Source organism: Methylobacterium isbiliense, assembly GCF_022179325.1.
Classification (GTDB): Bacteria; Pseudomonadota; Alphaproteobacteria; order Rhizobiales; family Beijerinckiaceae; genus Methylobacterium; species Methylobacterium isbiliense.
In genome coordinates, this window is sequence record NZ_BPQQ01000097.1 from 1 (window position 1) to 55,382 (window position 55,382).

General features: G+C 70.8%; 55 protein-coding genes (1 of these 55 running past the window's edge). 28 read left to right on the plus strand and 27 right to left on the minus strand.

Annotated elements, in window-relative coordinates:
• Window positions 1–248 precede the first annotated feature (248 nt).
• Complete coding sequence (locus MFF61_RS29765) at window positions 249–587, plus strand: hypothetical protein (protein WP_238241306.1); 339 nt, start codon at window positions 249–251, stop codon at window positions 585–587.
• A 544-nt stretch (window positions 588–1,131) separates the two neighbouring features.
• Here MFF61_RS29765 and dgcA read toward each other — a convergent pair.
• Both dgcA and dgcN read right to left on the minus strand, forming a co-directional pair.
• A complete protein-coding gene (gene dgcA, locus MFF61_RS29770; RefSeq protein ID WP_238241307.1) occupies window positions 1,132–2,112 on the minus strand; it encodes an N-acetyl-D-Glu racemase DgcA in 981 nt (326 codons plus the stop codon).
• Window positions 2,109–3,131, minus strand: coding sequence for an N-acetyltransferase DgcN (dgcN, locus tag MFF61_RS29775; protein WP_238241308.1), 1,023 nt, complete (start codon window positions 3,129–3,131; stop codon window positions 2,109–2,111). Before dgcN ends, dgcA begins: the two co-directional genes overlap by 4 nt.
• Window positions 3,132–3,369: 238 nt before the next feature.
• Between dgcN and MFF61_RS29780 the strand changes: the two genes are divergently transcribed.
• The 5 genes from MFF61_RS29780 to MFF61_RS29800 all read left to right on the plus strand — a co-directional run bounded on the left by MFF61_RS29780 (window position 3,370) and on the right by MFF61_RS29800 (window position 7,242).
• A complete protein-coding gene (locus MFF61_RS29780; RefSeq protein ID WP_238241309.1) occupies window positions 3,370–4,275 on the plus strand; it encodes an amino acid ABC transporter substrate-binding protein in 906 nt (301 codons plus the stop codon).
• A 203-nt stretch (window positions 4,276–4,478) separates the two neighbouring features.
• Complete coding sequence (locus tag MFF61_RS29785; RefSeq protein WP_238241310.1) at window positions 4,479–5,201, plus strand: amino acid ABC transporter permease; 723 nt, start codon at window positions 4,479–4,481, stop codon at window positions 5,199–5,201.
• 42 nt (window positions 5,202–5,243) lie between these two features.
• Window positions 5,244–5,936, plus strand: coding sequence for an amino acid ABC transporter permease (locus MFF61_RS29790; RefSeq protein WP_238241311.1), 693 nt, complete (start codon window positions 5,244–5,246; stop codon window positions 5,934–5,936).
• Between the two features lie 60 nt (window positions 5,937–5,996).
• The gene (locus tag MFF61_RS29795; RefSeq protein WP_238241357.1) at window positions 5,997–6,725 is read left to right on the plus strand and encodes an amino acid ABC transporter ATP-binding protein; all 729 of its coding nucleotides are present in this window, start codon (window positions 5,997–5,999) and stop codon (window positions 6,723–6,725) included.
• A 16-nt stretch (window positions 6,726–6,741) separates the two neighbouring features.
• Window positions 6,742–7,242, plus strand: coding sequence for a hypothetical protein (locus tag MFF61_RS29800; protein WP_238241312.1), 501 nt, complete (start codon window positions 6,742–6,744; stop codon window positions 7,240–7,242).
• A 253-nt stretch (window positions 7,243–7,495) separates the two neighbouring features.
• Here MFF61_RS29800 and MFF61_RS29805 read toward each other — a convergent pair whose 3' ends face one another.
• From MFF61_RS29805 to MFF61_RS29815, 3 genes are all read right to left on the minus strand, one after another.
• Window positions 7,496–7,750, minus strand: coding sequence for a hypothetical protein (locus tag MFF61_RS29805; RefSeq protein WP_238241313.1), 255 nt, complete (start codon window positions 7,748–7,750; stop codon window positions 7,496–7,498).
• Between the two features lie 202 nt (window positions 7,751–7,952).
• Window positions 7,953–8,681 (minus strand): acetoacetyl-CoA reductase, encoded by a 729-nt coding sequence (gene phbB / locus MFF61_RS29810; RefSeq protein WP_238241314.1) that lies wholly within the window; start codon window positions 8,679–8,681, stop codon window positions 7,953–7,955.
• A 134-nt stretch (window positions 8,682–8,815) separates the two neighbouring features.
• The gene (locus MFF61_RS29815) at window positions 8,816–9,997 is read right to left on the minus strand and encodes an acetyl-CoA C-acetyltransferase (RefSeq protein ID WP_238241315.1); all 1,182 of its coding nucleotides are present in this window, start codon (window positions 9,995–9,997) and stop codon (window positions 8,816–8,818) included.
• 295 nt (window positions 9,998–10,292) lie between these two features.
• Between MFF61_RS29815 and phaR the strand changes: the two genes are divergently transcribed.
• Both phaR and MFF61_RS29825 read left to right on the plus strand, forming a co-directional pair.
• Window positions 10,293–10,892, plus strand: coding sequence for a polyhydroxyalkanoate synthesis repressor PhaR (gene phaR / locus MFF61_RS29820; protein ID WP_238241316.1), 600 nt, complete (start codon window positions 10,293–10,295; stop codon window positions 10,890–10,892).
• Window positions 10,893–10,963: 71 nt separating this feature from the next.
• The gene (locus MFF61_RS29825; RefSeq protein WP_238241317.1) at window positions 10,964–11,191 is read left to right on the plus strand and encodes a hypothetical protein; all 228 of its coding nucleotides are present in this window, start codon (window positions 10,964–10,966) and stop codon (window positions 11,189–11,191) included.
• Between the two features lie 31 nt (window positions 11,192–11,222).
• On the opposite strand, the gene rpmF is transcribed toward MFF61_RS29825, so the two are convergent.
• On the minus strand, window positions 11,223–11,408 hold the full coding sequence (gene rpmF / locus MFF61_RS29830) for a 50S ribosomal protein L32 (RefSeq protein ID WP_012334986.1): 186 nt from the start codon (window positions 11,406–11,408) through the stop codon (window positions 11,223–11,225).
• A 206-nt stretch (window positions 11,409–11,614) separates the two neighbouring features.
• Between rpmF and MFF61_RS29835 the strand changes: the two genes are divergently transcribed.
• A complete protein-coding gene (locus MFF61_RS29835; RefSeq protein WP_373324815.1) occupies window positions 11,615–12,838 on the plus strand; it encodes an ABC transporter substrate-binding protein in 1,224 nt (407 codons plus the stop codon).
• Window positions 12,839–12,915: 77 nt separating this feature from the next.
• Window positions 12,916–13,404 (plus strand): MarR family winged helix-turn-helix transcriptional regulator, encoded by a 489-nt coding sequence (locus MFF61_RS29840; RefSeq protein WP_238241318.1) that lies wholly within the window; start codon window positions 12,916–12,918, stop codon window positions 13,402–13,404.
• Between the two features lie 42 nt (window positions 13,405–13,446).
• On the opposite strand, the gene MFF61_RS29845 is transcribed toward MFF61_RS29840, so the two are convergent.
• From MFF61_RS29845 to MFF61_RS29870, 6 genes are all read right to left on the minus strand, one after another.
• Window positions 13,447–15,069, minus strand: a complete 1,623-nt coding sequence (locus MFF61_RS29845) for an alpha-amylase family glycosyl hydrolase (RefSeq protein ID WP_373324817.1) — start codon at window positions 15,067–15,069, stop codon at window positions 13,447–13,449.
• Between the two features lie 132 nt (window positions 15,070–15,201).
• Window positions 15,202–15,429: a hypothetical protein gene (locus MFF61_RS29850; RefSeq protein WP_238241320.1), complete on the minus strand. Its 228-nt coding sequence runs from the start codon at window positions 15,427–15,429 to the stop codon at window positions 15,202–15,204.
• Window positions 15,429–15,611 (minus strand): hypothetical protein, encoded by a 183-nt coding sequence (locus MFF61_RS29855; protein ID WP_238241321.1) that lies wholly within the window; start codon window positions 15,609–15,611, stop codon window positions 15,429–15,431. The genes MFF61_RS29850 and MFF61_RS29855 overlap by 1 nt, the downstream gene beginning before the upstream one ends.
• Window positions 15,612–15,683: 72 nt before the next feature.
• Window positions 15,684–17,192, minus strand: coding sequence for a flavin-containing monooxygenase (locus tag MFF61_RS29860; RefSeq protein ID WP_238241322.1), 1,509 nt, complete (start codon window positions 17,190–17,192; stop codon window positions 15,684–15,686).
• Window positions 17,189–17,845 (minus strand): DUF938 domain-containing protein, encoded by a 657-nt coding sequence (locus MFF61_RS29865; RefSeq protein ID WP_238241323.1) that lies wholly within the window; start codon window positions 17,843–17,845, stop codon window positions 17,189–17,191. The genes MFF61_RS29860 and MFF61_RS29865 overlap by 4 nt, the downstream gene beginning before the upstream one ends.
• 314 nt (window positions 17,846–18,159) lie before the next feature.
• A complete protein-coding gene (locus MFF61_RS29870) occupies window positions 18,160–19,860 on the minus strand; it encodes a methyl-accepting chemotaxis protein (RefSeq protein ID WP_238241324.1) in 1,701 nt (566 codons plus the stop codon).
• A gap of 418 nt (window positions 19,861–20,278) precedes the next feature.
• Here MFF61_RS29870 and MFF61_RS29875 point away from each other — a divergent pair, with 418 nt between their 5' ends.
• The 8 genes from MFF61_RS29875 (at window position 20,279) to MFF61_RS29910 (ending at window position 26,426) form a co-directional block, all read left to right on the plus strand.
• Complete coding sequence (locus tag MFF61_RS29875; protein ID WP_238241325.1) at window positions 20,279–20,893, plus strand: biliverdin-producing heme oxygenase; 615 nt, start codon at window positions 20,279–20,281, stop codon at window positions 20,891–20,893.
• A gap of 41 nt (window positions 20,894–20,934) precedes the next feature.
• Window positions 20,935–21,606, plus strand: a complete 672-nt coding sequence (locus tag MFF61_RS29880) for an amino acid ABC transporter permease (RefSeq protein ID WP_238241326.1) — start codon at window positions 20,935–20,937, stop codon at window positions 21,604–21,606.
• 11 nt (window positions 21,607–21,617) lie between these two features.
• Complete coding sequence (locus tag MFF61_RS29885; protein WP_238241327.1) at window positions 21,618–22,268, plus strand: amino acid ABC transporter permease; 651 nt, start codon at window positions 21,618–21,620, stop codon at window positions 22,266–22,268.
• 32 nt (window positions 22,269–22,300) lie between these two features.
• Entirely contained in the window at window positions 22,301–23,137 is an 837-nt protein-coding gene (locus MFF61_RS29890) for a transporter substrate-binding domain-containing protein (protein ID WP_238241328.1), read from the plus strand.
• Window positions 23,138–23,196: 59 nt separating this feature from the next.
• A complete protein-coding gene (locus MFF61_RS29895) occupies window positions 23,197–23,934 on the plus strand; it encodes an amino acid ABC transporter ATP-binding protein (RefSeq protein ID WP_238241359.1) in 738 nt (245 codons plus the stop codon).
• Window positions 23,935–24,059: 125 nt separating this feature from the next.
• Window positions 24,060–24,872 (plus strand): lytic murein transglycosylase, encoded by an 813-nt coding sequence (locus tag MFF61_RS29900; RefSeq protein WP_238241329.1) that lies wholly within the window; start codon window positions 24,060–24,062, stop codon window positions 24,870–24,872.
• A 46-nt stretch (window positions 24,873–24,918) separates the two neighbouring features.
• Entirely contained in the window at window positions 24,919–25,803 is an 885-nt protein-coding gene (locus tag MFF61_RS29905; RefSeq protein WP_238241330.1) for a 2-dehydro-3-deoxygalactonokinase, read from the plus strand.
• A complete protein-coding gene (locus MFF61_RS29910) occupies window positions 25,794–26,426 on the plus strand; it encodes a 2-dehydro-3-deoxy-6-phosphogalactonate aldolase (RefSeq protein WP_238241331.1) in 633 nt (210 codons plus the stop codon). The genes MFF61_RS29905 and MFF61_RS29910 overlap by 10 nt, the downstream gene beginning before the upstream one ends.
• Before the next feature lie 77 nt (window positions 26,427–26,503).
• Here the strand turns inward: MFF61_RS29910 and MFF61_RS29915 are convergent, their stop codons facing one another.
• The 9 genes from MFF61_RS29915 to MFF61_RS29955 all read right to left on the minus strand — a co-directional run bounded on the left by MFF61_RS29915 (window position 26,504) and on the right by MFF61_RS29955 (window position 34,267).
• Window positions 26,504–26,824, minus strand: coding sequence for a hypothetical protein (locus tag MFF61_RS29915; protein WP_238241332.1), 321 nt, complete (start codon window positions 26,822–26,824; stop codon window positions 26,504–26,506).
• Between the two features lie 4 nt (window positions 26,825–26,828).
• Window positions 26,829–27,461 (minus strand): TPM domain-containing protein, encoded by a 633-nt coding sequence (locus MFF61_RS29920; protein WP_238241333.1) that lies wholly within the window; start codon window positions 27,459–27,461, stop codon window positions 26,829–26,831.
• A complete protein-coding gene (locus tag MFF61_RS29925; RefSeq protein WP_238241334.1) occupies window positions 27,451–28,236 on the minus strand; it encodes a TPM domain-containing protein in 786 nt (261 codons plus the stop codon). The genes MFF61_RS29920 and MFF61_RS29925 overlap by 11 nt, the downstream gene beginning before the upstream one ends.
• 5 nt (window positions 28,237–28,241) lie before the next feature.
• Window positions 28,242–28,874, minus strand: coding sequence for a LemA family protein (locus MFF61_RS29930; protein ID WP_238241335.1), 633 nt, complete (start codon window positions 28,872–28,874; stop codon window positions 28,242–28,244).
• A 166-nt stretch (window positions 28,875–29,040) separates the two neighbouring features.
• Window positions 29,041–29,472: a hypothetical protein gene (locus tag MFF61_RS29935; protein WP_238241336.1), complete on the minus strand. Its 432-nt coding sequence runs from the start codon at window positions 29,470–29,472 to the stop codon at window positions 29,041–29,043.
• 310 nt (window positions 29,473–29,782) lie between these two features.
• A complete protein-coding gene (locus MFF61_RS29940) occupies window positions 29,783–30,229 on the minus strand; it encodes an acyl-CoA thioesterase (protein WP_238241337.1) in 447 nt (148 codons plus the stop codon).
• Window positions 30,226–32,055, minus strand: a complete 1,830-nt coding sequence (locus MFF61_RS29945) for a feruloyl-CoA synthase (protein WP_238241338.1) — start codon at window positions 32,053–32,055, stop codon at window positions 30,226–30,228. The genes MFF61_RS29940 and MFF61_RS29945 overlap by 4 nt, the downstream gene beginning before the upstream one ends.
• 6 nt (window positions 32,056–32,061) lie before the next feature.
• Entirely contained in the window at window positions 32,062–33,297 is a 1,236-nt protein-coding gene (locus tag MFF61_RS29950; protein WP_238241339.1) for an ABC transporter substrate-binding protein, read from the minus strand.
• Window positions 33,298–33,475: 178 nt separating this feature from the next.
• Window positions 33,476–34,267, minus strand: a complete 792-nt coding sequence (locus MFF61_RS29955) for a crotonase/enoyl-CoA hydratase family protein (RefSeq protein WP_238241340.1) — start codon at window positions 34,265–34,267, stop codon at window positions 33,476–33,478.
• Between the two features lie 139 nt (window positions 34,268–34,406).
• On the opposite strand from MFF61_RS29955, the gene MFF61_RS29960 reads away from it, so the two are divergent.
• The 3 genes from MFF61_RS29960 (at window position 34,407) to MFF61_RS29970 (ending at window position 37,794) form a co-directional block, all read left to right on the plus strand.
• Complete coding sequence (locus MFF61_RS29960; RefSeq protein WP_238241341.1) at window positions 34,407–35,390, plus strand: 3-hydroxyacyl-CoA dehydrogenase NAD-binding domain-containing protein; 984 nt, start codon at window positions 34,407–34,409, stop codon at window positions 35,388–35,390.
• Between the two features lie 70 nt (window positions 35,391–35,460).
• Complete coding sequence (locus MFF61_RS29965; RefSeq protein WP_238241342.1) at window positions 35,461–36,342, plus strand: beta-keto acid cleavage family enzyme; 882 nt, start codon at window positions 35,461–35,463, stop codon at window positions 36,340–36,342.
• A 300-nt stretch (window positions 36,343–36,642) separates the two neighbouring features.
• Window positions 36,643–37,794 (plus strand): epoxide hydrolase family protein, encoded by a 1,152-nt coding sequence (locus tag MFF61_RS29970; protein ID WP_238241343.1) that lies wholly within the window; start codon window positions 36,643–36,645, stop codon window positions 37,792–37,794.
• A gap of 339 nt (window positions 37,795–38,133) precedes the next feature.
• Here MFF61_RS29970 and MFF61_RS29975 read toward each other — a convergent pair whose 3' ends face one another.
• From MFF61_RS29975 to MFF61_RS29990, 4 genes are all read right to left on the minus strand, one after another.
• Window positions 38,134–39,825, minus strand: a complete 1,692-nt coding sequence (locus MFF61_RS29975) for a NosD domain-containing protein (RefSeq protein WP_238241344.1) — start codon at window positions 39,823–39,825, stop codon at window positions 38,134–38,136.
• Window positions 39,826–40,065: 240 nt separating this feature from the next.
• The gene (locus MFF61_RS29980; protein ID WP_238241345.1) at window positions 40,066–40,401 is read right to left on the minus strand and encodes a hypothetical protein; all 336 of its coding nucleotides are present in this window, start codon (window positions 40,399–40,401) and stop codon (window positions 40,066–40,068) included.
• 276 nt (window positions 40,402–40,677) lie between these two features.
• Window positions 40,678–41,046 (minus strand): phage holin family protein, encoded by a 369-nt coding sequence (locus MFF61_RS29985; RefSeq protein WP_238241346.1) that lies wholly within the window; start codon window positions 41,044–41,046, stop codon window positions 40,678–40,680.
• Between the two features lie 238 nt (window positions 41,047–41,284).
• A complete protein-coding gene (locus MFF61_RS29990; RefSeq protein ID WP_238241347.1) occupies window positions 41,285–41,521 on the minus strand; it encodes a hypothetical protein in 237 nt (78 codons plus the stop codon).
• Between the two features lie 541 nt (window positions 41,522–42,062).
• On the opposite strand from MFF61_RS29990, the gene MFF61_RS29995 reads away from it, so the two are divergent.
• The 3 genes from MFF61_RS29995 to MFF61_RS30005 all read left to right on the plus strand — a co-directional run bounded on the left by MFF61_RS29995 (window position 42,063) and on the right by MFF61_RS30005 (window position 47,405).
• Window positions 42,063–45,287 carry a PAS domain-containing protein gene (locus MFF61_RS29995; RefSeq protein ID WP_373324816.1) on the plus strand — a complete coding sequence of 1,075 codons (3,225 nt, stop codon included), beginning with the start codon at window positions 42,063–42,065 and terminating at the stop codon, window positions 45,285–45,287.
• Window positions 45,288–45,555: 268 nt separating this feature from the next.
• A complete protein-coding gene (locus tag MFF61_RS30000) occupies window positions 45,556–46,206 on the plus strand; it encodes an NAD(P)-dependent oxidoreductase (protein WP_238241349.1) in 651 nt (216 codons plus the stop codon).
• A gap of 32 nt (window positions 46,207–46,238) precedes the next feature.
• Window positions 46,239–47,405: an FAD-binding domain-containing protein gene (locus tag MFF61_RS30005; protein ID WP_238241350.1), complete on the plus strand. Its 1,167-nt coding sequence runs from the start codon at window positions 46,239–46,241 to the stop codon at window positions 47,403–47,405.
• Window positions 47,406–47,599: 194 nt separating this feature from the next.
• On the opposite strand, the gene MFF61_RS30010 is transcribed toward MFF61_RS30005, so the two are convergent.
• Window positions 47,600–48,598, minus strand: a complete 999-nt coding sequence (locus MFF61_RS30010) for a TerC family protein (protein WP_238241351.1) — start codon at window positions 48,596–48,598, stop codon at window positions 47,600–47,602.
• Window positions 48,599–48,863: 265 nt separating this feature from the next.
• Between MFF61_RS30010 and MFF61_RS30015 the strand changes: the two genes are divergently transcribed.
• The 4 genes from MFF61_RS30015 (at window position 48,864) to MFF61_RS30030 (ending at window position 54,540) form a co-directional block, all read left to right on the plus strand.
• Window positions 48,864–49,409 (plus strand): biotin/lipoyl-binding protein, encoded by a 546-nt coding sequence (locus tag MFF61_RS30015; protein WP_306423425.1) that lies wholly within the window; start codon window positions 48,864–48,866, stop codon window positions 49,407–49,409.
• Window positions 49,410–49,443: 34 nt separating this feature from the next.
• Window positions 49,444–50,322 (plus strand): LysR substrate-binding domain-containing protein, encoded by an 879-nt coding sequence (locus MFF61_RS30020; protein WP_238241352.1) that lies wholly within the window; start codon window positions 49,444–49,446, stop codon window positions 50,320–50,322.
• A 218-nt stretch (window positions 50,323–50,540) separates the two neighbouring features.
• Window positions 50,541–52,094, plus strand: coding sequence for an NADH-quinone oxidoreductase subunit L (locus MFF61_RS30025; protein ID WP_373324818.1), 1,554 nt, complete (start codon window positions 50,541–50,543; stop codon window positions 52,092–52,094).
• 19 nt (window positions 52,095–52,113) lie between these two features.
• On the plus strand, window positions 52,114–54,540 hold the full coding sequence (locus tag MFF61_RS30030) for a YbcC family protein (protein ID WP_238241354.1): 2,427 nt from the start codon (window positions 52,114–52,116) through the stop codon (window positions 54,538–54,540).
• Window positions 54,541–54,633: 93 nt separating this feature from the next.
• Here the strand turns inward: MFF61_RS30030 and MFF61_RS30035 are convergent, their stop codons facing one another.
• Window positions 54,634–55,382, minus strand: the 3' portion of a protein-coding gene (locus tag MFF61_RS30035) for a LysR family transcriptional regulator (RefSeq protein WP_238241355.1). Its footprint extends 160 nt past the window's final position; only the last 749 of its 909 coding nucleotides appear in the window; its start codon lies off the right edge, out of view; its stop codon occupies window positions 54,634–54,636.

Consider the following 55,382-nt stretch of genomic DNA (forward strand, 5'->3'; position numbering starts at 1 on the left):
TCGCAAAACCGGCGACCACTTTTGCGAGATCTGCTTAGTGGGCAAGCGCGCGTCGGGCGCAGGCCGTCCGGCTCGAGACCAGCACCCGCAAGCCCCCAAACAAGGCCCCGTCCTGACGCCGATGTGCACGGGCGCACGGAGCACGACACTTCCGTCAAGCGGCGCCCAAGTCTCTATTTTCTTTCTCCTGTTCTGAATACATGATGGTTTCGTCGCCATGCTGCCCGACACGTCTTGCGCCACCGCCCGTGGCCGCTCTGGACCTGCCGTTGCGCATCGTCAGGGCGATGACCGCCCGCCGGTCGGCCGATGCGGGATCGACAGAAGGGACACGCAACATGACCAGGATCCTTCAGGCCCTCCTCGTCTGCGCCGCGTTCGCGGCGACGCAGGCGCAGGCGCAAACCCTGCCCAAGGGCTTCAAACGGGATGACAGCTGCAGGCGCATGACGACGTCGCTGAACAGCGGCCAGTCGCTCGGTTCCTACACATGCAAGTGGAAGTACGGCTGCACCTGCACCTACGTGACCTGTCCGCCTCCCGGATACAACGTCGGCAAACTCTCGTGCCTGACCGCGCCCGGCTGATCATGAATATCGACGGCCATGCGCTAAACATGGTTGGAGCGCCCCTCAAATTTCGAACTCACATGTGAAAAAACTGTAAATATGCAATCCCTGATCGGCAGCACAATTACTTCACGTACATACGGAAAACAGCCTCCAGCGGAAAGCGAGGGTCTATTTTCTCAATCGTGCAATTCATTTTTTGAATAAGCAGCGTTCTCCAAGCCGCACTCTTCGTGATAACTCGCTGCCCCCGTCCAACAGGCGGCCATCAGTCTCGACACAAGATCGAGCCATGTCAGAGGAGTCACCATGTCTGCGAAGAAGCGCGCTCCACTCGGAACGAAAGCCCGCACGGGTGAGAGCTGCCCCGAGAGCGGCGTGTGGCGCGTCGAGGGAACGCCGAGCACAACCGCTCCGATCTCCGAGGGCAATCGCATGCCGCCCTACGACGGAAAAGCAGTGACGTGGGTGCTCATCCAGTACGCCTAAGGCCGCTTTCATCGAGGTGAGGTGGGCCGAGCCAACTGCCGAGGCGCGTCCGTTCAAACGCGATCACGGCACTTCACCCCCACAGGGCCGGCTCGGGCGGGTGGACGATGCTGCCCTCGAAGCGCAGGCCCGGCTCGCGGTCGCGCGCCAGCAGCAGCGGCCCGTCGAGGTCGACGTAATCCGCGAAGCCCGACAGGAGCATCGCGGGCGCCATGGCGAGCGAGGTGCCGACCATGCAGCCGACCATGATCGACAGGCCCCGCTCCCGCGCGGCGCGGGCCAGCAGCAGCGCCTCGGTGAGGCCGCCCGCCTTGTCGAGCTTGATGTTGATCGCGTCGTAGCGCCCGGCCAGGACGTCGAGCCCGGCGCGGTCGTGCAGGCTCTCGTCGGCGCAGAGCGGGATGGTGCGGGCGATGTCTTCGAGCGGCGCGTCGTCCCCGGCCGGGAGCGGCTGCTCGATCAGGCCGACCCCGGCCGCCGCACAGGCCGCGAGGTTGGCCTGAAGCGTGTCGGGCCGCCACGCCTCGTTGGCATCGACGATGAGGCGGGAGTCCGGCGCGCCGCGGCGCACGGCGGCGATGCGGGCCGGATCGCCCGCCCCCCCGAGCTTCACCTTGAGGAGCGGGCGGTGGGCGGCGGCGCGCGCGGCCGCCTCCATCTCCTCCGGGGTGCCGAGGCTCAGCGTGTAGGCGGTGGTGGCGGGGGCCGGGGCGGGCAGCCCGGCGAGGTCGTGCGCCCGCACGCCCCGGGTCTTGGCCTCGAAGTCCCACAGCGCGCAATCGAGGGCGTTGCGGGCCGCCCCCGCCTTCATGCGGGCGAGGAGATCCTGCTGGCCGGCGCCGGCGGCGATCGCCTCGCCTTGCGCGGCGATGAGGTCGCGCACCCCCTCCACGGTCTCGCCGTAGCGGGCGTAGGGCACGCACTCGCCCTGGCCGGTGACGCGGCCGTCCGTGATGCGGGCGACGACGACCACCGCCTCCGTGCGGCTGCCGCGGGCGATGGTGAAGCGGCCGGCGATCGGCCAGCGCTCCACCGCGACGTCGAGGCGCATCACCGGGACACCCCGGCCGGATAGAGCGCCGCGAGGTGCTCGACGATTCCCTCCACGCCGAAGCGCACCGGGTCGGTGGCCGGAAGGTCGTGCTCGGCCGCCAAGCGCGCGAGCAGCGCCCGCGCCTCCTCCTCGCCGAGCGCCTGCGTGTTCACCGCGATGCCGACCGGGCGGATCCCCGGGTTGGTGAGGCGCCCGCAGCGCAGCGTCAGGTCGATGACCTCCTGGATCGAGGGCAGCGGGTGCTGCACGCCGCGCATCGTCGTGCGGGTCGGCTCGTGGCAGACCACGACGGCGTCGGGCTGCGCCCCGTGCAGCAGGCCGAGGCTGACGCCCGCGAAGGAGGGATGGAACAGCGAGCCCTGGCCCTCGATCAGGTCCCAGTGCTCGGGGGCGGCCGCGGGCGAGATCCACTCCACCGCACCGGAGATGAAGTCCGCCACCACCGCGTCGATGGCGACGCCGCGGCCGGAGATGAACACGCCGGTCTGGCCGGTGGCGCGGAAGTCGGCGTCGAAGCCGCGCGCGCGCATCCCCGCCTCCAGGGCCAGCACCGTGTACTTCTTGCCCACCGAGCAGTCGGTTCCGACCGTGAGGAGCCGGCGGCCCGGCCGCTTGGTACCCTTGCCGGTGTCGAAGCGCTGGTCGGAGTGGCGCACGTCGTGGAGCTGGCGGCCGGTGCGGGCGGCGGCCTCCGCGATGGCCGGGACCGAGCCGAGGCGGGTGTGCAGACCGCTCGCCACGTCGAGCCCCGCCTCGATCGCCGCCACGATGGTGGCGATCCAGTGGTCGGGCAGCACCCCGCCCGCGTTGACGACGCCGACGATCAGCGTCCGGGCGCCCTTCTCGACCCCCTGTGCGATGCTGAGGTCGGGCAGGCCGAGATCGGCCGCGCAGCCGGGCAGCCGCACCTGTCCCACGCACCAGTCCGGCCGCCAGTCGACGATGCCGTAGGCGGTCTTGGCCGCGAGGCGGTCCGGGACGTCGCCGAGGAACATCAGGTAGGGGGTGGCGATCTGCATGCGTTCCGCTCCGCGGGGGCGTTGTCGGGGCCGGCGGCGTGCCGGCGCGGGGCCTCGGGCCGCACCTTCGCGCGGCCCCGGCACGCGCGCAACCGTCGCCGGACGCTGGCCCGGCTTTTGCAAAATGCCGGCCGGAAGGCGCGTCCCGCGCCGCCGGTCCCCCGGCAACCCTCGGCACCACCTTGACGCCACGGCCCGGGATGGCGGACGTAAGGCCTTGCCCAAAAGGAGAACAGAAATGCGCTTGAGACGCCTCGTACCGGTCCTGCTCGCCGGCCTCGCCGCGCTCCCGGCCTCGGCCCAGGAGCTGACCGGCACCCTCAAGAAGATCAAGGATACCGGCGCGATCACCCTGGGGTACCGCGACTCGTCGGTGCCGTTCTCCTACCTCGACGGCGACCAGAAGCCGGTCGGGTACGCGATGGACATCTGCTACAAGGTGGTGGATGCGGTCAAAGCGCATCTGAAGCTCGACAAGCTCGAGACCAAGCTCAACCCGGTGACCTCGGCCACGCGCATCCCGCTGATCGCCAACGGCACCGTCGACCTCGAATGCGGCTCGACCACCAACAACGTCGACCGCCAGAAGCAGGTCGCCTTCACCAACACCCACTTCCTCACCGCCAGCCGCTTCGTCGCCAAGAAGGCGAGCAACGTCACGAAGTTCGATGACCTGAAGGGCAAGACCGTGGTGTCGACCTCCGGCACCACCAACATCCGCCAGATCAACGAGTACAACACGGCCAACAAGCTCGGCCTGACAATCCTGCCGGCCAAGGACCACGCCGAGGCGTTCCTGATGGTCGAGACCGGGCGCGCGGTCGCCTTCGTGATGGACGACGTGCTGCTGGCCTCGCTCGCGGCCGGCTCCAAGGAGCCCGACGCCTACGTCATCTCCAAGGACGCGATCTCGAAGCCCGAGCCCTACGGCATCATGCTGCGCAAGGACGACGCGCCGTTCAAGAAGGTGGTCGACGACGCCACGGCCGCGTTCTACCGCAGCCCGGAGGGCAAGACGACCTACGACAAGTGGTTCACCAAGCCGATCCCGCCGCGCAACATCAACCTCAACCTGCCGATGGACGAGGCGCTTAAGAAGGCCTTCGCCACGCCGAGCGACAGCCCCGACCCGGCGATGTACTGACGCAATGCCCTCCGCACCCCGTGCGGAGGGCGTCTTGCGGAGAACGTCTTGCGGCGGGCGCCAAGGCCCGCCGCCCCGCGGCGTCCCTGCGCCGGCACGCTTGCGCAGTGGATATCGTTGATTCCGGCCCGAGCGCGGCCGAGAATGGCTTACACGTCAGGGAGACGGCGACGGCTCCGCGGAGCCCGCCGGCGGGGCGCGACATGAACTACAACTGGAACTGGGGCATCTTCTTCGACATGTCGCCGGAGGGCACCGGCACCTATGCCGACATGCTCCTCTCCGGGCTCGTCTGGACGATCGTCACGGCGCTCTGCGCCTGGGTGATCGCCTTCGCGATCGGCTCGGTCGTCGGCGTGATGCGCACCCTGCCGAGCCGCGCCGCACAGGCCTTCGGCAACGGCTACGTCGAACTGTTTCGCAACATCCCGCTCCTCGTGCAGATGTTCCTGTGGTTCTTCGTGCTGCCGGAGGTGCTGCCGCGGGCCTGGGGCGACTGGCTGAAGCAATTGCCGAACGCGCCGTTCTACACCGCCGTGGTGTGCCTGGGCTTCTTCACCGCCTCGCGCGTGGCCGAGCAGGTGCGCGCCGGCATCCAGGCCCTGCCGCGGGGCCAGCGCATGGCCGGCACGGCGCTCGGGCTCACCACCGCCCAGACCTACCGCTACGTGCTCCTGCCCAATGCCTACCGCATCATCCTGCCGCCGCTGACCTCCGAGTTCCTGAACAACCTCAAGAACACGTCGGTGGCGCTGACCATCGGGCTGCTCGAACTCACCGCGCGCGCCCGCTCGATGCAGGAATTCTCGTTCCAGGTGTTCGAGGCGTTCACCGCCGCGACCGTGCTGTACATCATCATCAACCTCGTGGTGGTGACGGCGGCGGGCTTCCTCGAGCGCCGCGTCGCGATCCCGGGCGCCCGCTGACCGATGCCGCTCCCCCTCCCTCCCGCCCGCGGTTGACGCCCCATGCTCGCGAATTTCGACTTCAGCGTCATCCTCAACTCGTGGCGCTACCTGTTCCTCGACGGGATGACCTTCACGCTGACGCTGACGGCGCTCGCCGCCGTCGGCGGCGTGATCCTCGGCACGCTGATCGCGATGATGCGGCTCTCCGGCCTGCCGGTGCTGCCGCAGGTGGCCAAGGCCTACGTCAACTTCATGCGGTCGCTGCCGCTCGTGCTGGTGATCTTCTGGTTCTACTTCCTGGTGCCGTATATCGGGCAGTGGCTCACCGGGGCGGAGCGGCCGATCCAGGTCGGCGCCTTCACCTCCAGCCTCGTCACCTTCACGCTGTTCGAGGCGGCCTACTTCTCGGAGATCATGCGAGCGGGCATCCAGTCGATCCCCAAGGGACAGACCGCGGCGGCCTCGGCGCTCGGCCTCACCTACTGGCAGACGATGGGCAACGTCATCCTGCCCCAGGCCTTCCGCAACATGCTGCCCGTCCTGCTGACCCAGACCATCGTGCTGTTCCAGGACACCTCGCTCGTCTACGTCCTGTCGATCACCGACTTCCTCGGCGCCGCCTCCAAGGTGGCGCAGCGCGACGGGCGTCTCGTCGAGATGTACCTGTTCGCGGCCCTGGTCTACTTCCTGATCTGCCTCCTCGCCTCGATGCTCGTGCGCCGCCTGCAGCGCCGCATCGCCATCATCCGCTGACGCTCCCTCCGGAGAGACGCCGCCATGACCGCCTCCGCGATGCCGCAAGCCGCCGGCCCCATGATCGACATCGATCAGGTCAGCAAGTGGTACGGCGACTTCCAGGTGCTGACCAACTGCACCACCAACGTCGCCAAGGGCGACGTGGTGGTGGTCTGCGGCCCGTCCGGCTCCGGCAAGTCGACCCTGATCAAGTGCGTCAACGCGCTGGAGCCGTTCCAGAAGGGTCAGATCACCGTCGACGGGACGAAGATCGCCGACAAGAAGACCAACCTGCCGAAGCTCCGCTCGCGGGTCGGCATGGTGTTCCAGCATTTCGAGCTGTTTCCGCACCTCTCGATCACCGACAACCTCACGCTGGCCCAGCGCAAGGTGCTCGGCCGCGGCCGGGAGGAGGCGCAGCAGAAGGGCATGGCGCTCCTCAAGCGCGTCGGGCTCGAAGCGCATGCCCACAAGTTCCCGGGCCAGCTCTCGGGCGGGCAGCAGCAGCGCGTGGCGATCGCCCGGGCGCTGGCCATGAACCCCGTGGTGATGCTGTTCGACGAGCCGACCTCGGCCCTCGACCCCGAGATGGTGGGCGAGGTGCTCGACGTGATGGTCGAACTCGCCCGCGAGGGCATGACCATGATGGTCGTGACCCACGAGATGGGCTTCGCCCGCAAGGTTGCCAACCGGGTGATCTTCATGGACCGCGGCGAGATCGTCGAGGACGCCCGGAAGGAAGAGTTCTTCGGCTCGCCCCGCAGCGAGCGCGCCCAGACCTTCCTGTCGAAGATCCTGTCGCACTGAGGGCGGCCGCCACGCGATGCGGTGGATCGGCCGGCTCCTCGTCGTCGCCGTCGCGCTCGCCGTGGCGATCCCCTGCGGCGCGGCCATGCTCGGCCTCGGCGTGCTCCTCGATCCGGCCCTGCGCGACCTCGCCGGCGCGCTCGGGCTCGCGGCGATCGAGGCCATCCTCTCCGAACTCGCGGCCGGCTATCCGCCGGATCCCGGCATGCTCGACGCCGTGCTCACGGCCGGGCGGGCGCTGGTGCTCCTCGTCGTCGTGCCGCCGACGCTGAACGCCGTCGTCGGCGAGGTGCTGCGGTGGCGCTCGCTGGCGTGGTACGGCGGCGCCACCGGCTTCCTCACCGCTCTCCTGCCCTGGCTGATGCGCGGTGCGCCGCAGGCCGGCCCGGCCGCCGCCGAGGGCCGGATCACCGCCATCCTGTTCCTCGCCGGCGGCGTGGCCGGTCTCGTCTACTGGCTGCTCGCCGGGCGCTGGACCGGGCGCCCGCCCGCCACGATGCCGCTGCCGCGGCGGTGAGCGGCCAGCCTGCCGCCTCGGCGATGCGGATGGAGCCCGGATGCGACCGGCCCCGCGCGGCTTGCCCGCGGCAGCCAGCGGCGGCGCCGGAACGCCCCTGAGACGAGGCCCACGCGGGCCTCGTCCGTGGCACCGTTCCGATGGTCTGGAGCAGGCTTCGATCAGAGTGAAGCGTGAAGCCCGCCCTCGATCGTCGCGTTTGCCGCATCGTCTGCGGCGCACCGGCATCCGCGTCGTCGCAGACTGCTCTCGATCAGTCGCAGCCCTCCTTGTGGACGGTCTTCGACTCGCCGAGGCTGTTCTCCTTGTGCACCGTCTTGGAGCCGCAGCCGGTCCCGTCGGTGGAGCGGGTGACGGTCTTGCGCTCCACGGAGCCGGTCGTGTCCTTCTCGACGACGGTTCCGGCCGGGCCGTCGCGCCGGATCACGGTGGTGTCCTGGGCCAGGACGGCCGTCGACATCCCGGCCAGGGCCGCGGCGGCACTCAGAGCGATCAGGGTCGTGCGCATCGTGTCTGCTCCCGTGTAGAACGGGCGCTCAACGCCAGGTTGACCAATCCGGTTCCGACCACGGCGGGGCGGCGGAGACCGGTCGATCGCGCGTGACCTGGGGGCCAGCGCGGAGACGTCTGTCGCCGCGGCCGGCAGGACTGGCATGGGGCGTCCACCACCCTTCTCCGCACACGGGAAGGATGGCGGATCGCCGTCGGCGTCAGTGGAAGTACTGGCCGCCGTTGATGGTCAGGGTCGAGCCGGTGATGAAGCCGGCCTGCTCGCCCGCCAGGAACTCCACCGCCCGGGCGATCTCCTCGGCCTCGCCGAGGCGGCCGACCGGGATCTGCGGCAGGATCTTGGACTTGAGCACCTCCTCGGGCACGGCCTTCACCATCTCGGTGGCGATGTAGCCGGGCGCGATCACGTTCACGGTGATGCCCTTGTTGGCGTTCTCCTGGGCGAGCGCCTTGGCGAAGCCGATCACGCCGGCCTTGGCGGCCGAGTAGTTGGTCTGGCCCATCTGGCCCTTCTGGCCGTTGATGGACGAGATCAGGATGATGCGCCCGAAGCCCCGCGCCCGCATGCCGTCGATCACCGGCCGCGTGCAGGTGAACATCGAGTCGAGGTTGGTGCGGATCACCGCCTGCCACTGCTCGAAGCTCATCCGGTGGAACATGCCGTCCCGGGTGATGCCGGCATTGTTGACGAGGACGTCGATGGGTCCGAGTTCGGCCTCCGCCGCCCGGATGCCCGCCTCGCAGGCGGCCGGATCGCCGACGTCGAACTTGAACACCGAGATCCCGGTCTCGGCCTTGAAGGCGTTGGCGGCCTCGTCGTTGCCGCCGTAATTCGCCGCCACCTTGTAGCCGGCTGCCTTCAGCCCCTTCGAGATCGCGGCGCCGATGCCGCGCGTTCCGCCTGTCACCAGTGCGACGCGTTCTGCCATGTCCCTCTCCTTGTCGGTGCGTTGTCTTCCCTAGAGGCAGGCGGACCGTTCGAGAAGGCTGCCCGCCTCGCCTGTCTCGGCTTTTTTTGGTCGGCGGCCCGGGCGACCCGGACCGCCGCGTAGCGCTCGGCCGATCAGCGCTCGACGCACATGGCGACGCCCATGCCGCCGCCGATGCACAGGGTCGCCAGCCCCTTCTTGGCGTCGCGGCGCTGCATCTCGTGCAGCAGCGTCACCAGCACGCGGGCGCCTGAGGCCCCGATCGGATGGCCGATCGCGATGGCGCCGCCGTTCACGTTGACCTTGGCATCGTCGAAGCCGAGTTCCTTGTTGACCGCGAGCGCCTGGGCGGCGAAGGCCTCGTTGGCCTCGATCAGGTCGACCTCGGAGGCCGACCAGCCGGCCTTCTCCAGGGCCTTGCGCGAGGCCGGGATCGGGCCGGTGCCCATGATCTGCGGATCGACGCCGGCGGTGGCCCAGGAGGCGATGCGCGCCAGCGGCTTGAGCCCGCGCTTCTCGGCCTCGGCAGCCGACATCAGCACGATCGCGGCGGCGCCGTCGTTGATGCCTGAGGCGTTGCCGGCCGTGACGGTGCCCTCCTTCGAGAAGGCGGGCTTCAGCTTGGCCATGCCGTCGACGGTCGCGCCCTCGCGGATGTACTCGTCGGCATCGACCACCACGTCGCCCTTGCGGCCCTTCACGGTCACCGGGACGATCTCGTCCTTGAAGCGGCCCTCCTTGCGGGCCGCCTCGGCCTTGTTCTGCGAGCGGGCGGCGAAGCGGTCCTGCTCCTCGCGGGTGAGCTGCCAGCGCTGGGCGATGTTCTCGGCGGTGTTGCCCATGTGGTAGCCGTTGAAGGCGTCCATCAGGCCGTCCTTCAGCATCGTGTCGATGAGCTTGAGATCGCCCATCTTCTGGCCGCCGCGCAGGTGCTGGGCGTGGGGCGCCATCGACATCGATTCCTGGCCGCCCGCCACGATGATGGTGGCGTCGCCGTTGGCGATCTGCTGCATGCCGACCGCGACGGTGCGAAGCCCCGAGCCGCAGAGCTGGTTGAGGCCCCAGGCGGTTGCCTCCTGCGGGATGCCGGCGGCCATCGCGGCCTGGCGGGCCGGGTTCTGGCCGGCGCCCGCGGTGAGCACCTGGCCGAAGATCACCTCGTCGACCTCGTCGGGCGCGACCTTGGCCCTCTCCAGCGCCGCCTTGATGGCAATGGCGCCGAGTTCGTGGGCCGGCAGGGACGCGAAGGCGCCGTTGAACGAGCCGACCGGCGTGCGGGCCGCACCGACGATGACGATATCCTGCTTCTCTGCCATGAGCCTCTCCTCGAATCCTGCCGCCGGCTCTTTTGCCACGGATGCGCCCCGCGCCTCGGATCCGGGGCGAGACCGGCTGTCGGATAGCCGATGAACCCCCTTGCCCCAGGGAAGTCAAGCTAGCCTGCGGTAGCGAAGAGCAGGGTTGCAAGGCACGGTTTGGGTGGATGCCGTGCAGATTGCTGTTTTCGCCGGCATGGGAAGGCCTTAAGGTCTCGTCAGGACAGCGACAAAAACCGTCTCCGGCGCCCTGCGGCGGGCCGGCGGCAGGTGACCTTGAGGAGACCCCGTCGAGATGGCGGACAGCGGCAAGTCAACTCCCACCGTCATCAAGAAGTACGCCAACCGGCGTCTCTATCACACCGGCACGTCGACCTACGTGACGCTCGAAGATCTCGCCGCGATGGTGCAGGCCGGCGAGGATTTCGTGGTCTATGACGCAAAGTCCGGCGAGGACATCACCCGCTCGGTGCTGGCGCAGATCATCTTCGAGCAGGAAAACAAGGCGGGGACAGAGAACCTCCTGCCGGTCGCCTTCCTGCGCCAGCTGATCCGCTTCTACGGGGACAGCATGCGGGCGATGGTGCCGAGCTACCTCGAATTCTCGATGGACCATCTCGCGCGCGAGCAGAACGGCCTGCGCGAGAAGATGTCCCAGACCTTCGGGGCGAGCGCCTTCCAGCACGCGATGGAGGAGCAGGTGCGCGCCAACATGACCTTCTTCAGCGAGGCCATGCGGATGTTCGCGCCGTTCGCGCAGGCCGGCCAGCCGGAGAAGCCGGCCGAAGCGCCCCCGCCCGCGGCACCCCCCTCGGCCTCCAAGGGGGAACTCGACGACCTGAAGCGTCAGATGCTGGAGATGCAGAACCGGCTCGACGCCCTGGCCAAGAAGTAGGCCCTCGGGACGCGGGTCCTGCGGCCCGGCCCTTGCGGCGCAGGCCGCGGATTCCGCGGGGAGGCTGGAGCATGTCCCATTCCGATACGGACCGGCCGGATGCGGACGAGACGGCGCCCTCGCGGGCGCTCACGGTGATCGAGACGCCGCAACCGGCGGCGTGCGTGCCCGCCCGCCCCCTGGCGACGTTCCTGGTGCAGCTGATCGACGGGCCGGCCGGGTCGCTGCGCCCCTCGCGCCTGCGGCGCAGCCGCGAGGCCTCGGAGCGCTACGCGGCGGGTGCCCGCCGGCTCGGCTGAGACGGGGCGGCGCGGGCCGCCCCCATGGGCCTCAGGCCTCGGTCTTGACCTTCAGCACCTGCCGGCCGCGGTACATGCCGGTCTTCAGGTCGATGTGGTGCGGGCGGCGCAGCTCGCCCGAATCCTTGTCCTCGACGTAGGTCGGGGCCTTGAGGGCATCGGCGGAGCGGCGCATGCCGCGCCGCGACGGGGAGGTCTTTCGCTTCGGAACGGCCATGACACGTCGTCTCTTGCAACAAAACGGGCGCGGGGCCGCTCCGGGCGGAGCCGCCGCGCACCCTGGGATCCGATTGGAGCGCGGCTTATACCGGGCACGAGCGGCCCTGGCTAGCCCCCACCGGAGGTGCGCAGACGGCCCCGATCAGCTAGGAGCGGACGGCCACCGGGCGGGACAGCCCGGGCTGATCTCAGGGAGGAACCACCGTGCCCCGTCGCGCCCGTCTTCCGCAGGTCCTCCTGCCGCTCGCCTTGGCCTGTTGCGCCTTGGCCCCCCTCGCCCTCGCCGGCCCCGCCGCCGCGCAGGTGTCGGACGACGTCGTGCGGATCGGGGTGCTCACCGACCTCTCGGGTCCCTACGCGGACAGCGGCGGCAAGGGCTCGGTGGCCGCGGCCACGATGGCGGTGCGCGACGCGGGCGGCCGCGTCCTCGGCAAGCCGGTCGAGGTGATCTCCGCCGACCACCAGAACAAGCCGGACGTCGCCTCGGCGCTGGCGCGGCGCTGGTACGACGTCGACCGGGTCGACGCCATCCTCGACCTGCCGGTCACCGCCATCGCGCTCGCCGTCCAGGCGGTGGCCCGCGAGAAGAACCGCACGGTGATGATCACCTCGGCGGCGACCCAGGACCTCACCGCCAAGTCCTGCTCGCCGGTGAGTTCGCACTGGACCGACGACACCCACGCCCTCACCGCCGGCACCGCCCGCGCGGTCTACGAGCGCGGCGGCACGTCGTGGTACTTCATCACCGTCGACCACGCCTTCGGGGCCGCCCTGCAGAAGCAGGCCACCGAGGTCATCCAGGGGCTGGGCGGCAAGGTGGTGGGCACGTCGCGCCACCCGATCGCCACGGCCGACTACTCGTCCTTCGTGCTGCAGGCCCAGGCCTCGGGCGCCGACGTGGTCGCGCTCGCCAGCGTCGGCGACGACTTCATCAAGGCGGTCAAGCAGGCCAACGAGTTCGGGCTGATGACCGGACGCCAGACCATCGCCGGCTTCCTCGTCTACGTCACGGACATCCACGGTCTGGGATTGCCGGTGGCGCAGAACCTGACCTTCTCGTCGGTCTTCTACTGGGACCAGAGCGACGAGACCCGGGCCTTCGCCAAGCGCTTCGTCGAGGCGGTGGGCCACATGCCGACCAAGATCCACGCGCTGATCTACACGGCGACGCGCCACTACCTGAAGGCGATCGAGGCGGCCGGCACCGACGAGGCCCTCGCCGTGAACAAGGCGATGCGCGCCGCCCCCGTGGCGCTGTTCGGGCAGAGCGCGACCCTGCGGGCGGATGGACGCCTGCTCTACGACACCACGCTCTGGCGCGTGAAGACGCCCGCCGTGAGCAAGGGGCCGTGGGACTACTACGCTCCCGTGCGGACCATCCCGGCCGCGGAAGCCTTCCTGCCGATGAACCCGGCCTGCGGCGGCTGAGCGGGCCGGGCCTTGCGTCCCGGGGCGATCGCGGGCAGGTGGCTGCGGGAGATTCCGCTCACAGGGACGCGCCGGAGTTGCAGAGAGAGTTCGTCGGCCTCACCCACCTCGAAGGGCTGCTCGGGTACACCCTGCGGCGCACCCAGGTCGCCATCTCCCGCAGCTTCGTCCAGATCTTTTCCGATCTCGACGTGCGCCAGACCCAGCTCGGCGTCCTGAACGTCATCGAGGGCACGCCGGGCCTCAAGCCGAGCCAGATCGGCGCGCTGATCGGCATCAAGCGGGCGAATGTCGGGCCGCTCCTCGACGAGCTGGAGCGGCGCGGCCTCGTGCGGCGGGAGCCCGCGCCCGCCGACCGGCGCTCGCACGCGCTCTTCCTCACCGAGGCGGGCGCGGCGCTGATGACCGAACTCCACCGCCGCGAGGCCGCGCACGAGGAGCGGATCGCGACCCTGCTCGAACCCGAGGAGCGCGCGGTGCTGCTGCGCCTGCTGCGCCGGGTGGAGCAGGGCTGCCGCGACATGGCGGACGAGGAGGCGGGGCCGGAGGGGGACGATGGCCTCTGAGCGGCGACAGCACAGGTGAAGGGGGCGGCAGCGCGACCCGGCTCAGCCCTCATCCCCCACGATCAGGCCGTCATGCGGGCCCAGCCGCACCGGTCCCTCAACGCGCTCACCCTCGCGCCCCGGCCGCGCCGAGGCGAGGACCCTGCCGCGGCAGGACAGGGCCGGGGTGACGATCGAGGCGGTGAGGTTGAGGATCACGGTGCAGCCCGTGCCGCCGCCCCAGCGCGCGAAGGCGAAGACGCCGCCCTCGCTCAGGAGCCGCCGGTAGCGCCCGGCCCGCAGGTCGGCCCGCTCCCGCCGCAGGGCGATCAGCCGACGGGTCAGGGCGAGGAGCGAGTCCGTATCCGTCTCCTGCGCGGCGACGCTGCACGCATCCGGCAGCGCGCCCATCGCCAGCCAGGGCTCGCCCGTGGTGAAGCCGCCCCGCGGTCCCGGCTCCCAGCGCAGCGGCGAGCGGAACGGATCGCGGCTCAGGCCGTAGCCCGGCACGCAGCGCTCGAACGGGTCCTGCGCCTGCTCGGCCGGCACCGGGACGTCGGGCATGCCGATCTCGTCGCCCGCATAGAGGATCGGTGTGCCGGGCAGGCTCAGGAGCAGCATCGCCGCCACCCGGGCCTGCTCCGGCCCGACCCGGCTCGCGAGCCGGGGCTTGTCGTGGCTGCCGAGCACCCAGTCGGGCCATGCCCCGTCGGGCAGCGCGTCGAGGAAGTCCTGCACCGTGCGGGCGACCGCATTCGCCTTCCAGGGCACGTCGATGAGCCGGTAGTTCAGCGGCAGGTGCAGGCGGGGCGTCGACTCGCCGTAGAAGGCCGGCAGCGTGTCGGGCGCTGTGTCGACCTCGCCGAGCAGGACGCGGCCGGGGAACTCGTCCGCCACGCGGCGCAGTTCGGCCAGATAGTCGAGCGTGACGGGCTGGGCATCGGTGCGGGTGCGCCGGAACCGCTCGGGCGGCGGGGTGTCGCCGGTGAAATCCGGGTTCGGCGGCTCGTCCCGCAGGGCCGCGTCCTCGGCGAGCACGGCGGCCGCATCGACCCGGAACCCGTCGACGCCGCGCCGCAGCCAGAAGCGCATCGCGTCGTGCATGGCCGCCCGCAGGGCCGGGCAGCGCCAGTTGAGATCGGGCTGCCCGGGCAGGAAGGCGTGGTAGTAGCACTGGCCGGTGGCCGGATCGAGCGTCCAGGCCGGGCCGCCGAAGCGGCTGAGCCAGTTGTTGGGCGGCTGTCCCCCGGGGGCCGGGTCGGCCCAGACGTACCAGTCGCGCTTGGGGCTGCGGCGCGAGGACCGGCTCTCGACGAACCACGGGTGCCGGTCCGAGGTGTGGTTGGGCACGAGGTCGAGGATCAGGCGGATGCCGCGCGCATGCAGCGCCGCGAGCAGCCGGTCGAAGGTGGCGAGGCTGCCGAAGTTGCGCCCGACATCCGTGAAATCGGCGATGTCGTAGCCGGCATCCTGCAGCGGGGAGGGATAGATCGGCGTCAGCCAGACCGCCCCGACGCCGAGGCGCGCGAGGTAGTCGACCCCCTCGATGATGCCCGCGAGGTCACCCCAGCCATCCCCGTCCGCATCCCGGAACGAGGGGGTGAAGATCTGGTAGATCACCGCGTGCCGCCACCACGCGGCCTCCTGGACGGGGGCGGTGTCGTGGCCGTCGGTTGCGTCGCGCATCATCTCGGGCCGCCGTCGATCGCCAGACGGGTTGCGGGCCGCCGCCCGGGGGCAGCCCGGCCCTTCGGGTGACCGCCGGCCCCGACACGCGCTCGGGGCCGGCGGGAGAGGTCCGTCGCGAAGGAGGCCGTTTCAGTGCGACCGGTCGGTCCGGTCCGGCGCGTGGCCGAGGTTGCTGTGCCGGTGATGCGCGTCGCGCTCGCCGCCGCCGCCCGAGACCCCGGATTTCGACGTGTTCGTGGGGCTTCCGGGCGTCGGGCCGTGATGCTCCTCGGTCAGGGGCTCGGAATGGTCCTGGTGGCTGCTGCCGGGGCCGCCGTGATGGCGGTTCGCGGCGGGGTTCTTCTTCGACGTGCTCATCACCGGTCCTGCTGGTAGCCCTGGTTCACCGTGTTCACCTTGGTGTTCCCGGCTTGGCCGATCTTGTCGGGATCCTTCGTCTGCGAGGAGCCCTGGCCCTGCGAGAGCGGGGCGGGCGCGGCGCTGCCCGGCCCCTTGTCGGACCGGTTCGCGGGCGGGACGGGAGGGGGCTTCGTCGTCATTCGTCCTCCGGTGCTGGTGCTGCCGAGCCAACCCCGGGGGAGTATTCCTGTTCCATCTCGGCACGGCCGCTCTCAGGCGGCGCGGCGCTCCGCGGGCGGGCGGCGCCCGAATTCCAGCGCGCCGTCCTCCAGGCTGCCGAAGCGCAGGGTGGCAAGGTCGAGAAGGTAGTTCTGGTAGAGCCGCCAGGGCTTGCGCGCGCCCTGCTTGGGCAGGAGGTCGCGGGCGCGCTGGATGTAGCCGGAGGTGAAGTCGATCAGCGGCGCCTCGCCGATGGCGTCTCCGCGGCGCGGCACGCACCACTCGTCGCCCCGCGCCTCCATGCGGTTGATCAGGCGGCAGACGAAGCGCGCCGTCAGCTCGCATTTCAGCGTCCAGGAGGCGTTGGTGTAGCCGATGGCGACCGCGAGGTTCGGCACGTCGCTCAGCATCATTCCCCGGTACAGGAAGGTCGCGGGCGCCTCCACCGGGCGCCCGTCGACGGTGAGCGTGAGCCCGCCGAGCATCCGCAGCTTGAGGCCGGTCGCCGCCACGACGATGTCGGCGTCGAGGTGCCGCCCGGAGGCGAGCTGCAGCCCGGCCGGCGTGAAGCTCTCGATCCGGTCGGTGACGACCGAGGCCCGGCCCGACCGGATCGCCCGGAACAGGTCGCCGTCCGGCACGAGGCAGAGCCGCTGGTCCCAGGGCTTGTAGGCCGGCGTGAAATGGGTGGCGACGTCGTAGTCCGGGCCGAGCTGCCGGCGCGCCAGCGCGATGATCTGGCGCGCCATCCAGTCCGGCTTGCGGCGGGCGAACTGGTAGAAGCCGAGGGTGAGAAACACGTTCTTCCAGCGCGCGAGGCCGTGCGCGAGGCGGGCCGGCAGGTAGCGGCGCAGCCAGGTGGCGACCGGGTCCGCGGCGGGCATCGACAGGACGTAGCTGGGCGAGCGCTGCAGCATGGTGACGTGGGCGGCGCGCGTCGCCATCTCGGGCACCAGGGTGACCGCGGTGGCGCCGCTGCCGATCACCACCACGCGCTTGCCCGCGTAGTCGAGATCCTCCGGCCAAGCCTGCGGGTGCACGATCGGCCCGGCGAAGCGCTCCGTCCCGGGCCAGTCCGGCCGGTAGCCCTCGTCGTAATCGTAGTAGCCGGCGCAGACGGAGAGGAACCGGCAGGTGAAGCGGACCGGTGCGGGATCGTCCCCGACCTGCACCGCGACGCTCCAGCGCGCGTCCTGCGACCGCCAGTCCGCGCGCAGCACCCGGTGGCGGTAGCGGATCTTCCGGTCGATGCCGTACGCGGCGGCCGTCTCGCGCAGGTAGCGCAGGATCGCCGGACCGTCCGCGATGGACTTGTCCCCGGACCAGGGCCGGAAGCTGAAGCCGAAGGTGTAGAGGTCGGAATCCGACCGCAGGCCGGGATAGCGGAAGAGGTCCCAGGTGCCGCCGATCGCCTCGCGCGCCTCCAGGATCGCGTAGGTCTGCGTCGGGCAGCGCGTCTGCAGGGCGTGACCGGCGCTGATGCCGGAGATGCCGGCGCCGACCACCAGCACGTCGAGATCGCGCGTCGCCGCAAGGTCGGATGGGGCGGGGCTCGGGCTCACGGGGTGTCGGCTCCTCGGTCGGGGCCCGGTCCTTCGCCTGCGGCGCGAAAGACCAGGGTGAGATTGTTGGCCGGCATCGCGATCCGCTCGGCGAGGGTGAGCCCGTGCGTGCGGGCGCAGGCGGCCAGATCGGCCACGTCGCGCAGGCCCCAGGCCGGATCGCGCCGCCGCAGATCGGCGTCGAAGGCGAGGTTGCCGGGAGCGGTCGGGACGCCGTCCTCCAGGAAGGGTCCGTAGAGCACGAGCGGCGCGCCCGCCGGCAGGAGACGGCCGGCCCCAGCCATCAGCCCCGCCGCCGCCGCGAGGGGCGCGATGTGGACGAGGTTGATCGCCACGACCGCGTCGGCCCGCTCCACCGGCCAGTGCGGCGCCGCCGCGTCGAGGGCGAGCGGCGGCAGCAGATTCGGCAGGCCGGCCCTGCGCGCATGCGCGGCGATGCTGCGCCGCGCCGCCGGCTCCGGGTCGCTCGGCTGCCAGACAAGGCCGGGACAGGCCGCCGCCACGTGCACGGCGTGCTCGCCCGAGCCGCTGGCCACCTCCAGCACGAGGCCGGTGGGCGGGAGCACGCGGCGCAGCACGCCGAGGATGGCCTCCTTGTTGCGGGCGACGGCGGGCGCGATCAGCGCCTCCCCGTCGAGGTCCCATCCGAGCATCGCGCCCCCTGCTCTCCCCTGCCCTGCCGGCCTGCGACGTCCGGCGGCGCGACTCTAAGCACCATTCGCCGGCGCGGTCACCGGTTCGGCGAATGGCGCAGGAGCAGAATCCGGGCGGCACGACCCCGCGCCGTTCCGGCCGAAGTCGGAACGCGGCCCGCCTGACCATGGGGCCGGCTGCCTGCGATCCACAGCGGTCCTTTGGCAGGTCCGCTTTCAATCCTTTTGATCTACCAACGATGAAATAGCTGGCACGGTCAGTGTCGTACAAGCTTACCCATGAGAAAATCGTCGCTTCTCTTTTATTGTCATTTTCATATCACCAAAGCGCGCAGGTTCTGATCGATACTTGACACGCTCTCGGAGGCGGCTTGCATACTCGCCGAAATCCCCCGCGTTGCCGCAGCCTGATGCTCAACAGCCAGGGTGACGTCCGAGACCACCTCGCGCACGGAGGTGATTGAGTGCGCGATGCCGGTCAGCGAAGAGACGACGTCTGCGGCAATACCCTGCATTGACTGAATGTCCTCGGCAATTCGGCCTGTCGCCTTGGTGACCTGAGCCGATAGGCTCTTCACCTCGCCAGCCACGACCGCAAAGCCGCGGCCAGCCTCGCCCGCGCGTGCGGCCTCGATGGTGGCGTTGAGCGCGAGCAGGTTGATCTGTTCGCCCACACCTTGGATGAGCTGAACTACACCAGTCATTGAGGCTGTGGCCGCATTGAGCTGCACGGTCGACTGATCAGCGGCCTGAGCACGCTCGTGCATGGCCTCAACCTCCGCACGGGATTGCACCAGGTTCTGCGAAATTTCGCTGAGCGAGGCACTCAGTTCCTCGGCGGCCGCCGCCGCGTTCTGGACGCTCGACAGCGTCTGCTGGGAGGCTCCGCTGGCGCTGATCTGGGCGGCCATCTTGGCGGTAATGTCGGTGGCGTACTTCACCACCTTAAACGGCTTACCGTTCATATCGAAGATTGGATTGTAGCTCGCCTGGATCCAAATCTCCCGGCCACCCTTGCCGACGCGCTTGAACACGTCAGACCGGTACGCGCCTGTACGCAGGCTCTCCCAGAGCTGCCGGTACTCCGGGGTGTTAGCCAGGTCGGGCGCGACGAACATGCGATGATGCTTGCCCTGGATCTCGTCCAGGCGATAGCCGACGGCAGCAAGGAAATTCTCGTTGGCGTCGAGCACGTTGCCGTCAAGATCGAAATGGATCACGGCCTGCGAGCGATTGATCGCGGCGATCTGGCCAAGGATGTCGGCCGTACGCAACTTCTCGGCGGTTACGTCATTGGCAAACTTGACCACCTTGAACGGCTTGCCGTCCGGATCCAGGATCGGATTGTAGATCGCCTGCAGCCAGATCTCGCGGCCGCCCTTGGCGAAGCGCTTGAACTCCGCCTTCTGAAACTCGCCGCGTGCCAGCGCCTCCCAGAACGCGCGGTAGGCTGCACTCTGCCTCTCGGCTGGATCCACGAACAGTGAATGATGCTGGCCCACGACCTCGTCGAGGTCATAGCCGACCGTGTCGAGGAAATTCCGGTTCGCGGTCAGGATCGTTCCGTCGATCCTGAACTCGATGACCGCCCGCGAGCGATCGATGGCCGCGAACTTGCCCTCGAGGTCGAGCGTCTGAAGCTTCTGGTCGGTGATGTCGCTGGCGAACTTGACCACCCTGCAGGGCCTGCCAGCACGATCAAGCACCGGGTTGTAGGTCGCCTGCAACCAGATCTCGCGACCACCCTTCGCTATGCGCTTGAACTCGGCGACCTTGAACTCTCCTCTAGCGAGAGAGGCCCAGAACTCACGGTAGGCCGCCCCCTCTCGTTCGGCCGAGTCGACGAACATGCGGTGATGCTGTCCCTGGACCTCGGCAAGTGTGTAGCCGACCGTGCTCAGAAAGTTGCCGTTCGCCGTCAGGATCGTGCCATCGAGAGCAAACTCGATGACGGCCTGCGAGCGGTCGAGCGCGTCGAGCTTGGCGGACGTATCCCGGTCGGAGAAGAAGAGCATCGCGTTCCTCCAAGCGGGATCTGCCAGCGAGAGCCCGTCTGCTGCACCACCCGCGCGCGCATTCTGCGCATCTGCCCAAAATAATTGCCCACAACCGACTAACATTTGGTTGCCGCCGACCTCTCTCGCCGGAAGCTCCAGAGGCGAAACCGCAGCTCACAGGCACGCCCATTCGCCGGACAAGCGGCAACGTTGGGCCGGAGACGGAACGTCCGCTTCGCAGCGGAAGCCCAGGGTCCCCTCACCACCCTCGGCAGCCCTCGACACGGCCGGGCGTGTCGGGCTCCGCCCCTAGGCAGAACCGCTCCGAACGGCTAGGGGCGGGAGGCGGGCCGCGCTGGCCCAACGCGCTGGCCCAAGCTGCGGTCACGATCAGATTCCCGGCCACGCGCGGCCGACCGCGAGGAGACGCCCCGCCGTGCCACAGCCGCTTTCCACCGCGACCAGCCGGGACGGGCGCGTCCACGCGGTGCTGCGGTCCCGCACCGCGGCGGCCCATCGGCGGCTCGACGCGGCCTTCGACCTCGCCCGCCTGCCCGAGCGGGGTCCCTACGGCGCCTTCCTGCGGGCCTCGGCCGCCGCGCTGATCCCGCTGGAGGCGCGGCTCGACGCGTCCGGCGCCGCCGCCGTGCTGCCGGACTGGCCGGCGCGCCGCCGCGGCGCGGCGCTGCTCGCCGACCTCGCGGGCCTCGACGAGCCCTACGCCCCCTCCGCCGGCGCCGGGGCGCCCCTTGAGCGCGACACGCTCCTCGGCGTGCTGTACGTGCTCGAAGGCTCGCGCCTCGGCGGCGCGATGATCCGGCGGGCGGTGCTCGCGGGCGGGGATCCGGCGGCCTGCGCGAACCTGCGCTACCTCGACCACGGCCGCGGCCGGCGCTTCTGGCCGAGCTTCCTCGCGCGCCTCGACGGCGCGGCGCCGGACGAGGCCGGGCTCGGGCGGATGACCGAGGGGGCGCTCGCCGCCTTCGCGGCCTTCGAGCGGGCGGCGTCCACAGTGGCGTCGCCCGGCGCGCTGGCGCATACGGTAGGGTAGGATAGGGTCCGGACCCGCCGCGGGAGGATGCACGGGCAGCCATGACCTACGAGTTCGAGTTCGGCGAGGTCTTCGCCTACTGGCCCGAACTCGCGGCCGGCGCCGCCCATACGCTCGTCCTGTCGACGCTCGCGATGGCCATCGGCATGGTGGTGGCGGTGCTGGGGGCGCTCGCCAAGACCTCGGGGCCGGTCTGGCTGCGCTGGATCATCGACGCCTATATCGAGCTGATCCGCAACACCCCGTTCCTGATCCAGATCTTCCTGATCTTCTTCGGCCTGCCCTCGATCGGGCTTCGCCTCTCGCCCGATGCCGCCGCGCTCACCGCGCTCGTGGTCAATGTCGGGGCCTACGGCATCGAGATCATCCGCGCCGGCATCGAGAGCATCGACGGGGGCCAGATCGAGGCCGGCCGGTCGCTGGGGATGAAGCCGCTGCAGATCTTCCGCTACGTGGTGCTCAAGCCGGCGATCCAGGCGATTTACCCGGCGCTGACGAGCCAGTTCATCCTGCTCATGCTGAACTCCAGCGTCTGCTCGGCGATCGCCGCGAGCGAGCTGACGGCGGCGGCCGGCGACATCCAGTCCCGCAACTTCCGCAGCTTCGAGGTCTACCTCGTCGTCACGGGCATCTACTTCGCCCTCTCGGTCGTGCTGTGGAGCGCCTTCGCGGGCATCGAGCAGGCCTTCCTGCGCAAGCCCAGCCGGCGGTAGGGGGCCTCGCCATGCGGACGTTGAGCGAAGGCGACATCCTGTTCATCCTGCTGGCGGTGCGCTGGACACTGCTCCTGTCGCTGATCGCCTTCCTGGGCGGCGCGGTGGGCGGGCTCGCGGTGGCGCTGGCGCGCACGGGCGAGATCCGCGCCCTGCGCCTCCTGGCGCGGGGCTACATCACGGTGTTCCAGGGCACCCCGCTGCTGATGCAGCTCTTCCTGGCCTTCTTCGTGCCGAGCATCTTCGGGATCAACGTCGATCCCTGGACCGCGGCGGCGCTCGGCCTGTCGCTGCACGCGAGCGCCTTCCTGGGCGAGATCTGGCGCGGCAGCATCGAGACGGTGCCGCACGGGCAGACCGAGGCCGCGACGGCGCTGGGCCTGCGCTACTGGCCGCGCATGGCCCTGGTGGTCGTGCCGCAGGCCGTGCGCATCGCCATCCCGCCGACGATCGGCTTCCTGGTCCAGCTCATCAAGGCGACCTCGCTCGCCTCGATCATCGGCTTCGTCGAACTCACGCGCGCCGCGCAGATCATCAACAACGCCACCTTCCGGCCCTTCACGCTCTTCGGGCTGGTGGCCCTCGTCTATTTCGTGATCTGCTGGCCGCTCTCGGCCTATAGCCGGCGGATCGAGAGGAAGCTCACCCTCGCGAGCCGATGAACGGCCGCGTGCGGCGGACAGGGAGGAACCGGATGACCCGAGTGACGATGGCGCGGCGGCGCTTCGGACGGATGCTGGCGGGGGGCCTCGTCCTGGCAGGCCTCTCGGCGAGCCTGTTGACGGGCGCGGGGCCGGCCGCGGCGGCCACGCCGGAGGAGATCAAGGCCAAGGGCAAGGTCGTGGTCGGCGTGCTCACCGACTATCCGCCCTTCGGCGGCACCGATGCCCAGCAGAAGCCCGCGGGCTACGACGTCGACGTCGCCCGGCTCTTCGCCAAGAAGCTCGGCGTCGAGCTCGAACTCGTCCCGGTGACGGGGCCGAACCGGATCCCATACCTCCTCACCAACAAGATCGACCTCCTGATCGCGACCTTCGGCATCACCGCCGAGCGCTCGCGGCAGGTGCTGTTCTCCAACCCCTACAGCGCGCTCACCACCTACGTGCTGGCGCCGAAGTCGCTCGCCATCGGCAAGCCCGAGGACCTGAAGGCGGTCACGATCGGGGTGGCGCGCGCGAGCACGCAGGACACCGCCGTCTCGGCCATCGCGCCCTCCGGCACCCGCATCATGCGCTTCGACGACGACGCCACCACCACGCAGGCGATCATCTCCGGCCAAGTGCAGTCGATCGGGGCCAGCAACACCGTCCTGGCGCAGCTCACCAAGGACTACGCCTCGCTCCAGATCGAGCCGAAGTTCAACCTGCGCCAGCAGGCCAACGGCATGGCCTTCCGCAAGGCGGACACCGCCTTGCGCGACTACGCCAACGGCTTCATCGCCGAGATCGCCGGCAACGGGCAGCTCGACGAGATCAACAAGCGCTGGTTCGGCACCCCGCTCGGCACGCTGCCGCCGATGCCGCAATTCTGACGAGGCGAGGAAGAGTGGCCGTGAGCGAGCCGCCAGGCGAGCGCGCCCCCGTCGTCACGATGCGCGGCGTGAGCAAGTGGTTCGGCAGCTTCCAGGTGCTGCGGGCCATCGACCTCGACGTGCACCGGGCCGAGCGGATCGTGGTCTGCGGGCCGTCGGGCTCCGGCAAGTCGACCCTGATCCGCTGCCTCAACCAGCTCGAAGCGCACCAGGACGGCACCATCACGGTCGACGGCGTCGAGCTGCGGCCGGACCTGCCGGGCATCGAGGCGGTGCGGCGCGAGATCGGCATGGTGTTCCAGCGCTTCAACCTCTTCCCGCACCTCACCGCCCTGGAGAACTGCATGCTCGCGCCGATGAAGGTGCGCGGGCTCAGCCGGGCCGCCGCCGAGGAGGCGGCCCGCACCTACCTCGCCCGGGTACGCATCCCCGAGCAGGCGCACAAGTACCCGGTGCAGCTCTCAGGGGGACAGCAGCAGCGCGTGGCCATCGCCCGCTCGCTGTGCATGAACCCCAAGATCATGCTGTTCGACGAGCCGACCTCGGCCCTCGACCCCGAGATGGTGGGCGAGGTGCTCGACGTGATGGTCGAACTCGCCGAGAGCGGCATGACCATGGTGGTCGTGACCCACGAGATGGGCTTCGCCCGCCGGGTCGCCGACCGGGTGGTGTTCATGGATCAGGGCGAGATCGTCGAGGTGGCGCCGCCCGCGGCCTTCTTCGACCATCCGCGCAACGAGCGCACGCGCCGTTTCCTCAGCCAGATCCTGCCGGCGGGGCTGCCCGAGACAAATTGAGACGGTCCGCCCCGCAAATGCCACAGCCTCGATTGAGGTGTCTTTACCGAATGGAGAGATCGGTCTGCGCGGGGTTGATCCGGCGTGCTAGCGTCGCATCCGCGCCGAGGGAGAGGACATCCGGAATGATCAAGGGTGGTTTCGGCAAGGGCGGTATCGGAACGAGTGTCGCCGCGGCGGCGCTGGCGGCCTTCTGCGCGGCCGGGACCGCGCAGGCAGCCCAATGCGGCAACGGCCCGGGCGGCTTCGAGGCGTGGAAGCGGGACTTCGCCGAGGAGGCGCGGGCGAACGGCGTCAGCGCGAACGCCATCGCGGCCCTGATGACGACCAGCTACAACACGGCGACCATCTCGGCCGACCGCGGCCAGAAGAGCTTCCGCCTGTCCCTCGACCAGTTCCTGGCCAAGCGCGGCGGCCCCACCATCGTGGCGCGCGGGCGCGCGCTCAAGCGCACCCACGCCGCCCTGTTCGCCTCGATCGAGGACCGCTACGGCGTGCCGCCCGGTCCGCTGCTGGCCATCTGGGGCATGGAGACCGGGTTCGGGGCCGTGCGCGGCAACCAGAACACCCTCTCGGCGGTGGCGACCCTGGCCTACGATTGCCGCCGCTCGGCCTTCTTCACCGATCAGCTCTACGCCGCCCTGAAGCTCGTCGACCGCGGCATCATCACGGCGAGCACCCGCGGCTCCATGCACGGCGAACTCGGCCACACGCAGTTCCTGCCGAAAGCGATCCTGAACTACGGCACCGGCGGCAGCCTGGAAAACGCGTCCGTCGCGCTCACCTCGACGGCGAACTTCCTCAAGGGGCACGGCTGGCGCGCGGGCGCGGGCTACCAGCCCGGCGAGGCCAATTTCGGCGCGCTCCAGGCCTGGAACGCCGCCTCGGTCTACCAGCGGGCTCTGGCCCTGCTCGGGCGCCAGATCGACGGCGAGTAGGGCACCGGGCATTGCGCCGGCCGCGCCGACGCGGCAGCCTGCCGGCATGATCGCGGTCGATTGGGGTACGAGCAGCGCCAGGGCCTACCGGCTCGGGCCGGACGGGACGGTGGCGGAGCGCCGCGAGGGTGCCGGCGGCATCCTGCACGTGCCGCCCGGCGGCTTTCCGGCCGCCCTCGACGACATGGTCGGCGACTGGCTCCGGGCCGGCGAGGCGCGGGTGCTCCTCTCCGGCATGGTCGGCAGCCGCCAGGGCTGGCGCGAGGCGCCCTACCTGCCCTGCCCGGTCGGGCTCGACGCGCTGGCGGCGGGCGTGATCGCGCTGCCGTTCGAGGGCGCCGCACAGGTGCGCCTGGTGCCGGGCCTCAGCGCCGCGGACGCGTCGGGCGTGCCCGAGGTGATGCGCGGCGAGGAGGTACAGGTCTTCGGGGCGCTGCGGGAGACCGGCGGCGACGCGTGGCTGTGCCTGCCGGGAAGCCACGCCAAGTGGGTCGCGGTGCGGGCGGGCCGCATCGCGGGGTTCTCCACCAGCCTCACCGGCGAGGCCTTCGCGGCGCTCTCCGCCCACACGATCCTGGCCCGGATGATCGAGGGCCGGCCCGAACCGGGACCGGCCTTCGACGCCGGCGTGGCGCGCTCGGGCGAGCCCGGGGGGCTGCTCCACCACCTGTTCGGCGCGCGCGCGCTCGGCCTGTTCGGGCGGCTCGCGGCGGGGGACGGGGCGAGCTACCTCTCCGGCCTGCTGATCGGCCACGACGTGCGGGAGAACCGGCCGGATGGCGACGCGCCGGTCGACCTCGTCGGCGCCGGCCCGCTGATGACGCTCTATGCCCGGGCGATCGCCCGATGCGGCGGCCGGGCGCGCCTCTGCGACGCGGATGCGGCGGCGCGCGGGCTCGCCCTGATCGGGGAGAGACTCGCATGGACCTGAAGGGCTTGGACGTACGGGACTGGCTCGCCCGCTGCCCGCTCGTGGCGATCCTGCGCGGCGTGCGGCCCGACGAGGTGGAGGCGGTGGGCGACGCCCTCGTGGCGGCCGGCATCGTCGTCATCGAGGTGCCGCTCAACTCGCCCGAGCCGATCGAGAGCGTGCGCCGCCTGAGCGCCCGGTTCGGCGCGCGCGCCCTCGTCGGCGCCGGGACGATCCGGCGCCCGGCCGAGGTGGCGGCGGTGGCCGAGGCCGGCGGGCGCCTCCTCGTGACGCCCCACGCCGATCCCGGCCTCGTGCGGGAGGCCAAGGCCCGCGGCATGGTGGCGATGCCGGGCTTCTTCACGCCCGCGGAGGCCTTCTCGCTCCTCGATGCCGGCGCGGATGCCCTGAAGCTGTTTCCGGCCGAGGCCGGCGGCCCCGCGACCCTGCGGGCGCTGCGCGCCGTCCTCCCGCCCGAGGTGCCGCTGCTGCCGGTCGGCGGGGTCGATGGCGGCAGCCTTGCAGCTTGGCGGGAGGCGGGCGCGGCGGGCTTCGGCTGCGGCTCCTCGCTCTACAAGCCGGGGGACGCGCCCGGCACGGTGGCCGCCAAGGCGGCCGCGCTCCTCGCCGCGCTCGGGCGCTGAACTCGCCTACTCGGCCTTGCGGGTCCGGATCGCCAGGGTGGTCGGGTCGAGGGCCCGCAGGGCTCAGCGCCGTCACCTCAGCCATCGCCCTCCTCCAGCGCCGCGAACCACGCGGCATAGGGCGTGGAGCGCGCCATGCGGCGGGTGTAGTCGGGCGCGCCGTCCGTCCACCAGACCGGTCCGCGCTCCCCGAGTCCCCGCTTGGCCGCATCGACCCGGGCTCGCGCGGCGGCCCGGGCCTCGTCGTCGGCGGCGTCCCGCACCATGCGGCGGGCCCGCATCAGCTCGCCCACCAGGCGCTCCCGCTCGGCCGGGGCGAGGTGCGGGTCGGCGAGCCGCCACAGCCGGCCTCGCACCACGAGGTAGCGGCCGTCCGGGGTGCGCGGCGGGGCGGCCACCGGCTCACTCCGCGACGATGACGCGGTTGGGCAATTCGTCCGTGTCGCCGGGGGCGGCCGGGAACTCGGCCGCGAGGGCCGCGCCGATCCGCTCCACCGCCCGGATCAGGCCGGCCTCGGCCTCGCCGCGGGCGAGCGCCGCCATCAGGTCGCGCAGCACGTCCCTCCAGGCGTCGGGCGCGATGCGCGCGAGGATGCCCTCGTCCGCCACGATCTCGGCGTGGCGCTCGGCCAGCGCCAGGAACAGCAGCACGCCGGTGCGCCCGCGCGTGCGGCTCAGGCCCCGCGACCAGAAGGCGAACTGCGCCGCCTCGCGCACCCGCGCCCGCCGCAGGCGGCGCGGCACCAAGGCGAGCCGCAGGGGCTCGGCCTCGCTCGCGGCGAGGATCAGGGCCGCGACGCCCGCCTGTGCCAGCAGGATCAGGCCCGTGCTCCACTCCGTGAGCGCGAGGAGCGGCCAGGGGACGATCAGCCCCGCGACGAGGGCGGCGGTGAGCACGACGGAGCGGTAGCGCCCCGCCCGGGTGCCGAGCATCACCACGATCTCGCCCGCGGTGCCGGCCTCCGCCTGCGCCACCGCCCGGGCGACGCGCTCCTGCCCCTCGCGCGTGAGGAGATCGGCCGCCCTACCAGTCACCGGATGCTCCCCCGCCGCCCGACGAGCCGCCGCCGCCCGAGAACCCGCCCCCGAACCCGCCGCCCCCGCCCGAATAGCCGCCGCTCCAGCCGCCCGAGCCCGGCATCGGCAGGACGACGAGGCCGCCGCGGCCTCGGCCGCCGCCCCGGTTCATGCGCCAGACCACGATCAGCACGATCAGGAACAGGACCACGAGCATGAGCACCTGGGCCGGATCGACCGCGTCCTCGCGCACCTGCGGCTTGCGCTGCCACTCCTGCGCGTCCCCTGCCAGGATCGACAGGATGCCGTCGACGCCGGCCGAGAGGCCGCCCGCGAAGTCGCCCGCCTTGAAGCGCGGCGTGATGCTGCTGGCGATCAGCACCTTCGAGAGGGCGTCGGTGAGCGCCCCCTCCAGGCCGTAGCCCACCTCGATCCGCACCTTGCGCTCGGCCGGCGCCACCAGCAGCAGGACGCCGTTGTTGGTCTTGGCCTGCCCGAGCTTCCAGGCGCGGAAGAGCCGGTTGGCGTAATCCTCGACGCTGGCGCCCTGGAGGCTGCGCACGGTGGCCACCACCACCTGGTCCGAGGTCCTGTCCTCGTGCGCCTTCAGCTTGGCGTCGAGGTCGGCGCGCTGGGCGGCGGTGAGCAGGCCCGCCTCGTCCACCACGCGCCCGGTGAGCGCCGGAAAGGACAGCTCGGCCGCGAGCGCCGCCACCGCCGCGAGGAGGAGCGCCAGAAGGAGCGTCAGGAGAAGCGCGGCGCGCGGCAGGCCGCCCCGGGCGAGCGCCCGCATCGGGTCTAGAACTTCACGTTCGGCGGCCGCGCGGCATCGGGTGTGGCCGTGAAGGTCTCCATCGGCTTGGCGTCGGGATAGAACCACGCGGCGATCCAGCGCCCGGGAATGGTGCGGACCTCGGTGTTGTAGGACTGGACGGCGCCGATGTAGTCGCGCCGCGCCACCGCGATCCGGTTCTCGGTGCCTTCGAGCTGGGATTGCAGGGCGAGGAAGTTCTGGTTGGACTTGAGGTCCGGGTAGCGCTCGACCGTGACGAGGAGGCGGCCCAGCGCGCCCGAGAGCTGGTTCTGGGCGTCCTGGTACTCCTTGAACTTCTGCGGGTCGCTCACCGTCGAGGCGTCGACCTTGACGCTGGACGCCTTGGCGCGCGCCTCCGTGACGCCGATCAGCACGTCCTTCTCCTGCTGGGCATAGCCCTTCACGGTCTCGACGAGGTTGGGGATCAGGTCGGCGCGGCGCTGGTACTGGTTCTGCACCTCGCTCCAGGCCGACTTCGCCTGCTCCTCCAGGGTGGGCACCCGGTTGATGGCGCCGCAGCCCGAGAGGCCGCCCGCGACCGCCACGAGGGCGAGCGCCCCGGCCAGACGCGAGAGCCACGGCGCCGCGGACGGAACGCTGCTGGGTTTCGACGGCATGCCACGCCCTCCGGCCTGCGGGATGTCCTCACGGCGCGGTGGCCGATCACCATAGGGACTCGCGCGGCGCAGCTTGGTTCCGGCGCGCCTGTCGATCCGGCATGCGCGCGGCGTGGCACGCGCGCACGCTCGGCCCGGCTGGCCCGTGGCCGTTTCTGCGCCGCGGCTACTTGGCGTCCGCGACCTTGTCCTTGATGACGTAGGTGCCCTTCTTCTGGCCGATCGCCTGCGTCGCGCCCTCCGTCATGGAGGCGGGCCGCGTCACGGTGATCTCGAAGGTGCCGGAGAGGCCCGCGAACTTTCCGGTGCCGCCGGTCCACTCGCCCGTCCCCTTGGCCCGCGGCGAGAGCGGCTGCGCGGGGTAGCTGTACTTCTCGTAGACGTGGTCGCCGTCCGCATCGGCGTAATCGCAGAAGCCCTGGTTCTCGAACGTCTTGGCCGCGATGTCGACGACGTTGCTGAAGGTGCAGCGCCCCGTCATGTTGTTGAGGAGCGCGCCGCCGGTCTCGTTGGCCGCGGCCATGATGAGCACCCCAACGCTGTGGGTCTGGTTGGCGGCGCCCTGCACGGGCTTGGCCACCACCGGATTGGTCGCCATGAAGGTGATCCGGAACTCACCCTGCTTCGGCAGATCCTGCGCCAGAGCGAATCCGGGGACGATAGCAGTCGCGATGGCAACGACGAGGGAACGCGCACGCTGTGAGCACATGAAATCCCCCTGCTTTGTGTTGAAGGCTCGCCATTCCTTGCGAACGAGCAGGATTATTTAGAGACCACCGCAGGCACAAGATCATTCTCAAATATCAATGACTGCGTCAGCCAGTGGCAACCACCCGACATCGCATCATTGCTGTGAGTCTCGCGTCCCGTCGCGGGATTCGTCGGTCCGGAAGGGTGGCGTCGCGACGTCAGCCCCCGCGCAGGCGGCGCGCCAGGTCCTCGGGGATCGGCGCGGCCTTCATCCGGCCGGCCTCGTCCGGGTGGCGCCCGGCCCAGACCCGGCGCTCGCGCCCCTCCACCGCCAGCTCACCGGCATTGTGGAGCCGGTGGCGCACCGCGAAGCTGGAGCGGCCGACCTCGACCACGGTCGAGACGATCTCGACCCGGTCGCCGTAGCGCGACGGCCTGAGGAAGCGCGCGCCGGTCTCCACGAGCGGGATGCCGATCAGGTCGTAGGCGGCGAGCATCGCGGGCTTCGGCAGGCCGGTGGCGGCCTCGCACAGGAGCGCCGTCGACCAGTCGAAGAACTCGAAGAAGCGCGGGTTGAAGACGATTCCCGCCGGGTCGCAATGCCCCCACTCGATGGTGAGCGACCGGGTGACGGAGAAGCCGTCGCGCTCGTCGGGCGGCGTCATGGGGCCTCCGGGGTGATGATGGCGGGGGCGTAGGGTACGGCGTAGAGCATCTCGACGAGATCGGCCCGCCCGCGCAGCACGCCGCGCTGGTTGATCGAGCCCTTGTCGGTGACCTCGTCGCGGTCGAGGGCCGGCGGCTCGGCCATCAGCAGCAGGCGGGCGACGCGGTTCGAGGAGCCGGTGCTCCGGCCCGCGAAGGCGGCGAGCCGGCGCGCGAACTCCGCCCGCACCGCCGGGTCGGCCAGAACCGCCGCGTCGTCGCCCTCCGCCCCGCACAGGGCGCGGCAGGCGGCGAGGTCGGGGAAGACCAGGGCCGCGACCGTGTCGCGCGCCTCGCCCGCGAGCGCGACGTCGCGCACCAGGGGCTGGAACGCGTCGAGGAAGGCGGCCCGCAGCGGGCCGACGCTGACCCAGATGCCGGTGGTGAGCTTGAAATCCTCGTTGAGGCGTCCGTCGAACACGAAGCCGCGGGCGGGCTCGGCGGGATTCACCGGCACCAGCGCATCGCCGAGCCGGTAGAAGCCCTCCTCGTCGAAGGCCGCCGCGGTCAGGTCCGGGCGGCGCCAGTAGCCGGGCGTGACGTTGGGGCCGCGCAGCCGCGCCTCCCGCTTCGTCCCGACCGGGGCGAGCTTCAGCTCCACGCCCGCGGCCGGCAGACCGACATGCCCGGCCCGGCCGGGGCCGTCGTCGGTGACGAGGGCGAAGGGCGCGGTCTCGGTGGCACCGAGGCCCGTGAGCATCGGCACCGTCCGCCCGATCGTGTCGCGGGCGAGCGCGTCGATGGCGTCCCAGACCGGCTGCGGCAGGCCGGCGGCGGCGAAGAAGTTCATCTTCAGCCGGCTGAAGAAATTCTCCCGCAGCGCCCGGTCGGCCCGGAGATGGGGCACCAGCGCCTCGAAGCCCTTCGGCACCGTGAGGTAGAGCGTCGGGGCCACCTCCTTGAGGTTGCGCACCGTCTCGTGGATCGCCGCCGGCGTCGGGCGGCCCTCGTCGATGTGGAGCGTGCCACCGTTGGCCAGCACGAGGTTGAAGTTGTGGTTGCCCCCGAAGGTGTGATGCCAGGGCAGCCAATCCACCATCACGGGCGGCGCCTCGGTGAGGAAGGGGTAGCGCGCCGCGATCATCGCCTGGTTGGCGGCGAGCATCCGGTGGGTGTTGATCACGGCCTTCGGCACGCCCGTCGAGCCGGAGGTGAAGAGGAGCTTCGCCACCGTGTCGGGCCGCACGGCCGCATGGGCGCGGGCCACCGCCGCCGGGTCCTGCGCCGCCGTCAGCGCGGCAAGCGGGGTCGCGGACCGCCCGACCGGCGTGCCGTCCCCGACCACCACCTCGACGCCCTCCGGGATGGCGGCCGTCAGCGCCGGAGCGAAGACCCGGCCCTCCTCGGCGAAGACGAGGCCGGGGGTGAGCAGCTCCACGATTGCCTTGAGGCGGGCATGGTCCCGGGACGCGGTGGAATAGGCGGGCGAGACCGGCGCCACCGCGATGCCGACATGCATCGCGGCGAGCGACAGGAGCGCGAAGGCGAGGCTGTTGCCGGACAGGAGCATCAGCGGGCGCTCGGCCGAGAGGCCGCGGGCGAGGAGGGCGGCGCCGATCCGCTCGACCTGCGCCAGCGCCTCGCCGTAGCTCAGCCGGTCCCAGTCGCCGCCCGGCCCGCGCCGGGCCAGGAAGGTGCGGTCCGGGTGTTCGCGCGCGTGCCGCACGAGGTGCGCGGTCAGGCCATCCGGGTAGGGCGGCAGCGGGGTTGCGGCCCTGATCACCTGCGTGCCGTCGGGCCGCGTCGCGAAGAGATGGGCGCCGTGGCGCCGGGGGGCGTCCGCCATGGCGGCTCAGCCCTTCACGAGCGGGCAGCCGCCCTCGGCCAGCGGGCGCCACGCCGCGTCGGCGGGCAGCGTGCGGACCGCCTTGAAGTAGTCCCAGCCGCCCTTGCTCTCGGCCTCGGTCTTGGTGGCGAGCAGGTACATCGGGTGGAGCTTGCGCCCGTCGGCGCGGATCGTGCCCTTTCCGAAGATCGGATCGTCGGTCGCCTGCGCCTTCATGGCGGCCACCAGCGCGCGGCCGTCGCCCGCATCCGTCACGGCGGGCAGCGTCTTCAGGAGGTGGGCCACCGCCGAGTAGACGCCCGCCTGCATGTCGTTGGGCACGGCGCGGCGGGGATGGCGGGCGGCGTAGCGCGCCGCGAAGGCGCGGGTGTCGTCGCTCAGGTCCCAGTAATAGGGCGTGACGATGTAGACGCCCTGCGTGGCCTTGAGGCCGAGCGCGGGCATGTTGGTGATGTTGAGGATCAGGCCGGCGAGGCGCTGGCCCGGGGCGATGCCGAACTCCGCCGCCTGCTTGAGGGCGTTCGAGGTGTCGTCGCCCGCATTCGCGAGCCCGATCACGTCGGCGCCGGAGGCCTGCGCCTGGAGCAGGAAGGAGGAGAAGTCGGACGAGCCGAGCGGGTGGCGGGCCGCGCCCTTCACGGTGCCGCCATTCGCCTTGACCTCGTCGGCGGCGCTGCCCTCCAGGTCCTTGCCGAAGGTGTAGTCGGCGGTGAGGAAGAACCACGTCCTGGCCCCCTGCGCCACCAGCGCCTTGGCGAGGCCATGCCCGAGCGCCCAGGTGTCGTAGGTCCAGTGGATGGTGTTGGGCGAGCATTGCCGCCCGGTCAGCTCCGCGGTGCCGGCGCCCGAGCCGATGAAGACCTTGTTCTTGTCCCGGGCGAGGTTCGACACGGCGAGCGCCACCGCGGAGTTCGGCACGTCCACGATGACGTCGACACCCTCCTGGTCGAACCAGCGGCGGGCGATCGAGGCCCCGATGTCGGTCTTGTTCTGGTGGTCGGCGGAGACGAGCTCGACCGGCCGCCCGGCCTTGGGGCCGAAATCCTCGATGGCGAGTTGCGCCGCGATGACCGAGCCCTGGCCCTGGTAGTCGGCGTAGGGACCGGACATGTCGTTGAGGACGCCGATCTTGAGCGGCCGCTCGGCGGCCAGGGCCGGGGGTGCAAGGGTCGATGGCGCAACGGCCGGGGCCGCGACGGCGAGGCAGGCCGCGAGGGCCGTGACGAGGGTTCGGCGTGACATGGCGTTCTTCCTCCGATGATCGCGGGGCGTGGCCGGTCTTCGGGCCGGCTCTGCCGTCGTGGGCGTGTCGTCCGGTCCGCCTCGGCGGAGCCGGGTTCCGTGTCGTCGGTCGTCAGGGATCCTCGCCCGTCCGGCGGGGATCCCGCGCGTCACGAGGCGGCGGCGCGGCCCTGGCGCTTCACTCCCGCACCTTCTTCGCCCGGCCCTCCAAGAAATCGGCGAGCCGGCGCTTCGCCTCGGCGTCGCTCTGCGCCACCGCCGTCATCAGCGCCTCGGCGAGGTAGCCGGTGGCGGGGTCGGCCTCGGCGATGCGCGGCAGGGCGTGGATCAGGGCGTAGTTGGTGAGCGGCGCGTTCTCGGCCGCCCGGGCGGCGAGCGCCACCGCCCGCTCCAGGCCCTCGCCCGGGGGCACGACGTAGTGCGAGATGCCGAGGCGCTCGCCGCTCTCGGCGTCGTGGACGCGGCCCGTCAGCATCATGTCGCGCATCCGCGACACGCCGATCAGCCGCGGCAGGCGCACCGAGGCGCCGCCGCCGACGAAGATGCCGCGCTGGCCTTCCGGCAGGGCGTAGAACGCGGAGGTCTCGGCCACCCGCAGGTGGGCGGCGAGCGCGAGTTCGAGCCCGCCGCCGATCACCGCGCCCTTGAGCGCGGCCACCACCGGCACCCGGCCGAACTCGATCTCGTGGAAGGCCCGGTGCCACATGCGCGAGTGCAGCATGCCGGCGGGCGCGTCGCGCTGGGTGAGTTCCGCGAGGTCGAGGCCGGCGCAGAAATGCTCCCCCTCGGCGGCGAGCACCAGCGCCCGCACATCGTCCGGCAGGTTGCGGGCGATCCGCTCCAGCGCGAGGATCATGCCGTCGTCGAGGGCGTTGCGCTTGGCCGGCCGGCTCAGCCTCACCACCGCGACCGCCTCCCGGCGCGCGACGCGCACGGCGTCCGTGCCGAGGGCCGACAGCTCTTGCGCCATGGCGCTTCCTCCGCGTGTCGCATCCGGCCTGTGATCGCCGGATTGCCAAATCTGATTTGTAATGTGATATAACTATCTCACCGGGTCAATCGGGCTTGCGGGCACCGGACCAAACGACCCGGCGCAGGGAGGGCGCGCCATGACGGACGCGAGCACGGACGCGGGCGAACCGGCCGGCGGCTACCGCACGGAGATCCGCCGGGTGGCGGTGATCGGCACCGGGGTGATCGGGGCATCCTGGGCCTCGCTGGCCCTGGCGCGCGGTCTCGACGTGACCGCCTGCGACCCGGCACCCGGGGCCGAGGAGCGCCTGCGGGCCACCGTCGCCCGGCAATGGCCCGCGCTCACCGCGATCGGCCTCGCGGCGGGCGCCTCCCCCGCGCGGCTGCGCTTCGTGGCCGAGCCGGAGGCGGCGGTGGCGGGGGCCGATTTCGTGCAGGAGAACGGCCCCGAGCGCCTGGAGATCAAGCGCGCGACGTATCGGCGCCTCGACGCCGCGGCCCCGCCCGACGTGGTGCTGGCCACGAGTTCGTCGGGCCTGACCCCGAGCGCGATCCAGACCGCCTGCCGCCACCCGGGCCGGGTGGTGCTCGGCCATCCCTTCAACCCGCCCCACCTCGTGCCGCTGGTGGAGGTGCTGGGGGGCGAGCGCACGCACGAGGGCGCGGTCGCGGCCGCGATGGCGGTCTACGCCGGTCTCGGCAAGCGCCCGATCCGCCTGAAGCGCGAACTCGTCGGCCACGTCGCCAACCGGCTCCAGGCGGCGTTGTGGCGCGAGGCGTTCCACCTCGTCGGCGCGGGGGCGGCCTCGGTGGCCGACATCGACGCCGCCATCAGCCACGGGCCGGGCCTGCGCTGGGCGCTGATGGGGCCGTGCCTGCTCAACCACCTCTCGGGCGGTCCCGGTGGGCTCGCCCACACCCTCGACCACCTCGGCCCCCTGATGGAGGCGATGTGGGCCGACCTCGGCGACCCGCGCCTGACCCCGGAGCTGAAGGACGCACTCGTCCGGGGGCTCGGCGCGGAACTCGCCGGGCGCGACGCGGACGCCATGCTGGCGGAGCGCGACGCCATCCTGATCGACCTCGTGCGACGCAAGCGCGAGGCGGCGAACCTGCCGTGAGCCGAACGGCTGCGGCGATCCGGCCGCCGCTCCGGCGCATGATGCCGACACTTCAACCAGGGAGGACGACATGGCCAAGGTGATCGTGACGGTGGCGCCCACGGGCGGCATGGCCTCGAAGGCGCAGAACCCCAACCTGCCGACCCAGCCGGACGAGATCGCCGAATCGGTGCACCGGTCGTGGAAGGAGGGCGCCGCCATCGCGGCGCTCCATGCCCGGCGCCCCGACGACGAGGCGACCTGCAACGCCGACATCTACCGGCGCATCAACGGCCTGATCAAGGAACGCTGCGACATCATCCTGAACAACTCGACGGGCGGCGGCTCCTCCGGCGACATGCTGGTGGCGCGTCCCGACGGGCTGTTCGAATCGAGCTTCGAGGAGCGGCTGAAGGGCTGCGACGCGGGCGCCGAGATGGCGACCTTCGACGGCATGACCTTCGCGGACGTGCACGGCGGCCGCGAGATCTGCGTCATCACCACGCCCTCGCGCTGCGAGGCGCTGGCCAAGCGCATGCAGGAGCGCGGCATCAAGCCGGAATGGGAGGTCTTCGGCCCCCAGCACATCCTGCAGGACGTGACGCGCCTGATCGAGAAGGGCTACGACAAGCCGCCCTACTACATCAACATGGTGCTCGGCGCCGACAAGGGCTTCCAGGGCGCGATGCCCTACTCGCACGACATCCTGGCGGCGATGATCCGGATGCTGCCGCCGCACTCGATCTTCTGCGTCTCCGCGATCGGCCCGGCGCAGCTGCCCGCGACCACGCAGGCGATCCTGCTCGGCGGCCACGTCCGGGTGGGGCTGGAGGACAACAACTACTATTCCCGCGGCCAGCTCGCCACGAACGAGCAGCTCGTCGCCCGCGCGGTGCGGATCATCAAGGAACTCGGCCACGAGCCGACCAGCCCTGCCGAGGCGCGCGAGATCCTCGGGCTCACGGCGCGCTGAGCCGAATTGCACGGGGCCATTCGGCTCAGCCTTCCTCGGTGGTGCATCCTATCCGCCGCCGAACCGGTGACCACTTCGGCGCATGATGCATTGCCCCTTGCATCCTATCCGCCGCCGAACCGGTGACCACTTCGGCGCATGATGCATTGTCTCTGGCATCATGTTCGCCGCCGAACCGGTGACCACTTCGGCGCATGATGCTTGGGAACCCTGCGCCGGGCCGGCGGTGGACGGATCGCGCCGCCGGCCGATCTTCATCGGGCCATGGACGGCCGCACCCGGCGGCCGGGGAGGAGCCCGATGTCCGCAACGCCGTTCACCTGCCGCATCCCGGACGCGGCGCTCGCCGATCTGCGCGAGCGGCTGGCCCGCACCCGCCTGCCCGATCAGGCGCCCGAGGCGCCCTGGACCTACGGGACGGATGTCGGCTACCTCGCCGACCTGATCGCGTACTGGCGCGACGGCTTCGACTGGCGGGCGCAGGAGGCGGCGCTGAACGCCTTCCCGCAGGCGATGGTGCAGGTGGGCGATCTCGCCGTGCACTGCCTGCACGCGCCGGGCCGGGGGCCGGAGGGAGGACCCGCACCCCGGCCGCTGCTGCTCTGCCACGGCTGGCCGGGCTCGGTGTTCGAGTTCCTCGACATCATCCCCCGCCTCACCGATCCGGCCGCCTACGGGGGCGACCCGGCGCAGGCCTTCACGGTGGTGGCCCCCTCGCTGCCCGGCTATGGGTTCTCGTTCCGCCCGGGCCAGCGGCGGCTCGGCGTCGAGGAGATGGCCGACACGCTGGCCGAGATGATGGGGCTGCTGGGCTACGACCGTTTCCTCGCCCAGGGCGGCGACTGGGGCGCCTTCGTCACCACCCGCATGGCGTGGCGCTACCCGGAGCGGATCGCGGGCCTGCACCTCAACATGCTGCCGGTGCGCCGGGACAGGACCGGGGCCGACCCGACCCCCGAGGAGGCGGCCCATTACGAGCGGGTGGCGCATTGGCTCAAGGAGGAGACGGGCTACCAGTGGATCCAGGGCACGCGCCCGCAGACGCTCGCCTTCGCGCTCACCGATTCGCCCAGCGGCCTTGCGGCGTGGCAGGTGGAAAAATTCCGGGCGTGGTCGGATTGCGGCGGCACGATCGAGGCCGCGATCCCGCGCGAGCGGATGCTCGCCAACATCGCGCTCTACTGGTTCACGGGGGCGATCGGCTCCGCCGCGCATCCCTACTTCGCCCGCATGCACCGGCCCTGGCCGATCCCGGACGGGGAGCGGATCACCGTGCCGACGGGCTACGCGGCCTTCCCCAAGGAGATGGTGCGCCCGCCGCGCTCGCTTGCGTGCGGGATGTTCGCCGACATCCGGCGCTGGACCGAGATGCCGCGCGGCGGTCACTTCGCGGCGCTGGAGCAGCCGGCCCTCCTGGCCGACGACATCCGGGCCTTTGCGGCGGCCTTGTGACGGGCGCCCGCGCCTGACGCGGCGCTTGCCCTGCCGGAGCTCATACCAACGGTCGTTGTCAACGACCGTTGGTTCCGTTCTCGACGTGTCGCCAAGTCAGAGGCTTGGCGACACGTCGAGATGGGTCATCGGCCCCGTCGATCCCGGGCTTGCCCGGGATCGAGATCAATGCGTCAGCATCCTGGGGCGATGGTATGACGGCGTCACCAGACCTCCGCATCGACCGCCCGGAATGCTGACGCACCGGGCGGTCGATCATCGCCGATTCTCGGCACGATGCCGAAGACCTGACGGGAACCGGCGAACGGCACCGGTGGTCCCGGGACGGGACCGCCGGTCCTACACGACGGTGAAGTCGCCGGCGGTGATCACCGGGTGGTTGTCGAGCTGGGCGAACGGCACCGCCGAGAAGGCCCGGCCGGAGCCGTCCGCGTCGTAGGACAGCAGGCCGGTGTTGCGGTTGTAGAGAATGCGGTCGCTGGCATCGACCCGCGCGCCCCACACACCCAGATCCTTGAACGCCGAGCCCGCGAGGGCTCCGGCCGGCAGCGATCCGAAGATGCTGCGGGCCAGCTGGACCGTGTCGTTGTTGCCGCGGGCCGAGGGGCTGAAATCCGTGATGTGGTCGATCACGCCCGTCACCAGCGCGTTGCTCATGACGAAGGTGTCGTTGCCCAGACCGCCCTGCAGCGTGTCCGCACCGGCCCCGCCGTTGAGGATATTGGCGGCGCCGTTGCCGGTGATCAGGTTGGCCATGCCGTTGCCGGTGCCGTTGATCGCGGAGCCGCCGGTGAGCGTCAGCCGCTCGATGTCCTGGCCGTTGAGATTGAAGGACACGGACGACTGCACCGTATCGACGCCTTGGCCGGCGATCTCGATCACCTTGTCGCCGGCATGGTTCACCACGTAGGTGTCGTTCCCCTTGCCCCCCGCCAGCGTGTCGGCCCCCGCGGTGCCCTTCAGCGTGTCCGCACCGGTGGTGCCCTGCGTCGGGCTGGGAGTCGGACTGGTCTGCGGCGGAGTGGTCCCCGTGCTGCCCTGCGGCGTGCCGCCTCCGACCGGGGTGCCGGCCGCGGAGCTCCAGCTGAAGCTGTTGTGCCAGGCGGCCATCGGGCTCTGCCCGAAGATCTCCTTCGCCTGATACGTGCCGCCGAACGCGTCGTCCTGGATGCCGCCGCCGTAGACGACGTTCTCAGGGTGCACCGGGTTCTGGTAGGCGCCGTTGATGAGGGTGGTGTCGTCCGCCAGCCCGAAGATCAGCGAGCCCGACAGCGGCGTGCCGCGGCCCGCTTGGCTCGCAAAGAAGTTGTCGAACGAGCGCACATCGTCGAACAGGTTGTTGCTGCCGAGGTCCGTGAAGGCACCGTTGCCCATGCGCACGACGTCGACGTTGCGGACCGTGGTGTTCTGGGCGCCCTCCAGCATCACGCCGACGCCGCTCGGCGAGTTGTTGCCGTCGATGAGGCCGTTGGTGATCGTGACCCCGTCGCTGTCATGACCGATGTGGATGTTGTCCTCGGTCCAGGATTTTTGGAGATCGTTGAAGACGTAGAAATTGTTGAGGCTGCTGTTGCCGGAGCGGTTGAACTGCACCAGCTGGCCGCGCGGGAACGGCCCGCGCATGTTGTAGCCCTCGATCCCCTCCAGGGTGGCGTTGGGCGAGTCCTGCAGGTAGATGCCCGTCGAGGCGTCGCGCACGGTGGCGCCGGTGACGCTGGCGCCCGGGCTGTGGAACAGGCTGACGCCGAACTCCCCGCCGTCGCGATTGGGACCGGTTGCCGGCGCGCCGGCATTGATCATCTCCACACCCTGGATCCTCAGGTTGTCGGCGTCGACCGCGTCGATGCCGGCACTGCCCTGGTTGGCGCCGTTGTAGTGGATGCGGACGTTGCGGATGGTGACGTTGTCGTCGTCCTCGAGTTCGATGCCGACCCCGTCGGCATAGATGTCGAGGTTCTCGATGACGTCCCCGCTCTTGGCGTAGATCGTCCCGTTGTAGCGGGTGAGCGGAGTCGAAGGTGTATCCGGCATAGTCTTTCCTGATGGAGGTGCGCCATTCCACAAGCAGAGACGCAGATGATCGTCCCGGCCACAGGACGCGGCCGGGTGCGGATGCGTGCACCGCGCACGCCGTTCGCATCGGCGCCGCCCGGTCAGGCAGGCACCGCGTCGAACACGGTCGGGTGAGCAGGCTCCGCTCTCAGGACGAGAGCGAAGGAGACGGTATTGGTAAGTACAAATCAGCGGCTTTGTACGATGCCGTACGCAAACTCACGCTGAAGACTGATTCTTGTTAATAACTATGGTTAATGTCATATGTCGAAATATGGCGCGAATGTGGCGCAAGGGCGCTTCTGTTTGGCGGTTCTGATGCCGTGTGACCGGGAAGCCCAGGCTCAACCGGCGGATGCTGCGGCGACCGCAATGATGATCATGATGGATCTGAGGCATCAGCGCGTCGCGCGAAAATTGCCCATGCGTGATGGGCAGTTCAATCGGCCGGATCAACAAGAGATGATGGATGACATGCGCGGACCTTCGGCCGGGTCCGTCCGGCGTCGGACGCGCCAACACAACCCAAGCGGATCTCTCGTCCGTGATGATCAACTAAGCCGCGTGTCTCGTCGGGCTCGGAAGGCAGCCCTGAACTGACCGGGCCCGCTTCCTCGCCGTGCTGCGATGCGCAGCGTCTGCACAGGCGGTCAATCGACCAGGGATGGACCGGCGTGCCAGCCGGTTTCTTCTCTGCAGCACCAGGACGGCCTGCCGACAGCATCACCGCCCTGCCGGACCCCGGGTGCGTTCTCCTGTGGCGCCGATGCAGGATACCGATACTGGTCCTTGGCCGAGCAGCGCCCGAACGGGCTCACAGCCGCGGTGCCGTCACTGGCCGAGGGGTCGCCGCTGTCCGACGGACCGCACCTTGCCGAGGCCCCAGGCGCCGAGGCCGCACGCCGCCAGGACGAACGGTGCCGCGACGAGGCAGGCTCCGACGGCCTCGGAGCCCGTCAGCCAAGCCAGGGCTTTGGCCGCGGCGACGAGCAGCAGAAAGCCGCCGCAGCAGGCCGCGAAAGCCGCGCCGCCGAACGACGCGCACAGGGCGGCGACCGTGCCGGCGATCCTGTCGACCTCGGCTTTCAGCAGCCCGAACTCTTTCACGGCTAGATCGCTTGCCTGCCGTACGACATCGAGCGCGAGCCGGAGGGTGCTGTCTCTGGATTGCGCATCGTGCCGAGCCATCCGGTCCGCCATTCGCCATCGCCCCTCGTCGGCACGGAAACGAGCCCGTGCCCGAACTGTTCCGGCGCCGGGACCGGCGGCCTCACGGCAGGCCGGAGAGATCCCGTCGGCGGGCCTCCGATCCGCTTCTCTCCTCGGCGCGCAAAGGGACGCCGGCTCGGGACGATGCCCGGCCGGCGCTCGGATGGCCTGCCCTGATGCGGGACCCGACCTTCGTCGGAAATCGCACGTCTTCAAAAATTGCACGTCGTCAGAAGTTGCATTTGGCGGCCGGCACCGTGATGAAGCGGCCTGTGTTGGGGTTGTAGATCGCCTTCTTGCCGACCGCGCAGGCCCGGCCGTCGAGCCGGCCGTCGTCATAGACCTTCTTGCCGGACTGACCGTCGTAGATCGCGAAACGGTGCCCGGGGCGGGCGAAGCTCTCCGTGGCCATCGCCGAGAGGCCAACGGCACCCAGAACGGCAGCGGTCGTGATCGTCTTGAACATGGGATGCCTCCATCGAATCTGTGTTGATGTGCTGGATGTGACAGCAAGCGATAGACAAAAGCGCGCCTCGATGGGATTTCATCGAGAAATACGTCGAACTTGTTTGCCGCTTGGTGGGATCATGTTGCGTTTCACAGAATTAACGGCCTGTGAATGATCCAGATCACTAAAGCCTGACTTGCCTCCTCTCTGTGCGTCGAAGCACATGGCGGGCCCCGATGGCCTTCTCGGCCGGTCGGCGTCGAGCATCCGCCGCATCGGCAACCCGATCGCGTTCTCCTGGGTGGCGACGCGCGGGCGACGTCACGGGCATCGCCGGGAGGCCGGGAGAATCGGGCTGCCGACGAAGATCCGGCGGTCGCCGAACTCGCTCGGGCGCTGCGGAGCGTGCGCCTGTGACCGACGCGCCGGGGGGCGGTGCACGTTCGCTCCGGCTCGCCGCGCTCTAGGTATGCCCTCAGGTGTGCTGCCGGAGAGCGGAACCTCGGCCGTATCGAGCGGCGGGATGCTGTCCGACAGCGATCGAGGTTGCCCCGGTCCCATGCACGAGAGCGCGAACTTCATGGTCCCGCCATTCCTCGCCGGAGGCGGCCAGATGGGCGCGCTCATGCGCACCCACGACTGGTCGGCCTCGCCGCTCGGGCCGCCGCAATCGTGGCCGGGCTGTCTGCGCTCCACCGTGAGCCTGATGCTGGGCTCGCGCTTCCCGATGTTCGTGGCCTTCGGGCCGGAACTCGGCTTCCTCTACAACGACGCCTACAGGGAGATCCTCGGCGACAAGCACGCGTCCGCCCTCGGCGGTCGCTTCCGCGACATCTGGCCGGAGATCTGGCCCGACATCCTGCCCCTGATCGACCGGGCGCTCGCGGGCGAGGCGACCTGGTCCGAGGACATGCCGCTGGTGATGAACCGGCACGGCTACGACGAGCGGACCTGGTTCACCTTCTCGTACTCCCCGCTCAGGGACGAGGAGGGCCGGATTACCGGCATGTTCTGCGCCTGCACCGAGACGACGGGGCGCGTGCAGGCCGAGACGGGGTTGCGGGAGGCCGAGGCGCGCCTCAGGGCGGTGACCGACCATCTGCCGAGCGGCTACGTCTACCAGATCGCCACGCCACGGGACGGCGCCAGCCGGCGCTTCCTTTACGTCTCGCAGGGTCTCGAGCGCATGACGGGGATGTCGGCCGAGGCCGTGCTGGCGGACCCGGCCGCGGCCTACGGCCTGATCCTGCCCGAGCACCGGGGCCGCGTCGCCGAGGCCGAGGCGGTCGCGATCCGCGATCTCACCCCCTTCGACGTCGAGGCGCCGATGCGCCGCCCCGACGGTCGCCTCCTCTGGACCCGCATCATCTCGGCGCCGCGCCTCGCCGACGACCACGTGATCTGGGACGGGCTCCACCTCGACGACACGGCGCGCCGGCAGGTCGAGGAGCAGTTGCGCGAGAGCGAGCGGCGCCTGCGGCTGGCCACCGAGGCGGCCGAGGTCGGCCTGTGGGACGTCGACGAGGTGAACCAGACCCTGTTCTGGCCGGCGCGCGTCAAGGCGATGTTCGGGATCTCGCCGGACGTGCCGGTCTCCATGGCGGATTACTATGCCGGCCTGCACCCGGACGACCGTGAGGCGACCAGCGCCGCCTACGCGGCGGCCGCGGACCCCGCCCGCCGGGCCGTCTACGACGTCGAGTACCGCACGGTGGGCAAGGAGGACGGGATCGTCCGATGGGTCGCCGCCAAGGGCCGCGGCGTGTTCGAGGACGGGCGCTGCATCCGGGTGATCGGCACGGCCATCGACATCACGGCGCGCAAGCAGGCCGAGGAAGCGCTGCGCGCCAGCGAGGAGCAGTTCCGCATCCTCTCGCAGGTGCTGCCCAACTTCGTCTGGGCGACGAACGCCGACGGCACCGCCTCCTGGTTCAACGAACGCGTCTACGCCTATGCCGGTATCCCGGTCGGCGAACTCGACGCGGATGGCTGGCGCAGCATCATCCACCCCGACGATCGGGAGCGGGTGACGGAGACCTGGCGTGCGGCCGTCTCCTCCCGATCCGACTACCAGTGCGAGTACCGCCTGAGACGGGCCGACGGGACCTACCGCTGGTTCCTGGCTCGGGCGCAGCCGCTCCGGGCGAGCGACGGCGCGGTCGTGCGCTGGGTCGGTACGAGCACCGACATCGACGGCCAGAAGCGCGTGATGGCCGAGCTCGTGCGCTTCAACGAGGCCCTGGAGCAGCGCGTCGCCGAGCGCACGGCCGAGCACGACCGGGTCTGGCGCAACTCGCGCGACCTGCTCGTCGTGATCGGCGCCGACGGTGTGTTCCGTGCGGCGAACCCGGCCTGGGAGACCATCCTGGGTCACGGCCCGTCGGAGGTCGTCGGCCGCCACTTCGCCGAGTTCATCTGGCCGGAGGACGCGGCGTCGACGCACGCGGCCCTGGAGCGTGCCGCGCGGTCGGAACCGCTGACCGATTTCGAGAACCGTTACCGGCACAGGGACGGGACCCCGCGCTGGATCTCCTGGCGCACGGCCATCGAGGGCGATCTGGTCTACGCCTATGGGCGCGACGTCACTGCGGAGAAGGCGCAGGCGGAGGCGCTGCGCGAGGCCGAGGAGGCCTTGCGGCAATCGCAGAAGCTGGAGGCGGTCGGGCAGTTGACCGGGGGTGTGGCCCACGACTTCAACAACCTGCTCACCATCATCCGCTCGTCCGTCGACTTCCTGCGCCGGCCGGACCTGCCCGAGGAGCGCCGGGGCCGCTACCTCGCCGCCGTCTCGGAGACCGTCGACCGGGCCGCCAAGCTCACCGGGCAGCTCCTCGCCTTCGCCCGGCGCCAGGCCCTCAAGCCCGAGACGCTCGACGTCGGCGCCCGATTGCGGGGCGTGGCCGACCTCCTCGACACCGTCACGGGTGGCCGCATCCGGGTGGTGACGCAGCTTCCCGCGCGGCCGTGCTTCGTCCGGGTCGACCTCAGCCAGTTCGAGACGGCGCTCGTCAACATGGCGGTCAACGCCCGCGACGCGATGGACGGGGCGGGCACGTTGACCCTGCGCCTCGACTGCGGCGTGCCGCTGCCGCCCATCCGCGGCCATGCCGGGGCGGCGGGCCCGTTCGCCGCGGTCTCGCTGTCGGATACGGGCGTCGGCATCGCCCCCGAGGTTCTGACGCACGTCTTCGAGCCGTTCTTCACCACGAAGGAAGTCGGCAAGGGGACCGGCCTCGGCCTGTCGCAGGTGTTCGGCTTCGCCAAGCAGTCCGGCGGCGACGTCGCCGTCGAGAGCGAGCCCGGCCGCGGCACGACCTTCACGCTCTATCTGCCGGAAGCGGAGCCCGGGACCGCCGCGGCCGACGAGACCGCCGAAGGGCCTGCCGTCGAGCCGGGCGGCCTGGGCCAGCGCGTGCTGGTGGTCGAGGACAACGTCGAGGTCGGGCGCTTCGCCACGCAGATCCTGGAGGATCTCGGCTACCGGGCGAGCTGGGCGGCCAACGCGGAGGATGCGCTCGACACGCTCGGCCCTGACGGCGCCGGGTTCGACGCGGTCTTCTCGGATGTCGTCATGCCGGGCATGGGCGGCGTCGAACTCGCCCGGCTGCTCAAGCGGCGGCTGCCGAACCTGCCGGTGGTGCTCGCCTCGGGCTACAGCCACGTGCTGGCCCAGGAAGGCTCGCACGGCTTCGAGCTGCTGCAGAAACCCTATTCCGCCGAGCAGGTCTCGCGCGTGCTGCGCAGGGCGATCCAGCGGCGGCCGCGGCCGAGGAAGGCGGGGTGACGGCGGCAGGGCAATCGGATCCACCCGATCGCCCTGGTGACGACGGCCTGCGGGCGGATGCTGCCGCTCCGGGCGCCGACAGGCAGCGTCTCCCGCCCGCCGTCCCCGGGGCGCGGAGGCCGATGCGGCCCGTTCGAGCCTCGGGTCGACCCGAGTCGGACACCCTGATCGCGGGAGGGCGCCCCGAGGGCAAGCGGCCGCATGGCGCGCGAGATCGCGCGCCCAATCTTCCCTCGGTCTGCCGACCTCCCGCCTACAGGGTTCGCACATGGCTCACGTCCTCGTTATCGGCGCCAGCCAGGGCATCGGTCTGGAGACCGTCAGGGCAGCCCTGGCCGCAGGACACCGCGTGCGGGCCTTTGCCCGCTCGGCGCACCGGATCGCGCTGTCCGACCCGAACCTCGAGCGCTTTTCCGGCGATGCCCTGAACGGGTCCGACGTCGCGGCGGCGCTCGACGGCGTCGACGCCGTGGTGCAGGCGCTCGGCGTGCCCGTACGCGACCTGCTCGGGCCGGTCCGCCTGTTCTCGGATGCGACCGGCCTCCTCGTCCCCGCCATGGAGAAGGCGGGTGTCCGGCGGCTGGTGGCGGTCACGGGTTTCGGCGCAGGCGACAGCCGCGACGCCATCAGCCCGCTGCAGCGCCTGCCGTTCCGGCTGGTCTTCGGGCGCGCCTACGACGACAAGGACGCCCAGGAGATGCGCATCCGCCGCAGCCGGCTGGACTGGACGCTGGTCCGCCCCGGCGTGCTGACGGGAGGCCGGGCGACCGGGCGCTACCGCGTGCTCGACAAGCCCTCGTCGTGGCGCAACGGGCTGATCGCGCGGGCGGACGTGGCGCACTTCCTCGTCGGGCAGATCGAGGATGCGAGCCGGATCGGCAAGGCCGTGGTCCTGATCGAGCGCGCGCTCCCGCTCTGATGCCGGCCCGCCGCAGCAGCCGAGGTGGAGCCATGCCGGACCCGCTCGTCCTCACCCGGGCTGCCGGCCTCGAGGCCCTCGCCGCCTTCCTGGCCGGCCCGGGCGCGGCCTATGCGGCCGACCGGAACACGGATCGCGGGCGGGGCGCGCGGCCGACCACCTCGGTCCTGTCCTCCTACCTGCGCCGCCGCCTGCTGACCGAGGAGGAGGTCGCCCGCGCCGCCCTGCGGGCCTTCGGCGTGCAGGGCTCCGAGACGTTCGTCGCGGAGGTGTTCTGGCGGACCTACTTCAAGGGTCACCTCGAAACGCATCCGGACGCCTGGACGCTCTACCGCGCGGGGCTGGGGGAGGCGCGGGCGCGCCTCGCGGCCGAGCCCGGCCTGCGCCGGACCTTCGGGGCGGCCGTCGAGGGGCGCACCGGCATCGATGGCTTCGACCACTGGGCCATCCAGCTCGTCGAGGAGGGCTGGCTGCACAATCACGCCCGCATGTGGTTCGCCTCGATCTGGATCTTCACGCTGCGCCTGCCCTGGGAACTCGGCGCCGACTTCTTCCTGCGGCACCTGCTCGATGGCGACGCGGCGAGCAACACGCTGTCCTGGCGGTGGGTCGCGGGCCTGCACACCCGCGGCAAGCACTACCTGGCGCGCCGCGACAACATCCGGCGCTACACGGAGGACCGCCACGGCCCGACCGGCCTCGACGAGCGCGCCGCGCCGCTGGAGGAGCCGATGCCGCCGCGCGAGGTGCCGCTTGCCCCGGCCGACGCCCCGCCGCCCGGGCCGGTCGCCCTGCTCCTGCATCTCGACGACCTGCATCCCGAGAGCCTCCCGCTCGGGCGCGCCGAGGTGGTCCGGGTCGGCGGCCTCGTCGCCCATGCTGAGGGCGCGAGCGACCGCGTCCGCGCGGCCGACGACGCGGCCATGGCCGATGCGCTGGCGCGGGCCGAGGCGCATTTCGGCTGCCCGGCCGCGCCCGTCCGCAAGGGCGCGATGAAAGACTGGGGCTGGGCGGAGGATTCGGGCTCGGCGGGGGACCTGCCGGTGGTGACGGCCTGGGCCCCCGTCGGGCCATCGGCCGAGGCGCTGCCGCCCGGGTGCCTGCGCCTGCGCCGGGCCTGGGACGACCGGGCATGGCCTCTCTCGACCCGCGGCTTCTTCCGGCTCAGGAGCGCGATCCCGGAACTGCTCGAACCCTGACGGAGGTCCTGCCACGCGCCGTGGTGTCGCTGTGATCACCGCGATTGCGGCCGGGGTCCGGTCGTCCCGGCCCCGTCCGGTGATCGTGGCTGACCACGCCGCCGTTGCACCACGCCAGGGGACACGACCCGGCGCCCTCCCCGAGGCCGGCTGGAGCCGGCTCCGGAGCGGTTGCGGCGGCAGCGCCGCAGCCGTCACGGCCTCAGCATCGCCGCGGTGGCAGGCCGACCTCGCGTCTTGTACAGGCTCCACAACACGCCGGCGGCCAGCAGGCCGAAGGTGATGCCGAGCGACAGGACCGGCGGGAACTTGTCCAGACCCAGCAGATCCGCAAGGAAGATCTTCGAGCCGATGAACAGCAGCACGCCGGCCAGCGCATACTTGAGATAGTGGAAGCGGTCCACCATCGCGGCGAGCGCGAAATACAGCGCCCGCAGGCCGAGAATGGCGAAGATGTTCGAGGTGTAGACGACGAAGGGGTCCTTGGTGATGGCGAAGATCGCCGGCACCGAGTCGACCGCGAAGATCACGTCGGCGATCTCGATCATCACCAGCGCCAGGAACAGGGGCGTCATGAACCAGACCGGCTTGCCGGTCTGGGGCGAGGGCTGGCGGACGAAGAACCGCTCGCCGTGCAGGGTCTCGGTCACGTTGAAGCGCCGGCGCATGAAGGCCAGCACCGGGTTCGAGCCGACGTCGTAATGGCGGTCGGCAAAAACGATCATCTTCACGCCGGTGGCGATCAGGAACACGGCGAACAGGTACAGCACCCACGAGGCCTGGGCGACGATCGCCGCGCCGAGGCCGATCATCACGGCCCGCAGCACGATCACGCCGAGAATGCCCCAGAACAGCACTCGGTGCTGGTACAGACGCGGCACCGAGAAGAAGGCGAAGATCATGGCGATGACGAACACGTTGTCCATCGCCAGCGCCTTCTCGACGGCAAAGCCCGTCAGGTAGGCCATCCCGGCCTCCTGCCCGAGGTACCACCAGACCCAGCCGCCGAAGGCGAGGCCGAGCGCGATGTAGACGCCGCTCATGCCGAGGCTCTCGCGCACGCCGATCTCGCGCGTCGTGCGGTGCAGGACGCCGAGGTCGAGGCCGAGCAGGCCGAGCACGATCGCCACGAAGGCGAGCCACATCCAGAGCGGCTTGCCGAGCCAGAGGACGAAAAGGAATGCCAGGTCCATAAGGGGCCTCCGAGGCCGGCTGGCGATGTCGGGAATGGTCCGACATCGCGAGAGCGCCGGCAGCTCTCACCAGAGGGGCCCGGACCGTGGGTTCCCTCGCAGGTGGTCCGTGCGACTACATCGAGCAAGTCGTCTCAGGCCAATGAGGCTCATTGAGAAAATTTATGGGCGTTTTGACAATCTGCTTCTTGAAGCAAGCAGCATCGGTCACGAAATCGATCGAACGGACACCCAGGCCCCACTGGCAGTCTCACTCAAGACTGTGATGTCGGATGATCTGAAAGAGCGCAACGTGCTCAATTCAGAGGATTCTCCGATGCTGCCAATATTCGGAAGCGACCCGACGCGTGGGTGCGAACCGGGGCGCGATCACCGGTCGGCGCGCTGGGTCGGCGGTGCATCGATCGTGGTGCTGGCGTCAGGCTTGGCTGCTTGTCAGGACCAGCAACCGGCCTCCTCCAGCCATACGGCCGGCACGCCTCCCGTCGTGAGTGTCGTCGTGGCCGAGCCGAAAGCCGTCACGCTGATCAAGGAACTGCCGGGCCGGATCACGCCGATGCGCATCGCCGAGGTCCGCCCACGCGTCTCCGGCATCATCGTCGAGCGGACTTTCGAGCAGGGCAGCCTCGTGCAGGAGGGCAGCATCCTCTACCGGATCGACCCCAAGCCCTTCGAAGTCGAGTTGGCCAGCGCGAAGGCCGCGCTCGCCAGGGAGGAAGCGACGCTGTCCCAGGCCGGCCGCCAGGAGGACCGGCTGCGGCAGCTCCTCAGCGGGCAGACCACGACACAGGCGCAGTACGACTTGGCATGACGTGCCGATCCGTACCCTGAGGAGAATATCGGATATGTTGCCCCCCTCCTTCGATCTGGATGTGCTGTTCACGTTCGTCTCCGTTGTCGAGAACGGCAGCTTCACGCGCGCCGCCAAGCGCATCGGTCGGTCACAGCCCACCGTTTCGCAGCAAATCAAGCGGCTTGAGGACAATCTCGGGCGACGCATCTTCGAGCGAGACACGACTGAAGTCCGTCTCACGCCACATGGTGAGATTCTCCTCACCTACGCGCAGCAGATTCTGAAACTGAGCCATGACGCAAGGTTGCACCTCACCGAGGCGGATGTTGCGGGTGTCGTCCGGATCGGCACGCCGGAGGATTTTGCCACGACGCATCTCTCGGCGATTCTGTCCCGGTTTGCGCGGGCACATCCTCTGGTCGCCCTGGAGGTCTATTGCGACTTCACAGTCAATCTCCTGGATGGATTCTCGAAAGGTCAGTACGATCTGATGCTGTTCAAGCGCGAGCCACAGGGCTTTCGGGGCGGAACCGAGGTCTGGCGGGAGGTGCTGGACTGGACGGCATCACCGAACGTGATCTTGCCGGAGAACAAGCCCATACCGCTGGTCCTCGCACCGGTGCCGGACGTCTATCGAAAGCGCGCGCTCGCGGCACTGGATGCGGAGCAAAGACCCTGGCGCATTGCGTATACGAGCCCGAGCCTGGCCGGATTGCAGGCTGCCGTACAAGCCGGCCTCGGCATCACGGTCCTGCCGACCGAGATGATCCCGGCAGGATTGGTATCGATTACGTCCAAGCTGTCATTGCCGAAACTCGCCGATACCGAAATCGCGCTGTATCGTGCTCCGGGCGCGCTGTCTCAGGCGGCAGAACTTCTTGCGTCGTCGATCATCGAAACCTTGGGGAATGCGGCGCTGAAACAGCCTTGATCTCTTCTCTGTCTCCGATGCCAGCCGTGAACCGCCGAGGCCCGCTCCGCGCACCGCCGTCCGCGGGCAGGAAGCCGACTGATTCGGCTCGTCCTCACTCTCTCGCGCGCTTTTTCATTCCGTAAAACAAAACATCAGAAACAATCTATTTTTCGTAACCTCGCCCGTCGGGTACGAGATCTCGCGACTCTGCCGATCCCGAGGAGATCCTCGTGTCCATGTTCGATCTGCCGCTGCTCGCGCCCGCGGCGCTGCTGGCCTGCGCCGCAGCCTGCTTCCTGAATCCGGGCCGGCGTCCGCGTCTCGTCCTTCCGCTCGCGGAGGCGGCGGCTTTCGCCACGCTCGCGATCGCCATCACCTCCGCGGTCGTCCTGGCGGTGATGGGGCCGGGCGCCGGCTCCCACCTCGGAGGCGACGGGATCGGCCTCTCGGTCCGGCTGGACGCCGTGAGCGCCACCATGTTCCTGCTGGTCACGTTCATCGGCTGGATCGTGGTGCGCTACGCCTCGCGCTACCTCGACGGCGAGGACCGTCAGGGCGCGTTCACCGGCTGGCTCTGCCTCACCCTCGCCGCGGTGCTGCTCCTCGTGACGGCCGGCACCCTCGCGCTGCTGGTCGCGGCGTGGATCGCGACCAGCCTGTTCCTGCATCGGCTGCTGCTCTTCTACGCCCAGCGTCCCGGCGCCCGGCGCGCGGCGCGCAAGAAGTTCATCACCGCCCGGGTGGGCGACGCCGCCCTGATCGCCGCCGCAACGCTGCTGGCCGCGGCCTACGGCACGGGCGACGTCGGTCGGATCCTCGGCGCGGCCCGCGCCGGCGAGGGCGGCGGGCTGGCCGTCGCGGCGGCCGGTCTGCTCGCGCTCGCCGCCCTGCTCAAGTCGGCCCAGTTCCCCACGCACGGCTGGCTGACGGAGGTCATGGAGGCTCCGACCCCCGTCTCGGCGCTGCTCCACGCCGGCGTCATCAACGCGGGCGGGTTCCTGCTGATCCGCTTCGCGGACGTGCTCCTCCTCGCCCCCGGCGTGCTCGCGGTTCTGGTCGCGATCGGCGGCTTCACGGCCCTGTTCGGGGGCCTCGTGATGCTGACCCAGCCCGCGGTGAAGACCTCGCTCGCGTGGTCCACCACCGCCCAGATGGGCTTCATGATCCTCGAATGCGGGCTGGCCCTGTTCCCACTCGCCCTGCTGCACATCGTGGCGCATTCCCTCTACAAGGCCCATGCCTTCCTGGCCTCGGGCGGTGCCGTCGAGGCGGTCGCGGCGATCCGCCGGCCCGGGCCGGTGGCCGTCCCGCGCGCGGGCGCAGTTCTGCGCGCCTTCCTGCTCGCCTTCGCGCTCTTCGTCCTGGTCGGGCTCGGGTTCGGGCTGGCGCACAAGTCGCCGCAGGCCCTCGCGCTCGGCACCATCCTGATCTTCGGGGTCGCCTACATGCTGGCCCAGGGGCTGGCGGACGCCGCGCCGCGGGCACTGACGTGGCGCACCGCGGCCTACGCCCTCGCCACCTCGGTCAGCTACTTCACGCTCCAGGCGGTGGCGATGCGCCTGACGGCGGGCGTACTGCCCCCGACGCCCGCGCCGGGGCCGCTCGAATGGGCACTGATCGTGCTGGCGCTGCTGAGCTTCGGCTTGGTCGCCGTCCTGCAGGCGATGTTCCCGACCTGGGCCCACCACCCCGCCGCCGCCGGGCTGCGGGTGCACCTCGCCAACGGGCTCTACGCCAACGCCGCCTTCGACCGGCTGATCGGCGGCTGGTCCACCCGCCACGTCGCCTGACCGCTCCGGAGATCCCACGATGATCGAGATCGTCCATTCTCTCCCGGCCGCCCACGAGGAGGTGAGGAACGCGGCCGATGCCGCGGGCCGGCTGATCCCGCCCCTCTGGCCCCTGGCCTCCAGCGTCGCCGTCAACCCGTTCCTCGGGCATGCCGGCGAGCCGCTCTGGGCCGCCGGGGCGCGCCTCGGCCGGGCGGGCGGCGCGGCGGTGACGATGCCGCGGCGCTGGTACCGCGACAGGGTCGCGTCCCACGCCATCACGGACGAGGATCTCCTGGCCGCTCTGGCGGACGCACCGGCCGACCTGCGCCCGGCCGATCTCGACGCGCTGAAGGCGGCGCTCCGCGCGGAGGCCCGGCCGGTGCCTGTCCTCCCGACCGTCGCGTCGCTCTGTGCCGAGGCGTCCGGGATCGACTGGCCGGGGCTGATCGCCGACCGGTTCACGGCCTGGGCGGCGGCCCATTTCGACGAGGGTCAGGCCCTGTGGGCGCCGCCCCCGGGAGACAGCGACTTCGCGCTCTGGCGGAACTGGGCCACCCACGACCTGACGCCGGAGATCGCCGGCCTCGGCGGATTCGCGCGGCACGTGGTGCAGGTGCCGGACGGGACGCTGCCCGCCCTGACCCGCGCGGTCTCCACGCTCGGCCTGAGCCCGGGCGCGCTCGAAAGCTACTTCCACCAGATGCTGCTGACGCTCGGCGGCTGGGCGCAGTACGCCCGCTACCGGTCGTGGCAGGCCGAGCTCGCCGGGCGTTCCGACGCAACGCTGCGGGATCTGCTCGCCGTCCGGGTGATCTGGGAGGAGGCCCTGTTCTCCCGCTACGCGGACCGGATCGCCGAGCGCTGGGCGGCGGTGGCGGCCGCGCACGCAGCGCCCGCCCGGCCCACGGCCGACCTCGTCGTCGATGCCATCCTGCAGGACGCCGCGGAACGCGCCGCGCAGCGCGGGCTTTCCGCGGCGCTGGCGGTCCCCTCCCCCGGAGCCGGAGCCGGCCGCCCGCGCCTGCAGGCGGCGTTCTGCATCGACGTCCGCTCGGAGGTCTTCCGCCGCGCCCTGGAATCCTTGAGCCCGAACATCCGTACCCTCGGCTTCGCCGGCTTCTTCGGCCTGCCGACCGCGCATCGGCGCTTCGCGTCCGACGTCGAGGAGCGGCGCCTGCCCGTGCTGCTGCGGCCGGCGCTGCACACCTGCTCGGGCGGCCCCGATCTCGGCGACGCGGACGAGTCCGCGCGCATTGCGGCGCGGGCGAAGCGGGCCTGGGGCCGCTTCCGGCAGGCGGCGGTGTCCTCGTTCGCCTTCGTCGAGGCGGCGGGCCCGCTCTATTTCGGCAAGCTCCTGAGCGACGCGCTCGGTCTGGGCGGCGCGGCCGCCCCCCATGATCCGGCGCCGCGCCTCCAGCCGGCGCTCGACCTCCCCTCCCGGGTCGCGACGGCGGCGAACGTGCTGCGGGCGATGTCGCTGACGTCGAACCTCGCTCCGGTCGTGCTGCTCGTCGGGCATGGCGCCACGGTGGCCAACAACCCTCACGCCAGCGCGCTGCAGTGCGGAGCCTGCGGCGGCTACTCGGGCGAGGTGAATGCGCGCCTGCTGGCGCAGCTCCTCAATGACGCGCAGGTGAGAGCGGGCCTGCCGGATCACGGCCTCGACGTGGCGTCGGACACGGTCTTCCTCGCCGCCCTGCACGACACGACGACGGACCGCGTGACGCTCTACGACAGCGATCAGCCGCGCACGCTCCGCTCCCCGGAGCTGGAGCAGGTCCGGGGCTGGCTCGCGGCGGCCGGAGAGATCGCCCGCGCGGAGCGCGCGCTGCGGCTGCCGCGCGCCTCCGACGGGAGCGCCGTCGCGCGTCGCAGCCGCGACTGGGCCGAGACCCGCCCCGAATGGGGGCTCGCCGGCTGCAGCGCCTTCATCGCCGCACCGCGCCACCGCACCGCCGGGAGGGCGCTCCACGGGCGCGCCTTCCTGCACGAGTACGATTGGCGGCAGGACGACGGCTTCGGCGTGCTGGAGCTGATCCTGACCGCGCCGGTGGTGGTGGCGAGCTGGATCAGCCTGCAATACTACGGCTCGACCGTGGCGCCCGCGCTGTTCGGCAGCGGCAACAAGCTGCTCCACAACGTCACGGGCGGGATCGGGGTGCTGGAGGGGAACGGCGGCCCCCTGCGGGCCGGCCTTGCCCGGCAGTCGGTGCACGACGGGGAGGACTTCGCCCACGAGCCGCTGCGGCTGTCGGTCTGCATCGAGGCGCCGCGCGAGGCGATCACCGACGTCCTGCGGCGCCACGCGCAGGTGCGTGCCCTGTTCGACCATCGCTGGCTTCACCTGCTCGCGCTCGATCAGGACGGCCGACTGGCGTGGCGCTACGCGGGCAACCTGCACTGGACCAGCCGCGAAGGCGATGGCGGCGTGGCGGCGAGCGTGCCGCTCAGGGCGGCCGTCTGAGGTCCGGCGCGGAGCGGGTGCCGATCCGGTGGGCCTTGCACCGAAGCGGAGGCCGGCTCGGCTCAGGGCGGCCCGTCACGACAGGGTCTCGGCTCATCGCTCGGCGGCTGACGCCCTGGGCGGTGAAACACTCGCGCTGATGAGGTCGTGCAGGATCGGGTTCGGGAAGCGTCGCGTCTGGACGATCGCGTAGAAGCGCTCGGTGACGTCCGGAATGCGGCAATGCTCGACCAGCACGCCCGCCTGCAACTCGTCCTGCACGACGATCGGGGGAACGACGGCCACGCCCTCGCCCTCGCGCGCCAGCAGGCGAAGCATGGCCATGTCGTCGACCTCCGCCTGGATGATGGGGTGGATCCCGGCCAGCGACAGCACCCGGTCGAAGGCCACCCGGATCTCGCTGTCCAGGCTGGGCAGCGTCACCGGAACGGTGCGCAGGATCTCCGGGAAGCGGAGCGGTTCCGGATTCGACCCGGGGCGTCCGACCAAGCTGACGGGCTGCTCGGCGATGAGATGGCTGTGAAGGTCTGTGCCCGCGTCCCGGCGAACCGCGGTGGTGGCCAGCACCACGTCGAGGCTGTGCATCTCGAGCTGAGCCAGCAGCTCGCGCATCGTGCCCGAGCGCACCACGAGCTCGACATCCGGGCGCCCGAGCACGGGACGGAGGAACTCAAGCTGGAAGTTTCGCGAGAGCGTGGTCAGCGCTCCGACGCGCAGCACGTGCTGGGCGGCGCGAGGGCGGCCCTGCAGCACCTTCATCAGCTCGTTGCCCGTCTCGAAGACGGTATCGGCGTAGTCGAGGGCGATGCGGCCCGCCTCGGTGAGGATCAGCTTCTTGCCGC

Coding starts and splice junctions, on each gene's coding strand:
- MFF61_RS29930 (WP_238241335.1), bottom strand. CDS start 28,874: ATGCCGTCGAAACCCAGCAGCGTTCCGTCCGCGGCGCCGTGGCTCTCG.
- dgcN (WP_238241308.1), bottom strand. CDS start 3,131: ATGCAGATCGCCACCCCCTACCTGATGTTCCTCGGCGACGTCCCGGAC.
- MFF61_RS29985 (WP_238241346.1), bottom strand. CDS start 41,046: ATGGCGGACCGGATGGCTCGGCACGATGCGCAATCCAGAGACAGCACC.
- MFF61_RS29965 (WP_238241342.1), top strand. CDS start 35,461: ATGGCCAAGGTGATCGTGACGGTGGCGCCCACGGGCGGCATGGCCTCG.
- MFF61_RS29995 (WP_373324816.1), top strand. CDS start 42,063: ATGCACGAGAGCGCGAACTTCATGGTCCCGCCATTCCTCGCCGGAGGC.
- MFF61_RS29800 (WP_238241312.1), top strand. CDS start 6,742: ATGCGGTGGATCGGCCGGCTCCTCGTCGTCGCCGTCGCGCTCGCCGTG.
- MFF61_RS29845 (WP_373324817.1), bottom strand. CDS start 15,069: ATGCGCGACGCAACCGACGGCCACGACACCGCCCCCGTCCAGGAGGCC.
- MFF61_RS29815 (WP_238241315.1), bottom strand. CDS start 9,997: ATGGCAGAGAAGCAGGATATCGTCATCGTCGGTGCGGCCCGCACGCCG.
- MFF61_RS29970 (WP_238241343.1), top strand. CDS start 36,643: ATGTCCGCAACGCCGTTCACCTGCCGCATCCCGGACGCGGCGCTCGCC.
- MFF61_RS29900 (WP_238241329.1), top strand. CDS start 24,060: ATGATCAAGGGTGGTTTCGGCAAGGGCGGTATCGGAACGAGTGTCGCC.
- MFF61_RS29790 (WP_238241311.1), top strand. CDS start 5,244: ATGCTCGCGAATTTCGACTTCAGCGTCATCCTCAACTCGTGGCGCTAC.
- MFF61_RS30015 (WP_306423425.1), top strand. CDS start 48,864: ATGTCGGATGATCTGAAAGAGCGCAACGTGCTCAATTCAGAGGATTCT.
- MFF61_RS30030 (WP_238241354.1), top strand. CDS start 52,114: ATGATCGAGATCGTCCATTCTCTCCCGGCCGCCCACGAGGAGGTGAGG.
- MFF61_RS29950 (WP_238241339.1), bottom strand. CDS start 33,297: ATGTCACGCCGAACCCTCGTCACGGCCCTCGCGGCCTGCCTCGCCGTC.
- MFF61_RS30025 (WP_373324818.1), top strand. CDS start 50,541: ATGTTCGATCTGCCGCTGCTCGCGCCCGCGGCGCTGCTGGCCTGCGCC.
- MFF61_RS29850 (WP_238241320.1), bottom strand. CDS start 15,429: ATGAGCACGTCGAAGAAGAACCCCGCCGCGAACCGCCATCACGGCGGC.
- MFF61_RS29855 (WP_238241321.1), bottom strand. CDS start 15,611: ATGACGACGAAGCCCCCTCCCGTCCCGCCCGCGAACCGGTCCGACAAG.
- MFF61_RS29785 (WP_238241310.1), top strand. CDS start 4,479: ATGAACTACAACTGGAACTGGGGCATCTTCTTCGACATGTCGCCGGAG.
- MFF61_RS29990 (WP_238241347.1), bottom strand. CDS start 41,521: ATGTTCAAGACGATCACGACCGCTGCCGTTCTGGGTGCCGTTGGCCTC.
- MFF61_RS29905 (WP_238241330.1), top strand. CDS start 24,919: ATGATCGCGGTCGATTGGGGTACGAGCAGCGCCAGGGCCTACCGGCTC.
- MFF61_RS30000 (WP_238241349.1), top strand. CDS start 45,556: ATGGCTCACGTCCTCGTTATCGGCGCCAGCCAGGGCATCGGTCTGGAG.
- MFF61_RS29935 (WP_238241336.1), bottom strand. CDS start 29,472: ATGGCGACCAATCCGGTGGTGGCCAAGCCCGTGCAGGGCGCCGCCAAC.
- MFF61_RS29945 (WP_238241338.1), bottom strand. CDS start 32,055: ATGGCGGACGCCCCCCGGCGCCACGGCGCCCATCTCTTCGCGACGCGG.
- MFF61_RS29870 (WP_238241324.1), bottom strand. CDS start 19,860: ATGCTCTTCTTCTCCGACCGGGATACGTCCGCCAAGCTCGACGCGCTC.
- MFF61_RS29960 (WP_238241341.1), top strand. CDS start 34,407: ATGACGGACGCGAGCACGGACGCGGGCGAACCGGCCGGCGGCTACCGC.
- MFF61_RS29865 (WP_238241323.1), bottom strand. CDS start 17,845: ATGCTCGGATGGGACCTCGACGGGGAGGCGCTGATCGCGCCCGCCGTC.
- MFF61_RS29895 (WP_238241359.1), top strand. CDS start 23,197: ATGCGCGGCGTGAGCAAGTGGTTCGGCAGCTTCCAGGTGCTGCGGGCC.
- MFF61_RS29885 (WP_238241327.1), top strand. CDS start 21,618: ATGCGGACGTTGAGCGAAGGCGACATCCTGTTCATCCTGCTGGCGGTG.
- MFF61_RS29910 (WP_238241331.1), top strand. CDS start 25,794: ATGGACCTGAAGGGCTTGGACGTACGGGACTGGCTCGCCCGCTGCCCG.
- MFF61_RS29940 (WP_238241337.1), bottom strand. CDS start 30,229: ATGACGCCGCCCGACGAGCGCGACGGCTTCTCCGTCACCCGGTCGCTC.
- phaR (WP_238241316.1), top strand. CDS start 10,293: ATGGCGGACAGCGGCAAGTCAACTCCCACCGTCATCAAGAAGTACGCC.
- MFF61_RS29925 (WP_238241334.1), bottom strand. CDS start 28,236: ATGCGGGCGCTCGCCCGGGGCGGCCTGCCGCGCGCCGCGCTTCTCCTG.
- MFF61_RS29880 (WP_238241326.1), top strand. CDS start 20,935: ATGACCTACGAGTTCGAGTTCGGCGAGGTCTTCGCCTACTGGCCCGAA.
- MFF61_RS29955 (WP_238241340.1), bottom strand. CDS start 34,267: ATGGCGCAAGAGCTGTCGGCCCTCGGCACGGACGCCGTGCGCGTCGCG.
- MFF61_RS30020 (WP_238241352.1), top strand. CDS start 49,444: ATGTTGCCCCCCTCCTTCGATCTGGATGTGCTGTTCACGTTCGTCTCC.
- MFF61_RS29780 (WP_238241309.1), top strand. CDS start 3,370: ATGCGCTTGAGACGCCTCGTACCGGTCCTGCTCGCCGGCCTCGCCGCG.
- phbB (WP_238241314.1), bottom strand. CDS start 8,681: ATGGCAGAACGCGTCGCACTGGTGACAGGCGGAACGCGCGGCATCGGC.
- MFF61_RS29795 (WP_238241357.1), top strand. CDS start 5,997: ATGATCGACATCGATCAGGTCAGCAAGTGGTACGGCGACTTCCAGGTG.
- rpmF (WP_012334986.1), bottom strand. CDS start 11,408: ATGGCCGTTCCGAAGCGAAAGACCTCCCCGTCGCGGCGCGGCATGCGC.
- MFF61_RS30010 (WP_238241351.1), bottom strand. CDS start 48,598: ATGGACCTGGCATTCCTTTTCGTCCTCTGGCTCGGCAAGCCGCTCTGG.
- MFF61_RS29890 (WP_238241328.1), top strand. CDS start 22,301: ATGACCCGAGTGACGATGGCGCGGCGGCGCTTCGGACGGATGCTGGCG.
- MFF61_RS29975 (WP_238241344.1), bottom strand. CDS start 39,825: ATGCCGGATACACCTTCGACTCCGCTCACCCGCTACAACGGGACGATC.
- MFF61_RS30005 (WP_238241350.1), top strand. CDS start 46,239: ATGCCGGACCCGCTCGTCCTCACCCGGGCTGCCGGCCTCGAGGCCCTC.
- MFF61_RS29805 (WP_238241313.1), bottom strand. CDS start 7,750: ATGCGCACGACCCTGATCGCTCTGAGTGCCGCCGCGGCCCTGGCCGGG.
- MFF61_RS29825 (WP_238241317.1), top strand. CDS start 10,964: ATGTCCCATTCCGATACGGACCGGCCGGATGCGGACGAGACGGCGCCC.